Below are 54485 nucleotides of genomic sequence, written 5' to 3' on the forward strand. Positions count from 1 at the left end.
CTTTGCAGCCATCATCTTTTCCGTTTCAATCGATGACGATTATGTATATACATATTGAAACGCACTGCAAGTGCCTTCATCGCATGAGACACAGAGAACCGGAGAGAAAAGTGGCAGCGATCTTTGCGGAACAGGCGCTCCTTCCCGATGGCTGGCGCGAAAATGTGCGGCTTACCCTGGCTGAGGGACGCATCACAGCCGTTCAGCCTGGCGCTGCTGCGGCAGCCGGCGACGAACGTCACGCGATCCTGTTACCCGGCATGCCCAATTTGCACAGCCACGCCTTCCAGCGCGGCATGGCCGGCCTTGCCGAGCTTCGCGGCCCCTCCGCCGACAGTTTCTGGAGCTGGCGCGAGGTGATGTACCGTTTCGCCCTGTCGATGACGCCCGATCAGGTCGAGGCGGTTGCCGCACAACTCTATGTCGAGATGCTGGAGGCCGGGTTTTCGCGTGTCGGCGAATTTCACTATCTGCATCACGGCCGCGACGGAAAACCCTACGCCAACCTCGCCGAGATGGCCGAGCGCATTGCGGCCGCGGCCGGCGAGGCAGGCATCGGCCTGACGCTTTTGCCGGTGTTTTATGCGCACTCGTCTTTCGGCGGTGCCGCACCAAACGAAGGCCAGCGGCGATTCATCAACGATGTGAATCGATTCTCGCGGCTTGTTGAGAAATGCCGAGAATCGGTTCGCGCGTTGAATCAGGCTGTTGTCGGCGTCGCTCCGCACAGCCTTCGCGCCGCGACACCGGAAGAACTGATTGACGTGACTGCCCTAGCGCCGGACGGGCCTATCCACATCCACATTGCCGAGCAGGTGAAAGAAGTCGAGGATTGCCTTGCCTGGTCGGGCGCGCGGCCGGTCGAATTTCTGCTGGCCAATGCCAAAGTCGACAAGCGCTGGTGCCTGATCCACGCCACCCACATGACCGATGCTGAAACCGTTGCCATGGCCAAAAGCGGTGCCATCGCCGGCCTATGCCCGATCACCGAGGCCAATCTCGGTGACGGCACTTTTGCCGCGCCGCTGTTCAGGGAACATGGCGGCCGCTATGGCGTCGGCTCCGATTCCAATGTGCTCATCGGCCTGCCCGACGAGTTACGCCAGCTCGAATATTCGCAGCGTCTCGCCCACCGCGCCCGCAATGTGCTGGCGGTCGCAGGCGGCTCGACCGGCCGCGCACTGTTCGACGCCGCGCTCGACGGTGGCAGCGTCGCGCTTGGCGCCGGCGCTTCCGCGATCGCCGCCGGCGCATCCGCCGATCTTGTCTCGCTCGATCCCAAAAATCCCTCGCTGGCCGGCAAGAGTGGCGACGCGATCCTCGACGCCTGGATCTTCGCCAATGGCAGCAAGGTCGACTGCGTCTGGGTGCATGGCCGCAAACAGGTTAGCGGCGGCAGGCATGTGAAGCGAGAGGCCATCGCTGAGCGTTTTCGCAACGTGATGACGGCGCTTTCGGCATGAGCATGGCCGGCACTGTGGAGGCGGAAGGCGGCGGCTCGCTGCACCAGCGCATCCTCTCCGACATCAGCGAGAAAATCCTGTCCGGCGCCTGGGCGCCCGGTCATCGCATCCCGTTCGAGCATGAGTTGAGCGTGCAATACAATTGCTCGCGCATGACGGTGAACAAGGCGCTGTCGCAGCTTGCCAAGGCCGGACTGATCGAGCGCCGCCGCCGCTCAGGCAGCTTTGTGCGCCGGCCGCAGTCGCAGGCTGCGGTGCTGGAAATCCACGATATCCGCATCGAGGTCGAAGCGCTCGGCCTGCCCTATCGCTACGAGCGCGTCGCCCGACACAAAAGGCGCAGCAGCGCCGGGGATCGCGCGCTGCTGGAGCTGGGCGTGGCCGGACCGGTGCTGGCGCTGGAGTGCGGTCATTTCGCCGGCGAGCGGCCGTTCGCGCATGAACAGCGGCTGATCAATCTCACCGCCGTGCCCGAGGCAGCGGACGAGGAATTCTTGGCCACCGCACCAGGACCATGGCTGATTGGCCGCGTGCCGTGGAGCGAAGCCGAGCACCGGATTCGCGCTGTCGCCGCCGACAGGCATATCGCGGCTGCACTCGATATAGAAACCGGTGCGCCCTGCCTGGTGGTCGAGCGACGGACGTGGAGCGCCGAGCACCCGGTCACCCATGTGCGCTTCACCTACGCGGCCGAGAGCCACACGCTGGTGGCGAGGTTCAGGCCGCAGGGGTGAGGCTGATCTCCCCCCACGTGGGGGGAGATTGGCAGCTTCAACGCCTCAAATCGCAGCGGTAATAATAATCTCGACCAGATATTCCGGGGCGGCGAGCTTTGCTTCGCCGGTGGCGCGGGCCGGCGTGTTGCCCTGCGGCACCCACTTGTCCCATTCCGCGTTCATCTCGGCAAAGGTGCTCATGTCGGCCAGCCAGATGATCGCCTGCAGGATCTTGGTCTTGTCGGAGCCAGCCTTGGCCAGCAATTCGTCGACAGCCGCCAGGATGTCCCTGGTCTGCGAAGCGACATTGCCGGTTGGCTGGCCGACCTGACCAGCCAGATAGACGGTATTGCCATGGATGACGATCTGGCTCATGCGCGGGCCGACATCGATGCGACGAATGCTCATTGGATGGTTCCTTCCTGTGGCGGTTGCGCTTCTTTAGAGTCGCGACCGGCTTGGGGCAAGGTCGCCAGGTCGAATCCCCTTGGGCCAACGGCATATGATACGCACACACGGCAAGTTGACCCTGCGGCCGCAATTCCGCCGGATTGGCTTGTTGACTAATGTAATAACATCACATATCCAATCGGCCGCTGCCAGCAGCCGGATTTCGCCGCCTACGGATCGCAGAATGACAAATACCTGCCTGACATTCCGCGACCTGACGCTTGGCTACGGCAGCCATCCGGCGATCCATCATCTCGACGGCACCATCCGGAAGGGCTCGTTGACCGCTGTGGTCGGCGCCAACGGCTCCGGCAAATCGACGCTGATGAAAGGCATTGTCGGCGTCCTGAAGCCCATGGCCGGCGAGGTTATCCGCGCGCCCGGTGTACGTGCCGCCTATCTGCCGCAGCAATCGGAGCTCGACCGCTCCTTTCCGGCACGGGTGGTGGATCTGGTTTCGCTCGGCCTGTGGCCACGGCGCGGCCTGCTTGGCCGCTATACCAGGGAAGATCGCGATGACGTCAGCAAGGCGCTGATGGCGGTCGGCCTCGGCGGCTTCGAGAAGCGGCCGATCGACACGCTGTCGGGCGGCCAGTTGCAGCGCACGCTGTTTGCGCGGGTCCTGCTGCAGGACGCCGACCTCATCCTGCTCGACGAACCCTTCAACGCCGTCGACGCCAAGACGGTCGGCGACCTGATCGCGCTGATCAAGCACTGGCATGGCGAGGAACGCACCATCATGGTCGTTGTCCACGATCTCGACCTGGTGCGGCAGAATTTCCCCGAAACGCTGCTTCTGGCTCGCCAGCCGATCGCCTGGGGCGAAACCAGGGAAACGCTGAAGCCGGAAAATCTGCTGCGCGCCCGCCGCTTCCACGAAGCCTGGGAAGAGAACGCGCCCTGGTGCGAACCAGACGAGCACGCCCATGGTCATGATCACCATGGCCATGATCACGACCACCATGACCATCAACATGGCATCGGACCGAGGGCTGCCTGATGGACACATTTTACGGTCTTGTCATCGCGCCCTTCGCCGATTTCGCCTTCATGCAGCGGGCGTTGATCGGCTCGCTGATGCTGTCGCTCGGCGCCTGCCCGATCGGCGTCTTCCTTATGCTGCGGCGCATGAGCCTGTCGGGCGACGCCATGGCGCACGCAATCCTGCCCGGTGCAGCCGCCGGCTTCCTGTTCTATGGGCTGGAAATCCTGCCGATGACCATCGGCGGCCTGATCGCCGGCGTCATCGTCGCGCTCGGCGCCGGCGCCGTCTCGCGCTTCACCATCCAGCGCGAAGACGCCTCGATGGCGGCTTTCTACCTGATTTCGCTCGCCATCGGCGTGCTGATGGTGTCGATCCGCGGTTCCAGCGTCGATCTCATGCATGTGCTGTTCGGCACCGTGCTGGCGCTCAATGACGAGGCCCTGACGCTGATCGGCGGCATCGTCACGGTGACGCTGGTCAGCCTCGCCATCTTCTGGCGGGCGCTGGTCGCCGAATGCCTCGACCCCCTGTTCCTGCGCTCGGTCAGCCGGCTCGGCAGCCCGGTGCATTTCATCTTCCTCGGCCTTGTCGTACTCAACCTCGTCGGCGGCTTCCAGGCGCTCGGCACGCTTCTATCGGTTGGGCTGATGATGCTGCCGGCCGCGGCCGCCCGCTTCTGGACGGTTCGCGTCGAGCCGATGTGCGTGCTGGCCGTACTGATCGGCTTCGCATCCTGCGTCGCCGGGCTGCTTTTGTCCTATCACGCCTCGCTGCCATCCGGCCCGGCCATCATCCTGTCGGCCGGCGTCGTCTATTTCGCCTCGATCCTGTTTGGCACGCGCGGCATTCTGCGCGCACGCATCATCCATCACCGTCACAGAACGGCCTGATCCCCGCCCCTAGAAGGAGACCCCTCTATGCTGAAATCCATCCATGCCGCCCTGGCGATGAGCGTTATAACATTAACCGCCTTTGGCGCATCGTCGGCCTTCGCGGCACCGCTGAAAGTGGTCGCCAGCTTCACCGTCATTGCCGATTTCGCCAAAAATGTCGGCGGCGACCGCATCGATGTCACCACCATCGTCGGGCCGGATGGCGATGCCCATGTCTACGAGCCGAGCCCGGCCGATGCGGTGGCCATGGCCAAGGCCGACATCGTGCTGGTCAACGGCCTGCATTTCGAAGGCTTTCTGCAGCGGCTGGTCGATGCCAGTGCCACCAAGGCCTCGATCATCACCTTGACCAAGGGCGTGACGCCGATCGATTTCAAGCCTGAATTCGCCGATGCCGACGCGGCCGAAGGTGCCGGCACCGGCGGCGGCAAGACGGTCACCGATCCCCACGCATTCCAGTCGATTGCCAACGCCAGGATCTATGTGAAGAACATCGCCGAGGCTTTCTGCGCGGCCGATTCGGAAGGCTGCGTCAGCTACCAGACCAATGCCGCCGCCTACACCAAGAAGCTTGATGCGGTCGAAGGTGAAGTGAAAGCGGCAATTGCCTCGATCCCAGAGAGCAAGCGCGTCGTCATCACCTCGCACGACGCCTTCGGCTATTTCGAACATGCATACGGCCTGACCTTCCTCGCCCCGCAAGGGGTCTCGACCGACTCCGAACCATCCGCCGCAGACGTTGCCAAGCTGGTCAATCAGGTGAAGCAGGACAAGGCGGCTGCGATCTTCGTCGAGAACATCACCAACCCGCGCCTGATCGAGCAGATCGCCAGCGAAACCGGCATCAAAGTCGGCGGCACGCTCTATTCGGACGCGCTGTCGCAGCCCGACGGCCCGGCCGCGACCTATATCGACATGATGCACAACAACATCCGTCAGATCAAAGGCGCTATTCTCGGCAGCTGAGTTTGAAGGATTGCCCAGCCGGGCCGCATCGGCCCGGTTGGATTTTCTGGCAGGCAATGGCTATTTGGCAGAGAAATCCTTCGGCACGGATTGCCGCCCATGTCGGGGAGTGGCAAGACTGCCACCTGACCAGTTTGCGAGGATGCTGCCATGGAATACCGCGAAATCAGCGAGGACTATTCGGTCTCGGGCCAGATCCAGCCCGAAGACGTCGCCGCCATCAAGAAAGCCGGCTTCAAGAGCGTCATCTGCAACCGGCCCGATGACGAACAGCCGGGCCAGCCTTCTGCCGACACCGTCGGGGCAGCGGTCGAAGCCGCAGGCCTCGGCTTCCGCTACATTCCGGTGATCAGCGGCCAGATCACGGCCGAGAATGTCGAGGATCAGGCCGAAGCGCTCGAGGAACTCGACGGCCCGGTCTTCGCCTATTGCCGTTCCGGCGCCCGCTGCACCAATCTCTATGGACTGATCCAGCAGTCGAAGGGATGAACGGCCCTTCCGTCATTAGGCTGGCGATCCTTCACACCCCCTCTGGCCTGCCGACGTATCAATGATATCCGCTCAGATTAAATCGGCAGCGCGCCGGTTTCCTTCAGCGTCTCCAGCACGATCGCCGTTTTCACATGCTGCACGGATTCGTGCGGCAGTAGCACGCCGTTGACGAATTCCGACAATGATTTCAAATCGGGCGTCACCACTTTCAGGATGTAGTCCATCTCGCCGGTCAGCGCGTGCGCTTCCTGCACTTCGGGCAGCCGCGCCACCAGTTCGCCGAAGCGCCTTGCATTGTCGCGATTGTGGGTGGCGAGCGTGACCGAAATGACGTTGACCAGGGAAAAACCGAGCTTGTCGCGGTCGAGAACGGCGCGATAGCCCCTGATGAAGCCGTCCTCCTCCAGCCGCTGACGGCGGCGCGAGCATTGCGACGCCGACAGGTTCACCCGCTCCGAAAGATCGTTGTTGGTCAGCCGCGCATCACCCTGCAACAGTGCCATTATCTTGCGGTCGAACTGGTCAATGCGCGCCTCATCCATGGCTTTCCCTCACATCATGCACGCTTCACGCATGACATCATCATTTCAAGCGTTTGAATGCAAGCACCGTGCGCCTCCTCCGGGTTATGATCGTGTCAAATCGCCTTTTCAGGCCAAGTCAGCTTTTGGAGGAATGCCATGGGTCCCTTTCCGCACGATGCCCCGCCCGCCAGGATCAGCAAGGACAACTCGGCCGGCACCGACGGGTTCGAGTTCGTCGAATTCGCGCATCCGGAGCCGCAAAAGCTGGCTGAACTGTTCACCCGCATGGGCTATGTCGCGGTGGCCAAGCACCGCACGAAGGACATCACCGTCTGGCGCCAGGGCGACATCAACTATGTCGTCAATGCCGAACCCGGCTCGCATGCGATGAAGTTCGTCGACAGGCACGGCCCTTGCGCCGCCTCGATGGCCTGGCGGGTGGTCGATGCCAAGCATGCTTTCGACCACGCGGTTGCCAAGGGCGCCACGCCTTACGACGGCGCCGACAAGGCGCTGGACGTGCCGGCGATCATCGGCATCGGCGGCTCGCTGCTCTATTTCATCGAAACCTACGGCAAGAAGGGCTCGGCCTATGACGCCGAGTTCGAGTGGCTGGGTGCGCGCGACCCGCGGCCGGAAGGCGTCGGCTTCTACTATCTCGATCACCTGACCCACAATGTCTATCGCGGCCAGATGGATAAATGGTGGGATTTCTACCGCAATCTGTTCGGCTTCAAGCAGATCCATTTCTTCGACATCGACGGCAAGATCACCGGCCTGGTCAGCCGCGCCATCACCTCGCCCTGCGGCAAGATCCGCATTCCGCTCAACGAGTCCAAGGACGAGACCAGTCAGATCGCCGAGTATCTGAAGAAGTACAATGGCGAGGGCATCCAGCACATCGCCGTCGGCACCGACGAAATCTACGAGGCCACAGACAAGCTCGCCGCCAACGGGCTGAAGTTCATGCCCGGCCCGCCGGAAACCTACTACGACATGTCGTATGACCGCGTGAATGGCCATGACGAACCGATCGAGCGGATGAAGAAGCACGGCATCCTGATCGACGGCGAAGGCGTCGTCGACGGCGGCACGACCAAGATCCTGCTGCAGATTTTTTCGAAAACCGTGATCGGGCCGATCTTCTTCGAGTTCATCCAGAGGAAGGGCGACGAAGGTTTTGGCGAAGGCAATTTCCGCGCACTGTTCGAATCGATCGAGCAGGACCAGATCAAGCGCGGGGTGATCAAGGTTCAGGCGGCGGAATAGCCATCGAACTCACTTGCGGCCCGGCCAATTATGACCTAAATTCTGGTCATAAGAGGTCGTCTATGAATATCCCCATGGCAAAAGCGAAGGCTCAGCTTTCCGAATTGGTGAAACGTGCCCAGGCTGGCGAAGAGATCCATCTGACCAGACATGGAGAGGTTGTCGCAACCTTGAGCGCTCCCGTTCGGGCTGGTGGGAGCAAAGGCTTGCTTGGCGCCCTGAAAGGCCAGATTTGGATATCGGATGATTTTGATGAACTCGGTCCCGAATGGGACGAGTATATTAAATGAGCCGCAGATATCTGGTCGATACCCATATTCTGCTTTGGGTACTCAACGCCGATTCACGTCTTTCGGATCATCATCGCAATATCTTTCTCACAGGCAAGGATGTGATCGTCAGCGCCGTCTCGGTGGCCGAGATCGCCATCAAGAAATCGCTCGGCAAAGTGACGCTCACAGGCGACATCGTGGACATCCTGCGATCGAACGGGATTCCGATTCTCGGCGTAAACGAACTACACGCGGCGAGACTTGAACATCTGCCGCTTCACCACCGCGATCCCTTCGACCGCCTGCTTATTGCGCAGACCCAAATTGAAGGCCTGACGTTGGTCTCCGCGGATCGGCAATTTTCAGCCTATGACGTCGTATTGGCCTGATCGCCCAAGCCCAGCCGCTTGACCTCTTTCGCCGGGCTGAAGGGACAATACCGCGCGGTAGAGTCGGTCGTCGACCAGAGATTGTTGGCGGCCATGCTGCGCGGGTAGTCGGGCAGGCTCATCACGTCATCCGCTTGACCGCGACAGATACAAGCCCGCCCACATAACGACAAATCCAGCAAGAACGATCAGCAGCAACCAGTTCATACGCCGACGCATGCTCTGCGTTTCCGCGTCCCGCGCGACGTCCATGTTGGTGACGGTGTGGAACATCATCGCATTGCGCGGAAAGCCGCTGCGGTTGGTCAGGTCAGGCGAGCGCGCCTCTATGCGATAGCTCAGCCGGATCGCCTGGATGAAGACCGCCAGTATGGCGAGTGCCCAGACACCGGCCAGCAGATAGACCCCCGTCATGCCCTTACCTCTCGTATTTCTCGACCTTCTGTTCGATGGCACCGAAGATCGAATGCCCAGCCTTGTCCTTCATCTCGATGCGCACCGTGTCGCCGAAGCGCAGGAATGGCGTTTTGGCTTCGCCCGACACAATGGTTTCGATCATGCGCAGTTCGGCGATGCAGGAATAGCCGGCGCCACCGGCCGAGACAGGCTTGCCCGGCCCGCCGTCGAGCTTGTTGGAGACGGTGCCGGAACCGATGATCGTGCCGGCGGCCAATGGCCGTGTCCTTGCTGCATGAACGATCAGCGCAGGAAAGTCGAAGGTCATGTCGATACCGGCATTGGCGCGGCCGAACGGCTTGCCGTTGAGATCGGCAAGCAGCGGCAGGCTGACCTTGCCGCCGTCCCAGGCATCACCCAGTTCGTCCGGCGTCACAGCGACCGGTGAAAACGCCGAGGACGGCTTTGATTGGAAAAAACCGAAACCTTTGGCCAGTTCCGGTCCGGTGAGCGCGCGCAACGTAACGTCGTTGACCAGCATGACCAGTCGGATCGCTGCCTTTGCTTCTTCGAGGCTTGCACCCATCGGCACGTCGTCGACGATGACAGCGACCTCGCCCTCCATGTCGATGCCGAAGGCTTCGTCAGCCGTGCGGATCGGATCACGTGGCGGAATGAAAGAATCCGAGCCGCCCTGGTAGATCAGCGGGTCGGTCCAGAAGCTCGCCGGCATCTCGGCGCCGCGCGCTTTGCGCACCAGCTCGACATGGTTCACGTAAGCCGAGCCATCGGCCCATTGATAGGCACGCGGCAGCGGCGAATGGGCGTCATGTTCGTGGAAGCGCTCCGCCGGCATCGCATTGCTCTCAAGCGATTCCGCTATCGTCGCGAGATGCGGGGCGATGCGCCGCCAGTCGTCGAGCGCCGCCTGCAGCGTGCGTACCAGGAACGAGGCGTCGGTGAAGCGTGTCAGGTCGCGCGAGACGACGACGAGTTTTCCGTCGCGCGTCCCGTCCTTCAATGTGGCAAGCTTCATACGGTTTCCTCTCCTGCTGCAGCTTTGGCGCTGCTTAAGCCCACAACAAGACCGTCGCGGGCGATCGTCAAGTCGCCGTTCCAAGTTTTCCTGACAGCGGCAGTCCAGTCGGCCTCGCCTATCAAAGAATCGTCGGCCGGGATGAGATGGTTGAGCACCAATCTCTTCACGCCGGCATCGCTTGCGATGCTGCCGGCTTCTTCGGCAAAGCTGTGGCTGGCGAGCAGATGCTCTCTGAGCCGCGCACCATTGCCGGTCCTGGCCACCAGTCGCTCGATGCCTTCTTCCAGCATGGCTTCGTGGACGAGGATGTCGGCGCCTCGGGCAAAATCGGCGAGCGGCGGATAAAAGGCCGTGTCGCCGGAGAACACCACGCTTTTGGCGCCATGCTCGAAGCGAAGCGCAAAACAATCGGTCACCGGCGGATGCTCGACGCGCAGCGCCGAAACCGTCAAGCCGCCCTGCGCGACCACCTGGCCTTCGCCGAATTCGCTGATCGACACCAGATCGCGAATATCCGGCCGGCCTTCGTCAACGATGCGGATCTCGATGTCGAACTCCATCGCCTGGCAAAAGCGCCGCCAGTAATGACCGGTGCCGGGCGGACCGAACACGCCGACGGGCGTCGCGAGGCCCGCCGTCCAGGCGGTGTGGATCAGCGGCCCCAGTTCCAGCACATGGTCGGAATGCAGATGCGTGATGAAGATCAGGTCGAGCGACTTCAGGCTGATGCCGGCATCGACCAGACCACGCGTCACGCCAAGGCCGCAGTCGACGACGATGCTGCGGCCGCCGATCTGCAGCAGCGACGAACTCGGCCATGGACCACCCGGCCGCAATGCCGGGCCACCCTTCGAGCCCAAAAGCACCAGCCGGTCCGGCATTGGCTCGGTGTTCAAGACCAGTCGCCCTCGGGCGTGCCGTTGAAACGCTTCTTCAGGTCGGCCCAGCAGTCGATGTAATTGTCCTGCCGGGTTTCGAGCTCGGCGCCGTAGCGGGTCAGCATCTGCGGAAATCGGGTCTCGAACATGAAGGCCATGGTGTTGTCGAGCTTGACCGGTTTCAGCTCCGCGCGCGAGGCCTTTTCGAAGCCAGGCGCATCCGGCCCATGGGCCAGCATCAGATTGTGCAGGCTGATGCCGCCGGGCACGAAACCTTCTTCCTTGGCGTCGTACTGGCCGTGGATCAGGCCCATGAACTCGCTCATGATGTTGCGGTGGTACCAGGGCGGCCGGAAGGTATCTTCGGCCACCAGCCAGCGCGGCGGAAAGATGACGAAGTCGATGTTGGCCGTGCCCTCCTCGCCGCTCGGCGCGGTCAGCACCGTGAAGATCGACGGGTCGGGATGGTCGAACAGCAGCGCTCCGACCGGTGAAAAGGTCGCCAGATCATATTTGTAGGGCGCGTAGTTGCCGTGCCAGGCAACGACATCCAGCGGCGAATGGCCGATCTCGGTGACATGGAAATTGCCGCACCATTTCACGATCAGCCGGCACGGCGTTTCCTTCTCCTCGAACCAGGCGCAAGGCGTCTTGAAATCGCGTGGGTTGGCCAGGCAATTGGCGCCGATCGGGCCGCGATCGGGCAGCGTCAACTTGGCGCCGTAGTTCTCGCAGACGTAGCCGCGCACTTCGGCGTCGACCAGCTCGACCTTGAAGACCAGACCGCGTGGCAACACCGCGATCTCGCCGGGCCGCAGCTCAATGACGCCCATCTCGGTGACGAAGCGCAATGCGCCGACTTGCGGCACGACCAGCAACTCGCCGTCGGCATTGAAAAAATGATCGTCCGCCATCGAGGTGTTGGCGACATAGACATGCGCCGCCATACCCGTCTGCCCGAGCACGTCGCCAGCGGTTGTGATGCTGCGCATGCCCTGGATGAAATCGGTTGGCTCCTTCGGCATCGGCACCGGATTCCAGCGGTATTGGCCAAGCGCCAGTTCATGATCGCCGACATTGGGCGCACTCTTCCATAGGGGATAGCTCACAGCCTTGAAGCGGCCGGTGTGTTTTACGCTCGGCCGGATGCGGTAGAGCCAGGACCGCTCATTGGTGCCGCGCGGCGCGGTGAAGGGCGAGCCTGAAAGCTGCTCGGCATAGAGGCCGTAGGCCGGCCGCTGCGGCGAATTCCGTCCCTGCGGCAACGAGCCGGGCAGCGTCTCGGTCTCAAAATCGTTGCCGAAGCCCGGCATATAGGAAAAGGCCATTGCTTCCTCCCGAAATGGATATCAATTGACCAAACTGGTTTCATTTGTAACCATCGAAAATGTAACCATCAATGGCGGCTTTGAAAAATGGCGATCAGGAGCGAAGCGTCCGACGCGGCTGAAATTCTCAATCTGGAAAACTTCCTGCCCTACCGGCTCTACCGGCTTGCCGACGCCGTCAGCCGCGAATTTTCGAGGATATACAAGGACAGCCATGGCCTGACGCGTCCGGAATGGCGCACCCTTTCGGGGCTGGGGCAGCATGGAACGATGACTGCGACCGAACTCGGCGAGCAATCGGCTATGCACAAGACCAAGGTTTCACGCGCCGTGGCTGAACTCGAACGGCGGCGCTGGTTGATGCGGACACCTGATGAGAAAGATCGCCGTATCGAACATCTGACGCTGACCGGAACGGGGCTTGCCGCCTATCGCGAGATGGTGCCGCTGGCGAAGGCGTTCGAACGGGATTTGCTGGCAAGGCTCAGCGCTGAAGAGCGCACGGCGATCACCAGCGGACTGGCTGCATTGGAGACCAGTCTGGTCCCGAGCAAGAGTTAGTCCAAGATCAAGCCAATCACTCTGAACGACGGAGTTCGAGCGAGACTGCGTGGAAACTCCCGAAGCATAGCATTGCTTTCGATTTAATCGTGATTTGCGTTGTCAGGCCGCGTATAATGCCCATCATACCGACAGGAGGACTACGATGAGCATTCGCACATTAAGTGTCCTGGTGACGCTGCTTGTAGGCACCTGCACATTTGCGCAGGCGCAGCAGACAAAGCCGATGTCGATCGAAGTGTTCCCTTTCGAATTGGAGGACAAGAGCGCCGGGGCGGGAATAATTCCCCCGGATGAATATGACAGGCGCTATCTGTCGGAATCAGCACAAGTTGCTAAGGACATGCTCTCCCAGTCTGGGCGTTTTACAGTAATTGATGTGCCGGCGAGGGATACACAGGCTGCGGCGCCGCACGGATTGCGCAACTGCGCTGGTTGTGAAGGCCCGATTGCCAAGAAGCACGGCGCGTCGCTTGCCTTGCTTGGCGTCGTAACGCGCGTCAACCGAACAGAACATACTATGTTCATTCGCATCCTTGACGCCGAAACCGGGAAACATGTTTCGGAGGGGTTTACCGATCTTCGCATGGGTGCGAACTACGCGTGGCCCCGCTCCGTGAAATGGCTGATGAAAAACAGAATTCTGCGTTAGGGCGGCATCTACCAATCCATCACCACCTTGCCGGAACTGCCGCTGCGCATTGCGTCGAAGCCGGCTTGGAAATCGTCGATGCCGATGCGGTGCGTGATAAGCCCGGAAACATCCAGCGGCCCCTGCACCAGCGCGATCATCTTGTACCAGGTCTCGAACATCTCACGGCCATAGATGCCCTTGAGATGCAGCATCTTGAAGATGACCTTGTTCCAGTCGATCTCGAATCCGGTCGGGGCGATGCCCAGAATGGCGATCTTGCCGCCGTTGTTCATGGTGTCGATCATGTCGCGGAAGGCGGGGGCCGCGCCCGACATTTCGAGGCCGACATCAAAACCCTCGGTCATGCCGAGTGCCGGCATGACATCGCGCAGCTTTTCCTTGGACGCGTCGACGACATGCTGGACGCCGAGCTTTTTCGCAAGCGCCAGCCGCACCGGATTGATGTCGGTGATGACGACTTTTCGCGCGCCGACGCATTGGGCGACGAGCGCGCCCATGATGCCGATCGGCCCGGCGCCGGTGACCAGCACGTCCTCGCCGACCAGATCGAAGGAGAGTGCCGTGTGCACGGCATTGCCCAACGGATCGAAGATGGCGGCGATCTCGTCCGGCACATCATCGGGGATCGGCACGACATTGTGCTGCGGGATAGCCAGATACTCACCGAAGGCGCCCGGACGATTGACGCCGACGCCGAGCGTGTTGCGGCACAGATGCCCTCGCCCGGCGCGACAGTTGCGGCAATGACCGCAGACGATGTGGCCCTCGCCCGACACGCGCTGGCCGACCTTGTATTCGGTGACCGCTGCGCCGAAATCGGCAACGGTGCCGACGAATTCATGGCCCGTCACCATCGGCACCGGCACCGTCTTCTGCGCCCACTGGTCCCAATTGTAGATGTGCACGTCGGTGCCGCAGATCGCCGTCTTCTTGATCTTGATCAGCACGTCGTTAGGGCCGATTTCCGGCACCGGCACCTCTTCCATCCAGATGCCTGGTTCGGCCTTGGCCTTCACCAGCGCTTTCATCATGTTCGACATGCTTTTGTCCCTTGAAGCTCTTGCTCCGGAATCGCTTTTCGATTCCGGCTTGTCAGGAAATGACGCCGAGTTCGCGCCCGACGGCGGCGAACGCTTCCACCGCGCGGTCGATATCGGCGCTGGAATGCGCCGCCGACATCTGCGTGCGGATGCGCGCCTGCCCCTTTGGCACCACCGGGAAGGAGAAGCCGATGACATAGATGCCGCGCTTCAGCATGCGCGCGGCCATCTCCTGCGCTAGGCTGGCATCGCCCAGCATCACCGGGATGATCGGATGATCCGCTCCGGCCAGCGTGAAGCCGAGCTTGCCCATTTGCGACCGGAACCGCGCAGCGTTGTCGTAGAGTTTGTCGCGCAGCCCATCGCCGTCCTTGATCAGCTCGAACACCTTGATCGAAGCGCCGGCGATCGCCGGCATCAGCGTGTTGGAAAAGAGATACGGCCGTGAGCGCTGGCGCAACCAGTCGACCACCTGGCTTTTTCCCGAGGTGTAACCACCGGAGGCCCCACCAAGTGCTTTGCCGAGCGTCCCGGTGATGACGTCGACCCTGCCCTCGACGCCGCAATGCTCGGCCGAGCCGCGGCCGTTCTGGCCGACGAAGCCGACGGCATGGCTGTCGTCGACCATCACCATGGCGTCATATTTCTCGGCGAGGTCGCAGACACCCCTGAGATTGGCGATGATGCCATCCATCGAAAACACGCCGTCGGTGGCGATCAACCGGAAGCGGCAGTCCCGGGCTTCCTTCAGGCGCGCCTCGAGATCGGCCATGTCGTTGTTGGCGTAGCGGAAACGTTTGGCCTTCGACAGCCGCACACCATCGATGATCGAGGCATGATTCAAGGCATCCGAAATAATGGCGTCTTCCTCGCCCAGCAGCGTCTCGAACAGGCCGCCATTGGCATCGAAGCAGGAGCCGTAAAGGATGGTGTCTTCCATGCCGAGGAAGGAGGAAATCGTCGATTCGAGCTGCTTGTGCTCTTCCTGCGTGCCGCAGATGAAGCGCACCGATGCCATGCCGTAGCCATAGCGGTCGAGCGCCTGCTTGGCAGCATTGCGCAAATCGGCGCTATCGGCGAGGCCGAGATAGTTGTTGGCACAGAAATTCAACACCTTGTCGCCGCCGACCTCGATCTCGGCCGACTGCGTCGAAGTGATCACCCGCTCCGACTTGTAGAGGCCTGCCGATTTGAGCCCCGCGAGCTCGCTGTCGATGTGGGAGAGGAATGCTGCGGTCATGACCTAGCCTCGTTTGATGTGGGCCGACTGTCGTCTCGTCCGCGCGAAAAATCCATCGCAAAAACGACCGGATCGGTGGCAAGCAGCACGATGCGGCCCCGATGTCGATCATCACGCGGCCGAGGAACGACGCCACGACAAAGGTTCTGGCCGATGACCGCTCAAATGCCGGTACGGTGCTAAACGAGCCGATAACCATTCCGCGATCTTTCCACGGCCGCCCCTTGCCGGACAGCCGTCGATTTCCGGTCCTGTTAACGTTTGCAGTTCAATGGTGCTCATACAAGAATCCCTAGGCAAGAATCCTTAGGCGAGAGGGCCGCCCCCGAAAATGTCGCAGCAGCCGGTGCAAACCGTTTCAGGCAAGCTCATACTGCTGATCAAGGCTGGCTATTGGCTAGCCCTGCTGATCATTGCGGCCATGGTGATCGCCTCCTTCATCCTGCTGCAGCAGATGATGGCCACCCAACAGCACAATCACACCTTGCTTGACATCGTCAGCACACAAAAGACGCTGTCGCAGCGCATCGTCTTCCTTGCCAGTGCAACGGGTGCCGGTTCACGCGACAAGCAACCGGCGCTGGTCAGCGCGCTCAAGCAGGCAACGGCGGAGTTCGAGACCAACTACGACCTGCTGCTCGATCAGACGAGAGCCGATCCGCAATCGCCGGCCAAGCTCGACCCGAAGTCGATCGAAAGCGTCCTCTTCGCCAAGCCCTTCCACCTCGACTATTTCTCCGTCGGGCTGATCGCCAATGGCGACCGCCTGATCTCGGCCTATGAATCGCAATTCAGCGGCAATGGCGGTTACAAGGGCGGCGGCGAACGCGTCAATCTCGACGCCTCAGTCGCCAATGCGACCTTGTCGGGTTATGCCGCGCTCGGCCAGCGCATCACTGCCGACGCCGACGAACGCTCCGAGAAGCTGCTCGCTCTCCATCGCACGCTGTTCTACGCCACAATCGGCGTCATCATACTGGTGGCGCTCTTCATCTTCAGGCCGATGTCGAACGCCATCCTGCGCAAGACGCATGAACTGATCGACGCGCGCAATTCCATGGCCTTCATCGCGGTTCATGACGGCCTCACCGGCCTGCACAACCGCACGTTCCTGACCGATCATTTCGACACGCTGATCAAGGGCACGCACCGGCGTCGCGAACGCCTTGCCGTCGTCCAGCTCGATCTCGACCGGTTCAAGCAGATCAACGATACGCTCGGCCACGCCGCCGGCGACTATGTGCTGGTCGTCACGGCACAGCGCATGCGCGATTCCTGCCGGGCGTCGGATCTTTGCGTGCGCCTGGGCGGCGACGAGTTCGTCATGATCCTCGGCGGCGCCGGCGGCACCGAAGACATCAACATGCTGGCGCGGCGCATCCTGGCGCACATCAACGAGCCGATCGTCTTCCAGGGCACGACCATTCTCCCAGGCGCCAGCGCCGGCATCGCGGTCTATCCGATCGACGCCGACAATGCTGGGGATTTGCTGGTCCATGCCGACCTGGCGCTTTATTCCGCCAAGAAGCTTGGCGGTGGCAACTTCTCCTTCTTCTCCGAGGAACTGCGCCGCGAACTCGATTATCGCAAGCAGCTCGAGCACGACATCAAGGTCGCCATCGCGGAGCGGGCGTTCCAGGTCTATTTCCAGCCGCAGGTCTCGCTGACCAACGGCACGATCAGCGGCATCGAGGCGCTGGTGCGCTGGAACCATGCGGAGCGCGGCATGATCCCGCCCGGCGAATTCATCCCGGTCGCCGAGAAATGCGGCTTCATGCCCGAGATCGGCCGCATCGTCATCACCAAGGCGATCAACGAGGCGGCCGAATGGAATCGCGCCGGCATTGCCTTCGGACGGCTTGCCGTCAATGTTTCCGGCACCGAGCTGCGCGAGCACGATTTCGATGCGTTCTTGTTCGAGACGCTGGAAAAGGCTGGGCTGCCGCCGCAAAAACTGTCGCTGGAAATCGTCGAATCCGTCATCCTCGACGACGAAAAGACAGGCATCGCCGCCAAGCTGCGCCACATCAGGGCAGCCGGCGTCCATCTCGAACTCGATGATTTCGGCACCGGCTATGCTTCGCTCAGCCATGTCAACCCGAACGAGATCGATCGGCTGAAGATCGATCGCCGCTTCGTTCAGAACATCCATGAGAATGGCGACAACTCGAAGATCGTGCGCGCCATCACCGAGCTGGCGCGTGGCCTCGGCATCTCGATCGTCGCGGAGGGTGCCGAAACCGAGGCCGAGCTCGATTCGCTGATGGCGATCGGCTGCGACCAGGTGCAGGGCTACTCCATCGCCTTCCCGATGCCGCACGACAAGGCGCTGGAGTGGCTGACCGCCCGCATGCCGAAGAAGGCGAAGCTGACGGTGCTGCAAGGAAGCCTGGCATAGGTACGGCCGGGCTGCCTTGACAACCGCGTGTGAAGATGGCCGCCTTGTCGTGATCGCAACAGGGATATCGGGGCTGATGACACCGTTTCGGTTTGCCCTTGCGGCACTGCTGATCTTTGCGGCCCCCGCCCAGGGCGCCGATCGCACCATCTATCTTACCTTCGACGATGGGCCGCTGAACGGCACAAGCAACATCCTCGACGTGCTGGAGGCCGAGCAGGTTCCTGCAACCCTATTCATGGTCGGCATGCACGCACAGGCGAGCGCTGCCAACAGAGCGCTCGTCCAGCGCGCCAAGCAGCTTCCTCTGGTGACGCTCGGCAACCACAGCTACAGCCATGCCTACAATCACTACCGGCATTTCTACGGCGACACCGAGGGTGTCGTCGCCGACATGGTACGGGCAAACGCGGTGCTCGGCTTGAAGCCCGTGGTGCATGCAAGGCTGCCGGGGCGCGACGTGTTCAGGCTGCCCTCCATGTCGAAGAACGACACTTCGCTTGGCCTCGCCCAGGAGGGGCATGAAGAGCCCGACTACGAATTTGTCGCGGCCTCAGGCTTCTATCTCTACGGCTGGGACCATGAATGGGTGCACAAGGACAACGGCGAGCCGGTGCAGAGCGTCGACCATCTGGTCAGCGAGATCGACCATCTGTTCGGCTATGGCCGCTTCGTCAAGCCCGGCAAGCTGATCCTGCTGATGCATGACGAGATGTTTCAGGACGGCTTCGACGGCAAGACGAAGCTGACCAATTTGATCGCCGCGCTGAAGCTGCGCCGTTACGCCTTTGGGGCAATCCAGGGCTACGACGACTGAGGACGGCAAGTTCTTCAGCGGATGTGCATCGGTACCCGATGCTGTCGCATGGCCGGCAAGGCGTCAAAGCACCTCGATCGACTCCCCGCGCAGCTTGTGCCGACGCAATTTGATGTATGTGCGCAAATTAGGCGTCATCTGAAAGCCCACCAGCTTCGTCTCCTGGAGGGGAGCAGCCCACGCCATCGTCTCGTAGCGGGCGCCGTAACCTTCGATGGTGGCGGCAAGATTTTCGTGGCCCAGATTCCTGGCCAGAGTGGCGCAGGCAGCAACCCTCGAACGAATCGACTGGCCGTATTTGGGCGCAAACGCCAGTCCGCCGTCCGCCAGGTCATCGACCTCATGGGCAAGCGCCAGGAACAGAATGTCCTCGTCGCCGGCAGGCACACCTTTGTCCACAATGCGCTCGGGATCTCCCGTGTCGAATTTCAGTCCGACCACGCGAGCGACAAGACCCTCGACGCGAGGACCAATTTTTTGCTCCAGCCACTTGCGATGAGCATCGGTTCGCCTGCTGGATTTGCCGTCCGGATACTGGCCTCCGTCATAGGCGGCGTGAAACATAGCAGCGAGGACAAGATCGACGCTTTTGTCGAAATGCGCGACCGACGACGCAGCTCCCACCGCATGGCAGATGAAAGGCCGTCCCGTCTTGCGATAACGGCCGTTGAACATCGCGCAACACACACGATACGCCTTCTGCACCCGGGCGATATCGGCAAGCGGATATCCAGCCTCGTATAGCTGGATGTAAAGCGCCGTGTTGGTCTGGCGCGGAACGAACAGATCTTCTTTGGTCAACTTGTCCCCCCGACGTTGTTAGGTTTTCCGGCGACTTCTCGCTGCCGAAGCCAGCGGCTTCGGTATTCTTGCACAGATTTTGCGGAAGAGTTGAGCCTGACCTCTTCCCACCAGGATCAGCCGGACAATGGAACGTTACAAATGTGATGAGGGAAGTCCAGTCCAAGGAAATTCTTGGTCCGCAGGGTTCTATCCCCCGACATTGCCCCGCAACACAGCCAGCACCTGCGCGAACTCCGCCAGACGCTCGTCGGTCAATCCCACTCGCAGCCGCTTGTCGAAGACGAGCGCGGCCTTGCGCAGTGTCTCGAACATCGCTTCTCCGGCCTCGGTCAATTCGACCAGATGAACCCGGCGGTTGACGGGGTCGCGGCGGCGCATCAGCAGGCCCTGCGCCTCCATGGCGTTGAGATGATGGGTCAGCGTCGCGCCCTGGATACCGATCATGCCGGCAAGCTCGCGCTGGTTGGCAAGGTTGCTCGACTTGACCGATAGCAGCGTGAGCCAGATCGGCAATGTACCTCCAGCCTCGACCAGGGCAGCATCGAAGGCCTGGGCAACCAGCTTGGCGGTTCGTCCGAGATTCATGCCGACTGGCGGGCGGTCAAAGGGTGTCATTGCAGGACCCTAGACGGTGTCATGCACGGATGGAACTGGCACGACTTATATATTGACATCTAACCATTCGATATCTAATCATCTAGAGATGGCGGGCTAAAGAGGAAATCCGGTCATGCAATATGTCTACATCGTCGTTATCGGTCTTCATGTCATGGCAGGCGTATTCTGGGCGGGCACGACCATCGCGGTCGGCCGTGACCCGGACATCCGGGCGGAACGGTTCTTCCGGCCGCAAATGGGCGCTGCCGGCCTGGTTTTCCTGACCGGCATACTGCTCTGGTATTTCTTTCACGAGGGTGTTTTCGGCTCGATGGAGAAGGTGCTGGCGCTGGGCATCGTGACGGCCCTGATCGCCGCCGGCGTGCAAGGCGCGCTGGTGGGCTCAGCCAGCAGGCAGCTTGCCGGTGCCGATGCGGCAACGGAAAGGCAGTTGCGCGCGAAGATGACAAGAGGCGAGCGCATTGCCGGGGGGCTGTTGGTGCTGACAGTGCTGTGCATGGCCACCGCCAGAATGTTTTGAACGCCGCCACGCGGCACACCCTCACAGAATCGTACGTTGTCTGGCGACGAGCCAATGACGTGCGGGCGCGCGGCCAGACCGAAGTACATGGGCTCTCGTACGCAGGTCCGGCCGCGCGCCACCGATCCTCGCAACGCCCAATTTCAGATCCGCAAGCCGAACCTGATGCCGTCGTAGATGGCGGCATGGATGTTGCGCGAGGCGACCGCGTCGCCGATGCGGAACAGTACAAAGCCGCCTTCTGGATTGCGCTTGGGGAAGATGTCGCCACCGCTCACCAGCCGTTCGTAGTCGACCGCACCGACATTCTTCGACAGCGGCTTCAGCGAGAGATAGAGATCATCGAGCGGCAACGTACCGTGCTCGACCACCACCTGGTCGACCCTGCGCTCGCCGCGCCAGCCATCGGCGAAATCCGATGCCAGTTCGGCGACCAGTTGGTTGCCCTCGCGGCGCACCGAACGCAGCCGCGTGTTGATGGTGATGGTGACGCCCTTTTCCTGAAAGGCGCGCATATACGGCACATGGTTCATGCCGCCCATTTCCGGGGCAAAGAAACGTTCGGGCGAGACAAGTTCGAGTTTCGAGCCGGCATTGGCGATCAGTTCGGCGGCGCCCATGCCCTGATGGCCGCCATTGTCGTCATAGAGCAGTACATTTTCGGCCGGCTTGACGCTGCCGGCCATGATGTCCCAGCTTGAGGTGACAAGATTGTCGCCGGCCGTCAGCGGCGGGTTCTGCGGCAGGCCGCCGGTGGCGACCACCACCACGTCGGGTGACAGCGCCAGAACATCGTCCTTCTCCGCCCAGGTGTCGTAGCGGATCTCGACGCCGAGCCGGGCGAGTTCAGCCAGCCGCCAGTCGATGATACCGATCAGCTCCTTGCGGCGCGGATTCTGCGTCGCCAGTCGAATTTGGCCGCCGGCCTGGCTCGATGCTTCAAGCACCGTCACCTTGTGGCCGCGCTCGGCTGCGACCCGCGCAACCTCCAGCCCGCCGGCGCCGGCTCCGATGACCACGATTTTCTGCTTCGGTCCTTCGGTCTTGACGATGATATGCGGGATTTCGGCCTCGCGGCCAGTCGCGGCATTGTGGACGCAAAGCGCTTCGCCGCCCTCATAAATGCGGTCGAGACAATAGGTGGCGCCCACGCACGGGCGGATCTCATGCTCGCGCCCCTCCATCACCTTTTTGATGATGTGCGGATCGGCGATATGGGCGCGGGTCATGCCGACCATGTCGAGCTTGCCGGTGGCAATGGCGTGGCGTGCGGTGGCCACGTCGGATATGCGCGCCGCGTGAAAGGTCGGGAATTTCGTCGCCGCCCTCACCTCTCCGGCGAAATCGAGATGCGGCGACGAGCGCATGCCGGCCACCGGTATGACCTTGGTCAGCGCCGCATCGCTTTCGATCGAGCCGCGGATGATGTTGAGGAAATCGACCTTGCCGGAATTGGCCAGCCGCCTGGCGATCTCGATGCCCTCCTGTTTGGACAGGCCTTTTTCGAAATCTTCGTCAGCGACCATGCGGATGCCGACGACGAATTTCTCGCCGACCAACGCACGCACGGCATCAAGCACCATGTTGGTGAAGCGCAGGCGGTTGTCGAGCGAGCCGCCGAATTCGTCGTCGCGATGGTTGGTGGCCGGCGACCAGAAGCCGTCCATCAGATGGCCGTAGGATTCGAACTCGATGCCGTCCAGGCCGGCGGCCTGACAGCGCTGGGCGGCCGAAGCATAGTCGGCGACGATGCGCTCGATGTCCCAGTCCTCGATGGTTTTCGGGAATGCGCGATGCGCCGGCTCACGCACCGGCGAGGCCGAGAGCACCGGCAGCCAGTCGGCCTTGTTCCAGCCGGTACGGCGGCCGAGATGGGTGATCTGGATCATCACCTTGCAGTCGTGCTCGTGGCAGGCATCGGCGAGCTCGGCCAGCCACGGCACGATCCTGTCGTCATAGACATGCAGATTGCCGAAAGCGGCCGGGCTGTCGCGCGAGACGATCGCCGAGCCGGCGGTCATGGTCAGCGCCATACCGCCCTTGGCCTTCTCGGCATGGTAGAGCCGGTATCGCTGTTTCGGCATGCCGTCCTCGGAATAGGCCGGCTCATGGCTGGTCGACATGACCCGGTTCTTCAGCGTCAGATGTTTGAGCTGGTAGGGCTGGAGAAGCGGATCGTTGGAGGTCATCGTCTTCCTGCGGTTTCAAATTGTGCTAATGAGCGGCAAAATTCGTTTTCAAGCATGTCGTCCCGCACGCACTCCGGGCGCATGCGACAAGGATTGGGCCCATGATCGATACCAAAACTCTCACCCAGCTCGGTGCGCACGTCGAGACGCCACAAAGCCCCGAAGTAGCGGTCCTGGAGACCGTACCGTTTTCGCGCGGCGACGGGCCGCCGGCGATCGTGCGCTTCACCTGCCCGGAATTCACCTCGCTGTGCCCGGTCACCGGCCAACCGGACTTCGCCCATATCGTCATCGACTACGCACCCGATGCGGCTCTGGTGGAATCGAAGTCGCTCAAGCTGTTCATGACCTCGTTTCGCAACCATGGCGCCTTCCATGAAGACTGCACCGTCATGATCGGCCGCCGCATCGTGGCGGCAACCAAGCCGCTGTGGTTGCGCATAGGCGGCTATTGGTATCCACGCGGCGGCATTCCGATCGATGTGTTCTGGCAAACCGGCGCTCCGCCGGAAGGCGCCTGGCTCCCCGACACCGGGGTGGCGCCCTATCGCGGGCGGGGTTGAGCTCGCCCATCATTCGCACTGATATTGGCTGAGTGCCCATTCGCCGGTCACCGACAACAGGTCCGTGATCTTCCAGTCGCCATCGACCTTCTTGAATTTCCATTCCAGCCGGTGCGGGTTGCCCGATATGACGAAGGCGACGATGACCTTGGCCTGGTCACCGTTGATCGCCTCGAGCGTCTTCAGGCTCTTGTCGATCTCGGCCTTGTCGTAATCGGCATTGTCGAGCGCCATGTTGGGGTCGAGGCACTCGCCCTGCCCGGATTTGCGCAAGGCGTCGCTCTTGTCGAGCACGGTCTTGGCCGGATCGATGAAATGGCTTCGCTCGGCCGGATCGATCTCCAGCCCGACCTGATCGTAAAACGGCCGCACCACGGCGGTCGGCGAGCCCGGCTGGATCGGTGCGGCGGGCGCGGCTTCGGCCGGCGACCATCCAACCGGCGGCGTGGCCGGTTCTGCCGCTCCGCCCGGCGCATTTGCGGGCGGTGCAGCGCTGTCGCTCGGCTGGGTGTCGGCCGGGGCGTTTGCCGGCGGCGCACCCAACAAGCCTTGCGCGGCGGCGCCGCTCAGAGCCGCCAGCAGGCACACACCCGACAGTGCCACGAACCGGCGGTGGGCCATCGCTTCACTCCGGGGTCTGGCCGGCCATGCATTCCAGCGCGCTGAGCGTCCAGTCGCTGGTTTTGGAAGCGATGTCCGATATCTTCCACTTGCCGTCGATCTTCTTGAGCGACCAGAGCATTTCACGTTTGGAATCGTCGCCTTCCGGAAACAGGCTGAAGGATGCCGTGACCTGTGCGTTGTCGCCATCCTGCTTCTCAGACAGTTTCAGCGTTTTCGAGACGGTTTTCTGATCGAAATCCTGAGCGTCGAGACCAGGATCGAAATCGATGCAGGCGACCTGGTCCGGGTTCTTTTTCGTTGCCTGGTCGTTCAGGTCGAACAGTTTCGTCACCGGTTCGGTGAACCGGTCCCGATATTGTTCGTCGGCCTCGAACTTGACCGCCGGGGCATAGAAGAACTTCACCGCGTCGGACGCCGGTCCGGCGACGGCTCCGGCCGGCAGGGCTATCGAAAGGGCGGCAACGATCACTGTCAGTCGCATGCAGAATCTCCGGCTTTTGACGGCTTGAGCCTATCAACACCACGTATCCTGCATATCGGCTTTTTTGCGGCTCATGAAGTCCTGCAGCACCTTGTTTCAGCCGTCCAGCCAGACGTTCTGAAGGTCCATCTCGAATGTCTGGTGGACACCATAGTTCTTCACCTTCTTGCTCATGTGGCTGTAGAGCTTCTGCCAGAAGGGCTGAATAATGACGCCCGAATCCTGCAGGATCTGCTCGACATCCTTCATGACCTCGCGTCGTTTCTCCACGTCGATGAGCGAAAGCGCCTGCTTGAGCTTGGCATCGAAATCGGGGTTGGAATATGCCGATTCATTCCAGGCCTCGCCGGTGCGATAGCCGAGCGCCAGCACCTGCACGCCAAGCGGCCGCATGTACCAGATCGTCATCGAATAGGGATATTTCGTCCAGTCGTTCCAGAAGGTCGAACCCGGCAGCACCGTGCGCTTCACCTTGATCCCGGCATCGCGTAGCTGGCCGGCAATGGCGTCGCCGGTATTCTTCTGCCAATCGTCCTCGATGGTGATCAGCTCATGCTCGAAGTCAGCCTGTCCGGCTTCCGCCATCAGCTTCTTGGCGCCGGCGGCGTCGCGTGTCTTCTTGGGCAGCGCATAGTATTCCGGATGGATCGGGGCGACGTGGTGGTTTTCACCAGGGGTGCCTCGCCCGGCATAACCGAGTTCGAGGACCGCATTGTTGTCGACGGCCATTTGCAGGGCGTTGCGCACCCGCTTGTCGTCATAGGGCTTGTGGGTGATGTTGGTGCGGGCAACCAGCGTCGTCGCCGTCGCCACCTCCGATTTCACCAGATCCATCTTGTCGAGAATGTCGATGAAGTCGGCGGGCGACTCGAAATTGAGGTCGATCTCACCGGATTCGAACGCGTTCACGGTGGCGTTGAAATCGGTGCCGTAGTCGACGAACTCGACCGTGTCGAGCGGCGCCTCACCACCCCACCATTTGCCATTCTCACGACGCTTGACGACCGCCTTCTGGCCGACATCGTAGGAGACCAGTTCGAACGGTCCCGTGCCGATCGGCTTCTTGATCGGATCGGCACCGTCGGCATCGAAGCTGCGATGGACGACGAGCGCCGGATAGTCGGTGAAATTCGGGATCAGTGAAATGTCTGGTTCGCTTAGCTTCAGCTTGACCGTATTGTCGTCGACCTTGGTGATCGCGCCATCCCTGGCCTTGCCGGTCTTTGCGTCGATCAGCGCGCCGACCCGGGCGGCCATGGAATTGCCGGCGACATTCTTCTCGCACCAGCGGGTCAGATTGTGAGCGACGTCATCGGCGTTGAAGGCATCGCCATTGTTCCACGTGATGCCCTTGCGCACATGCAGCACGTATTCGGTGGCGTCGTCGTTGATATCCCAGCTTTCGAGCAGGACCGGCTCGAAGGTGAATTGCCTGGTATAGCGGACAAGCGGCTCCAGCCAGCAGCGCGAAATGTTCGCCAGTTCCACCCAGTCGTAAGTGCGCGGATCCTTCTGTCCCTTCACCGACATCGAGACGCGCAGCGTTCCGCCTTTCTTCGGCTCTTCGGCCAAGGCCCGATCCGGCACGGCAAGGCCGATCATGCCATAGGCAAGAGCCGTCGATGCGCCGAAGGCGCTTGCCAGCGCCAGGAACTCGCGCCGGTCGACACGACCCGCGCGTGCTTCGACCGCCATTGCCTCGATAGCGCTCGGCACGCGATCCCCACTGCTTCTGAAGAATGCCATTTTTTCCTCCCGTCTGGTTCCCTTTGATCTTGGTTCTTCGCCTCAACTGACGCTGTCCGGCAGCCTCTCCTCGCGCCGCGCGATGAAATCCATCAGGCCATCGGCGATGCCTTCGTCGAGCTTCGGCTCCTCGTAATCCGCCAGCATGTTGCGCGCCTTCTCGCGGCCGCGCGTGTCGTGGTCCTTCGCCCCTTCTGCCTTCCACTGTTCGAACGAATTGAAGTCCATGATCGAGGGCATGAAGAAGGCGGATTCGAAATGTTCCAGCGTGTGCTGGGTACCGAGGAAATGGCCCTGCGGTCCCACCTCGCGGATTGCCGCCATGGCTTCCTTGAAATCGTCGAACGGCAGGCCGCCGGCATATTTGTACCAGCCGATGAGCTGTTCGCAGTCGGTGGCGAATTTCGAATAGCCGCAGGTCAGGCCGGCCTCGAGCCATCCGGCGGAGTGCCAGATGTAGTTGGCGCCGGCGAGGATGGCGGCATGCATCAGCATGTTCGCCTCGTAACCAGCCTGGGCGTCGTTGAGCTTCGACCCGACATGGAAGCCGGAGGTGCGCCACGGCAGCCGGTATTTCCGCGCCAGCGCTCCCATCAGATACATCATCTGCGCCGCCTCGGGCGTGCCGCCCATCGGAGCACCGGTCTTCATGTCCACCGTGACCATGAACTGTCCGTAGATCTGCGGCGAGCCTGGGCGCAGCAGTTGCGTGAAGGCGACGCCCGCCAGCGCTTCCGCATTGACCTGTGCCACAGCGCCCACGGCGGACGCCGAAGTCGAGGCGCCGCACAGTGCAAAGGGTGCGAGGATCAGCGGCTGGTTGCTTCGCGCATAGACCTTCATCGCGTCCAGCATGGTGGCGTCCCACACCAGCGGCGAATTGCAGTTGGTGATCGACACCAGGACCGGATTGTCGCGGACGTAATCCTCTCCGAACACGATGCCTGCCATCGCCATCGTGTCTTCCGCCCGCTCCTTGGACGTGACGATGCCCATGAACGGCTTGTCGGAATGCTTAAGCGCGGAATGGATGATGTGGAGGTGACGCTTCGGTACCGCGATTTCCATCGGCTCGCAAATGACCGAACTCGATGAATGCAGCGCCGGCGCCATGTAGGCGAGTTTGTGGAAATTGTTGAGGTCGGCGAGCGTGCCGTAACGCCTGTTGTTGTCGAGATCGCGAACATAGGGCGCGCCATACATCGGCACGAAGATGGTGTTGTTGCCGCCCACCCGCACCGTGCGCTGCGGATTCCTCGCATTGAGCGTGAACTCCGACGGGACCTTCGACACCAGTTCCATCAGCAGGGCCCGGTCGATCCGCACACGGGTTTCCGAGACATCCGCGCCCGCCGCCTTCCACAGTGCGATCGCCTCGTCGTCGCGGAACTCGCATCCCACCTCTTCGAGGATCAAGAGCGACTCCTCGTGGATCAGTTCGACCGCCTCATCCGGGACCATCTGGTAGACGGGGATCTGGCGGACCAGCGTCGGGAACGACGTTACGGGAGCTCCGCGCAGGGCCTTGCGCCCCAGGCGGCCGCCACTGCGGCGGTTGGCATGTTCGGTCACTTCGGGGGCCGGTGCGTTCATGGCAACTCCATTCCACTCATGAAGGAGCCTAGCGCGACAAAATGGTGATGTGACGCTGGAAAATCCTGATCTCTTGTATAAGCTCAGCTTATGCGAAGCTTGCGCCACCTTCTGCCTTCGGCCGGCAGCCTGATCGTCTTCGAGGCGGCCGGGCGGCTGTCGAGCTTCACCGCCGCCGGGCGCGAGCTGGGCATGACGCAGGCCGCCGTCTCCTATGCCGTGCGCGGACTGGAAGAACAGCTCGGCGCCAAGCTGTTCCAGCGCCGCCACCGCCAGGTGCTCCTGACCGAGGCCGGCGAGCGCTTCCATGCCGACGTCTCGCTCGGCCTTTCGCACATCCGCAAATCGGCGGAGGATCTGCGCCTGCAGGCGACCGGCGGTCATGTCACGCTGGCCGCCTCGACCGCGTTCGGTTCGTTCTGGATGATGCCGCGCCTGCAGCAGTTCCGTGACGAGCTGCCGGGCATCGACCTGCGTATCCAGACCGCCGACCGCGACCTCGACATTATCGCGGAAGGCATCCCGCTCGGCGTGCGCGGTGGCGCGCCGCGTGACTGGCCGGACTATCATTCGTTGCCGCTGGCTGACGAGGAGATATTTCCCGTCGCCGGCACCAGCTATGCGGCAAAGTTCGGCCTGCCCAGATCCGCTGCCGAACTGGCCACGCACCGCCTCATCCATCTGGAGGAGCCGTATCGCGAGGCGGCCAGTTGGGACGAATGGTTCCAGTCTGCGGGCGCCAATCTCAGCGATACCGCGCGCGGCCTGCGCATCAACGACTACGGCCTGGTGATCCAGGGTGTCATGGAAGGCCAAGGCATCGCGCTCGGCTGGCGGCATCTCGCCGAGCGGCTGCTGGCGTCGGGCCTGCTGGTGCCGGTGACGGATCATGTGCTGAAGACCGGCAAGGCCTTCTATGTCGTCTGGCCGAAGAACCGGGAGCTCAGCGACAACGCCCGCAAGGTGCGCGACTGGCTGGCGGCGCAGGCATAAGTCGTTTTCCACTGATCCACCGCTGGCGCAATTCTGCCCCTCCCGCTCGACGCGAATCCGCCTATAGTGCCGCCATGCCCATCCGCCAGCTTTCCGAAACGATGATCAACCAGATCGCCGCCGGCGAAGTCATCGAGCGTCCGGCGAGCGTGGTCAAGGAACTGGTCGAGAATGCGCTCGATGCCGGTGCTTCGCGCGTCGAGATCGTCACATCGGGCGGCGGGCTGAACCTGATCCGCGTCACCGATGACGGCTCCGGCATTCCCGAACGGGAGCTGGCGCTGGCGATCGCACGTCACTGCACCTCCAAGCTCACCGAGGATATCAACGACATTCGCTCGCTGGGCTTCCGCGGCGAAGCGCTGCCGTCGATCGGCTCGGTGTCGCGACTTTCGATCCGCTCGCGCACGGCAGCAAGCGACAGCGCCGCCGAGATTGGCATCGAGGGTGGCCGCGTCCTGCCTGTCAGGCCGGCGGCGGCCAATCGCGGCACCACGGTCGAGGTGCGCGACCTGTTCTTCGCAACGCCGGCCCGATTGAAGTTCATGAAGGGCGAACGCGCCGAAAGCTCGGCCACCAGCGATGTGGTCAAGCGCATCGCCATCGCCTTCCCCGCCGTGCGCTTCACGCTGGCCGGCTCGGACCGCTCGACGCTGGAATTGCCGGCGGCGGACGACAGCGCGGAAGGCAGCCTGCGTCGTGTCGCCCAGGTGATGGGCGCCGACTTTCCCGACAATTCCATTGCCCTCGACGCGATGCGCGATGGCGTGCATCTGACCGGCCACGTGTCGATCCCGTCCTTCACCCGCGCCAACGCGCTGCAGCAATATGCCTATGTGAACGGCCGCCCAGTGCGCGACAAGCTGATCGCCGGCGCCATACGCGGCGCCTATGCCGACGTCCTGCCGCGCGACCGCCACGCGGTGACGGTACTGTTCCTGACGCTCGATCCGGCCATCGTCGACGTCAATGTCCATCCAGCCAAGGCCGATGTGCGCTTCCGCGATCCCGGCCTTGTGCGCGGGATGATCGTCGGCGCAATCAGGCAAGCACTGGCCGATGCCGGCGTCCGCGCCGCCACCACGGGTGCCGCCGGCATGATGGCGGCGTTCCGGCCAGGGGCCGCATCCTACGGCCACGGCGGACCGGCAAACGGCCACCGCAGCTACGACGCGGCCTACCGCGCGTCGGGCCCGTCCGGCTTCGACGCGGCCCGATCGCCGCAGCGGCCGCTCGACATGGGCTTCGAAGGCTCGGGCTTCGAACATCGCGGTTTGCGTGAAAACGATCAGGCGGCGTTCGATGCCGGCCCGCTTGCCAGCGCCGATGCGCGCGCCGGACAGGATGAGGCGACGGAGACGCTGCTTGGCGCGGTGCTGGGCGCGGCGCGTGCGCAGGTGCATGAGAACTACATCGTCGCCCAAACCAGGGATTCGCTCATCATCGTCGACCAGCATGCGGCGCATGAACGGCTGGTCTACGAGGCGCTGAAGAATGCGCTGCACTCGCGCCCGGTGCCCTCGCAGATGCTGCTTCTGCCCGAGATCATCGACCTGCCGGAGGAGGATGCGGAGCGGCTTGCGCTGCATTCGGAAACGCTGGCCCGCTTCGGTCTCGGCATCGAGCGCTTTGGCCCCGGCGCTGTCGCGGTGCGCGAGACGCCGTCGATGCTGGGCGAGGCCAATGTCCAGCAATTGGTGCGCGACCTCGCCGACGAGATCGCCGACAACGACACGGTCGACACGCTGAAGGAGCGGCTGGACAAGATAGCCGCGACCATGGCGTGCCACGGCTCTGTGCGCTCCGGCCGCCTGCTCAAGGCCGAGGAGATGAACGCGCTGCTGCGGCAGATGGAGGCGACGCCCGGCTCCGGCACCTGCAACCACGGCCGCCCCACTTATATCGAACTCAAGCTGGCGGATATCGAACGGCTTTTCGGACGGCGATAGCTGCGGACGGATTGCGGGCCTATCGCTTCGCCGCTCGAGGTCGGCAGGTCAAGGAGGCCGGCCGACAATGTGGTCACCCGCGATTTTCGCCCAGCGGTCCGAGTAGCGCGATCGCAGCCGCCGTCAGCAGGAGGATCGCACCGGTGATTTCAGCCCAGCCGACCGCCTCGCCGAAGAGCCAGGCTCCTGCCGCCAAAGCGGTCAGCAAATAGCGTGCAGCCGCCAGCAGGAGCGGAGGCGCGTCATTGAGACCGAGCTTGATCGCGGCCCAGGTCAGCCCCCAGATCAGCGATATCACCGCGAAGAAGAAGAGGTTGCGAACCACCGATCGGCGCTCAGCGCAGTCCCCGACGATCGACAAGTATCCGATGGATTTCGATCCGCTCCGGCAGCTCGATCAGGAACTCGGCATCTCGGTCCAGATGATGGACTTTGGTCGGTTCGCCTTTGGTAAAGGCGGTCATCGCTTGCATGTCGGCCCAATACGAGATGGTTGTGAACCACGTCTCGGCATCACGGTCCTCGCGCAGCAATTGGACGCCAAGCGCCGTCTTCTCGAGGGGCGGAATACCCTCGGCACGCAGGTATGGCTCATAGGCGTCGGCGATGTCGCGGCGGGTGCGACCGCGCCAGATGCGCGCGATGGTCGGTTTGGTCGGCATGAGGTTCTCCTTCAGTCAGGCGGACAGCAAACTGGGCATAGCGGACGCCAGTTGTGATCAGCCGTGAACACCAGCCAGGAAATCGCGGACCAGCGGCAGCGCGTCGTCGAAATGTGTCTCGAGCAGCCAATGACCCGCCCCTTCGATCAGATGCAGTTCCGCATCGGGCAGATCGCGATGATAGGCCCGTGCCGACGCCGCGGGCATATAGCCATCCTCTGGCCCCCAAACGATCAGTGTGGGCGGATGGTGTTCACGCAAATAAGCCTGGTAGCGCGGAAACCAGGTGAGATTGGCTTCCAGCTTCTCCATCAGACCGACGGCGATCTGCCGACGAACCGGCGTGTTCACCAGTGGCCAGTGAAGGCTCCAGAGATCGGGCGGCACGCGCATGGCGACGTCGTCAGCCACTTCCCCGATGAACTCGGCCCGGAACCCGTCCTCACTTACCGCGGCCTCGAGCGGACGGTGCTTGCCGGGCGTCTTGTCGGTCCACCAGGCCTTGATCGTGGCGTATTTGGGTCCAAGCACGTCCTCGTAGATGTCGCCGTTCTGGATGATCAGGGCGCTGATCCGCTCCGGGTGCGAGATCGCATGCCGGAGTCCAATCTGCGAGCCATAATCGTGCAGCCACAAGGCGTAGCGTTGGAGACCGAATTCATCGGCAAGCTTGGAAAGCACGTCGCAATAGGCGTCGAAATCATAGCCGAAGGTGACCGGATCGGGTGTGCCGCTGTATCCGAAGCCAGGCCAGTCGAATGCAATCGTCCGCCAGCGGTCGGCGAGCGCCGGCATCAGTCGGCGGAATTGGAACGAAGAGCAGGGATAGCCGTGCGGCAAGAGCAAGACAGGTGCTTCTAACGGCCCTGCCTCGCGATAAAAAATGGATAGATCATCCAGTTGCATGCGTCGGTGCGCCGTTGCACCCGGCATTCGGACCTCCGTCGAACAAACCTCGGCTAAACGCGTTTGATCGAGGGATCGTTCCGAATGGCGGAAGCGGACGGTCGGCAATATTCATCTCTTCAAATTCACCACGATGACACCGCCCAGCGCCAGCGCGCCGCCGATTATGCCGAGCAGCGTGGGAACTTCGCCCAGCCAGAAGAAGCCGATCAGCGCGGACATCGGCGAGACCAGATAGAGGAAGTTGGAGGCACGTGCCGCCGGCAGACGCGACAGCGCGGTCGCCCAGGCGGCATAGGCGATGAGGCTGGGCACGATGCCGAGAAAGATGACGGCGCCGAGGCCTGCTGTGCCGGCGACCGCCGCCTGCGAAAAGGCCGACGGCAGGAAGGGCGCCAGGCATAGTGCGCCGAGCACCATGTTCGAAGCCGAAATGGTCAATGGATGATGGCGGGCAAACAGCGGCTTCTGGACGATGGTGTTGACGGCCGAGCACAAGGCCGAACCAAGCACCAACAGAGCACCGGTGTTGAACGACAGGCCATGCCCATCGGCCATGGCGATGATGCCTATGCCGGCGAAGGAAATCACCGTACCGATCCAGGCCACGCCTGAGAAGCGCTCGCCCAGCAATGCCATCGCCATGATGGCGGTGAAGATCGGGCTGACATTGATGATGAAGCCGGCGGCACCGGCCGAGACGGTCAGTTCGCCGAAATTGAGCATGACGGTGTAGAGCGCGACGAAGATGGCGCCGCCAAAGACCAGGCGCCACACTTCGTCGAGCCTTGGCAGCGCCGGGCGCTTGACGGCCAGGAAGATCGCCGCCGGCACAGCGGCGATGGCAAATCGCAACGCACCCAGTTCCAGTGGGCCGAAGGCGGCGAGACCGGCTCGGATAGCGGGAAAGGCGGAGGCCCAACCAACCACCGTCAGCGCCACCGCGATGGCTGCCGTGGTGTCCATTCGCTGTGTCGAATTCAACGTGCCCGTTATCTCGCTCATCTCACCGCCCTCGTATTTCTTCGGTCCTGAAAGGCAGAAAACGCCTTTTCACCCCGGTTGACAAACGACGAAATCGAGGATCACCTGTGACTATGGATCACAGCTCGGACACAATGGTGCCGCTCGAAACGCTGCGCGCCTTCGATGCGGCGGCGCGGACAGGCAGCTTTTCAGCGGCCGCCGAAAAGCTCAATATCACCCATGGCGCCGTCAGCCGGCAGATCGCCAAGCTCGAGGACTGGCTGGGATTGAAAGTCTTCGACCGTGGTGCGCGCGGCGTCTCGCTGACGATCGAAGGCAACAGGCTGCATCTGCGCACGGCGGAAGCCTTTGCGCTGATATCGACCCATTCCGACCGCTGGGTCGAGCCGCGTGGCACGGCGGTGGTGCGGCTGACCTCGATCCCCTCCGTCAGCGGGCTGTGGCTAATGCCGCGCATGGCGGCTCTGGAGAACAATCCCTCCAAGCTACGCATCGTGCTCGATGTCGACATCCGCCAGGCCGACCTTGCCGATGAAGGCATCGACCTGTCGATCCGTTGTGGACGCGGCGGCATTCCGGGCCGCATCTCGGTGCAACTTTTCGAGGAACATGTCTTTCCCGTCGCGTCACCTGAGCTTGCCCGCGAGATCGGCCGCGGCGACCCTGCCCGGCTGCTCAAATATCCGCTGATCAACGATTCCGACGCGTCGGCCTGGCGCGCCTGGTTTGCCGCGCAAGGCATGGATTACCGCCCGCGCCCGCAGGACCGCCGCTTCGAGGATTACAATCTGGTGCTCGACGCCGCCGCCTATGGGCTGGGCATCGCGCTGGCCCGCCCGCCGCTGACCGGACATCAATTACAATCGGGCCGCATCACTCCCGTCGATGAGCGCACAGCCCTCAACCCGGTATCCTACTGGCTCGACCGGCCGATGGGGCGGCCGCGTGCCGCCGCCGCCGACCTCGCCCGCCGCATCGCGGCAGAGGCCGGGCTGGCCCAGGAAAAGATCGAGGCGTTTATCGAAGCCGAGCGATAGGCCTTCCGGACCTATATGGAAAACCGGCCGATTCGAAGCTCAGCGAAGCAACAACAAAACGAACCCAAGGATCACCGCTCCCAGCAAACCGGCCATTATCGAAACAAAGCCAATTTTCACCAGCAACTGCTCTGGGTTCGGCACCGCACCATGGGATTGATTGGCCGGCCTGTGCCTGCCCGCCGGCGTACCCAGGGCGGCAGCGTTGCGCGGGATTGGAGCCTGCGGCGGGATAAGCGACAGCAATGACAGCCCCGCAACCCTGGCGGAGGCATTGTCATTGGCGGTTGTCGAAGGCGGCAAGAAGGCTCGCAGCGTTTCGGCTTCGGGTTTTGCCTTTCTCGCCACGACTGTTGCCAACGCCGCCTCTTCGCCCGTCTCAAGCTGGGCAAGATAGGCATCGACGATGCCAGCGGATGCGATCTGCTGCGATTTGACGGCCATCGGCGCCGCCGGCAAAATCAACAGCGCCGGCGCTGTCTGCTGCGCGAGCAGAGACGGCGCCGGCGGTTGGACCAGCGCCTTGACCAGTGCCGTCATGACTGGATCAGCCTGCCCCGAGGGCACGGCTTGCGGCGTCATCACTTCCCTAAGCAGGGCGGGAAGACGAGTGGAGGAAACGTCCATTGCGGCCCACCAACAACATTTTTCCGCTTCACAATAAGCGTTCAGCATTGTCTCAGGCTTGTCTCATGCTTGACCTCGCCGGGAATTTATGGCGATGAAATCCTCATGAACCCTGGCGTCCCCGCATGATGAACCGTTTCGAAGGCCCCGGCGGCAAGGAAGCCCGCATCCGCTACCTGGATGGCGATTTCCAGGTTACCAGTCCCGGCGCGTTCGTGCGCTGCGCGGTGACAGGCGAAAGCATTCCGCTCGACGAGTTGAAATACTGGAGCGTCGCAAGGCAAGAGCCCTATATCAGCGCCACCGCCTCGCTGCGCCGTGAAATCGAGATGCATCCGGAGCTGCGTAAGCGCAGTTAACCCTTCAGCTTGCGCTGGCGCCAGGCATCGAGCGTCTCGTCGATGATGCGCTCGGGAACGTGATCGAGTTCGAAGACCGTGTCGATCTCCAGCACCTCGAGCCGGTCGAGAAAGTCCTGTGACGCGCCGTGGCGCAGCCGGGCGGCGTCCTTGGCGGTGGTGATGAGCACCAGCCCCTCAGTGCGTGCGGTCGCCGCCAGCTCGGCAAGTTCGTCCTCCGCATAGAAATGATGGTCCGGAAACGGCCGCGTCAATGCCAGTTCGCCGCCGGCCTCGCGCACCGTGTCGAAGAATTTCTCGGGATGGCCGATACCGGCGAAGGCGAGGAACCGCTTGCCGGCAAGCCCTGCCTTGCCGCTTGGCTCTGTATGGGCCTCGAAGATCGCCCGGCCGGCGCGTGCCGCCTGGCGGACCACGCTGTCGGCGGCAGTGCCCTCGCCCATTTTCAACAGCCCGCTGGTGAAAACCAGCTGGTCGACGATTTTGGCCCTGAGCGGCCCCCCCGGAATGACGCGGCCGTTGCCGATCCCGTAGCGCGCATCGACCACGACCAGCGCATAGTCGATGTGGATGCGGGCGCTCTGGAAGCCATCGTCCATGATCAGGAAATCGCAGCCATTCCGTTCCAGCAGCAGCCGGGCGCCGGCGGCGCGGTTCGGCGTCACCGCCACCGGCGCGTGTTCGGCGAGCAGCAGCGGTTCGTCGCCGACATGCCGGGCGCTGTCGTGGTCGATATCGACCACGTGCGGCTCGGCGAAGGAGCCGCCATGGCCGCGCGACAGGAAGCCTGGTTTCAGATGCATGCGCTTGGCCTGCTTGGCGAGCGCGATGGCCACCGGTGTCTTGCCGGTGCCGCCAACCGTGAAATTGCCGATGCACAGAACAGGCGCTTCGATCTTCTCACGCTTGGCCCGCCGCATGCCGCGGCCGGCGGCAGCCGCATAGATGGCCGACAGCGGCGACAGTGCCAGGACCCGCCAGTCCGGCTCCTCCCACCAGAATGGTGGTGCTTCCGAGGCCACGCTAGCGCCCGTTCGCGCCCTTCAGGCGCGACTTGACGACCAGCGGCTGGATGTAGGGCTCAAGCGATTTCAGCGTACGCGCCAGCGCACCGCGCATCTCGTCGACGGTCGCAATGCCTGCCGCCATCATCTCGTGGCGCGCCACTTCGTTGGTCAGGAGGAAATTGACGGCGCCGGCCAGCATGTCGCGATCGCGCACCAGCTTGGCGCCGCCGCTGTCGAGGAGACGCTGGTAGGCCTCGCGAAAATTCTGCACATTGCGCCCGGCGAGAACCGCCGTGTCGAGCATGGCCGGCTCCAGCGGGTTCTGGCCACCCTCGGAGGTCAGCGAGCGGCCGACGAAGGCTATTTCCGTCAGCCGGAGATAGAGCCCCATCTCGCCGATCGTGTCGCCAAGCAATATGTCGGTGTCGGCCGTGATCCTGTCGCCCTTGCTGCGCCGCGCGACCTTCAGGCCCATGCCGGAAATCTGCGCCGCAAGCGCCTCGGCGCGATCGGGATGACGCGGAACGACGATGGTCAGAAGACCATGGTGGCGCTTGTGCAGCGTCGCGTGGACTTCAGCCGCGACCACTTCCTCGCCGTCATGGGTCGAGATCGCCGCCCAGGTCGGGCGCGTGCCTATCTGCCGCCGCAGTGTCGCCAGCGCCCGTTCGTCGACCGGAGGCGGCGACGTGTCCACCTTGAGGTTGCCCGACACCGTCACCGGCCGCGCGCCGAGCGCGAGAAACCGCTCGCCATCGACATCCGACTGCGCCACGACGTGAGCCAGGTTCTCGAACAGCGCCTCGGCGATGTTGGCGCGTTTCTTCCACGATTTGAACGAGCGGTCGGACAGCCTGCCATTGACCAGCACCTGCGGCACGCGTCGCGCGCCAAGCTCGAGGATGGTCATCGGCCAGATCTCGGATTCGGCGATGATTGCCAGATCCGGCTGCCAGTGATCGAGGAACCGGCTGACCGCCGGCTTGAGGTCGAGCGGTACATATTGATGGATGATGCGGTCACCGAGCCGCTCTTCGGCGACCTGCGCCGAGGTGACCGTGCCGGTCGTCAGCACGATGTTGACGCCGTAGTCGAGGATGCTTTCGACCAGCGGCACGACGGCTATGGTCTCGCCGACGCTCGCGGCATGGATCCAGATCACCGGCCCGTCGGGGCGCGCGCGGCCGGCGACGCCATAGCGCTCGCGGCGGCGGTAGCGGTCTTCCTTGCCGCGCGAGGTGCGCCAGGCAACGTAGGGCCCGACCAGCGGATAGGCTGCCGCACCCGCGAATCGGTAAGCCGACAGCATGGCCCGTGCCCAGCGGCCGCTCATCGCGGAGCATCCACGAGACGGTAAGCCTCGGCGGTCGCGGCATTGAGCGCTGTCGTCACTTCCTGGCGCTTGCGCTCCATTTCGGCGTCATCGGCGCCGGCCGCCACGAAGATCGGCTGGCCAATGACGATCGACGAACGGCCGAACGGCAGGTTAATGGTGGTCTTGTCCCAGCTCTTCTCCAGCACCTTGCGGCGGCTGGTGGTGATGGCGACGGGCACAAGCGGCCGGCCCGAGAGGCGAGCCAGGAGAACGATGCCAAGTCCTGCGTCTCGCGGCGTGCCGTGCGGAATATCTGCGATCATGGCGACGTTCTTGCCGACGGCGAGCGACTTTTTCAGGGCGATAAGCGCTTTTGCCCCACCCTTGTCGAGGTGCCTGGCATTTTCCCGCCCGCCCGAGCCGCGCACCGCCTCGATGCCGAATTTTTCCAGCATCAAGGCGTTGAGCTCGGCATCGGCGCTGCGCGAAACCATGGCGACCAGCGGCTTGCGCTTGGGATAATAGGCAGGCGTCAGCAGATGCTGGCCGTGCCACAAGGCGATGATGCCAGGCTCGAACTCGGTATAGGCACCGCCCGAAAACCGTGCCGATCCCTCGACGACGCGATTGGTGAGGCGCACGAAGCGGACGAACTGGGCGAACAGGCTGGCGATGGCGTTCTTGACGAATCGCGACTGCGCAAGCGGTTGGCGAATCTTGCGCCAGAAGGCCTTGGTCGTGCGGCTGCGTCCCCTGCCCGTGGGCGCGGCATCGCTTGCTGGCCCTTTCGCCAGGTCATGCTCCATCGAAGTCAACCGGCAGCCTTGTTGTCGGGGTCCAGCAGCCGGTGCAGATGAACGACGAAGTAACGCATGTGAGCGTTGTCCACGCTGGCTTGCGCCTTGGCTTTCCACGCCGTGTGCGCGGATTGATAGTCGGGATAGATGCCGACGATGTCGAGCCCGTCGAGATCGCGGAATTCGGTGCCGCCAAGCTTCTTCAGTTCGCCACCGAACACCAGATGCAAAAGCTGTTTCTTTCCGTCTTCCGCGGCCATGTCGGTCCTTCACATATCGTGAGTTTGTCACAGGTCTAGACCAAAGCCGCCGACTTTGGAACCTTTAGGGCGAGATGAATTCATCTCGCCGGGGAAAACGCTTTCACGTGTCCAGACCGGCGATGACGCCGGCGAGCACGGCCAGCAATTCACCGCTGCCGGCAGCAAGGGCGCCGTGACGAGTCACCTCGCCGGCATAAAGTGGAGCGCGGCCATGCTGGTCGAGCAGCTGGCCGCCGGCCTCGCGCAGGATGAGGTCGGCCGCTGCAATGTCCCAGTCATGCGCGTTCGGCTTGACGAAAGTGGCGTCCAGCGCGCCATTGGCGATCATGGCCAGCCGATAGGCGAGCGAAGGGCTGTAAGGCGCCCGCTTCAGCCGCGCCTGCCATTCGGCAGGCATCAGGTCGGTCAACTGCTTCAGCCCGGAAATCTCGGCCGTTTCCGCCAGCTTGCGAACCGCAATGCGCTTGCCGTTGCGGAAAGCACCCTGGCCGGGCAGCGCCCAATAGGTCTCCTCCATCGCCGGGCATTCCAGCACGCCGGCCAGCGTGCGGCCATGCTCGACGACGGCGACGCTGACGCACCAGGTGCGCTGGCCTTCCAGGAAACCGCGCGTGCCGTCGATCGGGTCGACGACGAAGGTGCGGCGTGCCGAAAGCCGGACCGGATCGTCAACTGTCTCTTCCGACAGCCAGCCATAATCCGGCCGCGCCGCCAGCAATGTTTCGCGCAGATAGGCGTCGGCCGCGTGGTCGGCCTCGCTGACCGGTGATGTGCCGCCCTTCATCCAGACTTGCGGGCTGTTGCCGAAGTAGCGCATGGCGATCACCCCCGCCTCGCGGGCGGCATCGCGCAGCAGCGGCAAGTCTTCGGTGGCTCCGGCAGTGGTCAGGTCATGCTCCGGCAAGGGTCATGCCTTCGATCAGGAGCGTCGGCGCCGCGGTGCCGAAATTGCGGTCGAGGTCATCGGCCGGCACCATGTTGAGGAACATCGTCTTCAGGTTCGAGGCGATGGTGACCTCGGCGACGGGATAGGCCAGTTCGCCATTCTCGATCCAAAAACCGGAAGCGCCGCGGCTGTATTCGCCGGTGACCATGTCGACGCCCTGGCCGAACACCTCGGTGACGTAGAAGCCGGTCTTGAGCGATTTGATCAGCTCTTCCGGCGACCGCTCGCCGGGTTCGATGGCGAGATTGGTGGAGGATGGCGTCACGGAGGAGCCGCTGCGTGCGCCGCGGCCGTTGGTGACGAGACCCAGCTCCCTTGCAGCCGAGGTCGACAGGAACCAGTGGTTGAGCACGCCCTTCTCGACCATCAACAGCTTTTCGCCCTCGACGCCTTCGCCGTCGAACGGACGCGAGGCCTGGCCACGCCGCCGGAGCGGCTCGTCGGTGACGGTGATGGCGGAGGCGGCCACCTGCTTGCCCATCATGTCGCGCAGGAACGAGGTCTTGCGCGCGACCGAGGCGCCGTTGATGGCGCCGGCGAGATGGCCGGCGATGCCGCGCGCGACGCGTGGGTCGAACACCACGTCGACCGGCCCGGTCGCCGCCTTGCGCGCGCCGATGCGGCGCACGGCGCGCTCGCCGGCCTTGCGGCCGATGTCCTCGGGCGCATCGAGATCTGCAAAATGCTGGCGCGAGGAGAATTCATAGTCGCGCTCCATGCCGGTGCCCTCGCCGGCGATAACGCTGGCCGAGCGCGAAAAACGCGAGCCGACATAGTGGCCGAGGAAGCCGTGTGAAGTGGCCAGCACCAGGCCGCCCAGCCCGGCACCGGCGCTGGCGCCGGCCGAATTGGTCACGCCCTTGACGGCAAGCGCTGCCGCTTCCGCCGCCAATGCGGCTTCCTTCAACTGGTCTGCCGACACTTCGGTGGCGTCGAACAGGTCGAGATCGCGCGTCTGTTTGGCGAGCAATGCCGGATCGGCCAGCCCCTGATAGGGATCCTGCGGCGACACTTTCGCCATCGCCACGGCGCGCTCGGCCAGTGTTTTCGGGTCGGACGCCGTCGCCGAGACACTCGCCACCCGGCCGCCGACGAAAACGCGAAGCGCCACATCCTCGCTTTCGGAAGCTTCGGTAGCCTCGACCTTGCCGAGACGCACCGACACACCGGTCGAGCGGCCGCGCACGGCCACCGCGTCGGCGGCATCGGCGCCGGCCTTTTTGGCAGCCTCGACCAGGGCCGCGACGCGGTCGGTCAATTTTGCTGCGTCTGATATGTCGGTCATGCCTGAAATCCTGCTGGTGCGGCCGGTGTGCGGCCGTTGCCCACCCATCTATTGTTCCGGTCCGGCTTGTGCAATGGCATAGGCTTCAATCAAAATGCGGGGCGGACGGTTCAAACCGCGAACCCTGTGACGCAAAATCGGTTCGCAGCCTGCACGGAGCACTTCGATGACGCCTTTCCATCTCGCCTTCCCGGTCCGTGATCTCGATGAAACCCGCGTTTTCTATGGCGAGGTGCTGGGCTGCGCGATCGGCCGCTCGTCAGCGACCTGGGTCGACTTCGACCTCTACGGTCACCAGATGTCGGCGCATCTGCGGCCGCAGGCCGCACAGGCCTCCAGCGACGGCAAGGTCGACGGCATTGTCGTGCCGATCCCGCATTTCGGCGCGGTGCTCTTGATGGACGACTGGCAGCGCCTGGCGACACGGCTGGAGGCGCGCGACGACATCGACTGGCTGGAACGGCCGATGGTCCGCTTCAAGGGCGAGCCCGGCGAACAGGCAACGCTGTTCATCCGCGACCCCTCGGGCAATGCCTTGGAATTCAAGGGCTTTCGCTCGCTGGAGCAGGTTTTCGCGCACTAGCTCAGATCGAGGGCATCCATCGATCAACGGCCGAAACGGCCCGCCGCGAAAGGTGCGAGCCGAGCCGGATCGCCGCGTCCGCCGATCAAGTCGGCGACCAGCCGCGCGGTGATCGGAGCCAGCGTCAGGCCGAGATGACCGTGCCCGAAAGCATGAATTACGCGGGAGCTGCCGCGCGAAGCGCCGATGACCGGCCTGGAATCCGGCAGGGACGGCCGGAAGCCGAGCCATTGCGAGGCAGGCGAGCCGAGCCTGGGAAAAATTTGCCTGGCGCCACGGTCAAGCAGCGCCAGCCGGCGCGGATTTGGCGGCGCGACCAGGCCGCCGAGTTCGACGGTGCCGGCGACCCGCAAGCGGCCAGCCATCGGCGTCAGGTAGAAACCAAGATCGACGGGACAGACAGGTCGGTTGAGCAGCGGCGCGTCGGTCTGGAATTCCAGATGATAGCCGCGCTCGGTCTCGAGCGGAATCCTGTCGCCGGCCTGCGCGGCCAGTGCGCGCGACCGTGCACCGGCGGCGATCACCACCGTGCCAGCCTTGATGCGAACGCCGGGTCCGCTGAGCTGGACACCGTCAGCCTCGACCTGCAGCCTGGTGATCTCTGCCTGCTTCACCGATGCACCACGGGCACTCACCGCGCCCAGCAACCGCCGCATCACCATTGCCGGATCGGTGACATTGATCGAGTCGGGAAAATACACGCCATGCGCTGCTGTCGCCGGCAGGCCCGGCTCAAGCGCCGCCACCTCTTCGGGAGTCAGGACCTCTTGGTGGATGCCAAACCCAGCGCGCATTGCCCGGCCGCCGGCGCCAGCGGCAAAATCGCTCAAGCGGCGATAGAGGTAAAGACAGCCATTGCGGCGCAGCTGGTCCTCCAGTCCGGCCTCCCCGACCATGTCTTCCCAGGCCGGAAGGGCGTCGGCCAGCAGTCCGGCGAGCGCCAGCGCATTGGCCCGGGTGGCCGCCGGCAGCGATTGCCGCATGAACCGAACGAGCCATGGCGCCAGCTGCAGCAGCGCCGGCCAGCGCAGCGAAAACGGGCTGTCGGGATCAAGCAGCAGCTTTGGCAATGCCCGCAGCACCGCAGGAGTGCCGACCGGCATGCAGGCATATTCGGCGATCGTTCCGGCATTGCCGAACGACGCGCCTGAGCCCGGCTCGTTCGGATCGATGAGCAGGACTTCGCGGCCGTCCGCGATAAGGCGAAGTGCCGTCGCCAGCCCGACAACTCCGGCGCCGACAATGGCGATTTCGACCGTTTCAGAAGCAGCCACTGTAGATCTTCCCGATTGACCTTGAAATCCAGTACCGATCATGTGGTCTCTTGGTTCGGGGTCACGGTCCAGTCTTGATCCCTGGAATCGAATAGGCCAGATCTTTCCGCGCCTCAGGCGACAGGCGTCCAGATCACGTCCTCGATTTTTTGCGCGCCGGTGGCCAGCATCGCCAGCCGGTCGAAGCCGAGTGCGATGCCGCTGGCCGGCGGCATGATGGCAAGGGCTGAGAGAAAATCCTCGTCCAGCGGATAGCGCTCGCCATAGATGCGCTGCTTCTCGTCCATCTCGGTAACAAAGCGCCGGCGCTGCTCGTCGGCGTCGGTCAGTTCGCCGAAGCCGTTGGCGAGTTCGACGCCGCAGCAATAGAGCTCGAAACGCTCGGCGACGCGCGGGTCGCGCTGGCTCGGCCGCGCCAGTGCCGCCTCGGCCACAGGATATTCGCACAGGATGGTCGCGCGGCCCTGCCCGAGAAATGGCTCGATTTTTTCCACCATCACCCGGCTGAACAGATCGGCCCAGCTGTCGTCGGGCGCGGTGCGCAGGCCGACATGGGTCAAGGCGGCGTGCAGCGCGTCGCGGTCGGTGCTGCCGTCGGCGGCGACCGTGGCCAGCAGGTCGATGCCGGCATGGTGGGCGAAAGCGTCCGCCACCGTCAGTCGTTCCGGCTCGGCAAACGGATCGCAGTCGCGGCCCCGGAAAGAGAAAAGAGTCGCCCCTGTCCTTGTCGCGGCCAGCGCCAGAAAGGCCGCACAATCCAGCATCAGGCTCTCATAGGCCTCGCCCACCCTGTACCATTCGAGCATGGTGAATTCGGGATGATGCAAGGGGCCGCGCTCGCGGTTGCGATAGACCGGACCGAAGCTGAAAATCCTGGTTTCACCGGCGGCGATCAACTTCTTGCAGGCGAATTCCGGCGAGGTGTGGAGATAGAGTGGCGCCCTTGCACCGTCCGGCCCGACCGCTTCCGTGGCGAAAGCCGCCAGATGCGCCTCATTGCCGGGCGAGACCTGCAGCGCCGCCGTTTGCACCTCGACGAAATCATGGGCGGCGAACCAGTCGCGCAGGCCGGCGGCGATGCCATTGCGCAGCATCAGCCGCGGGCGGCGGTCGGCGTGAACGTCAGGCGTCCACCAGGGCGAAGCTTCGGTCATGCGGCTCGGAACATGGTGGAAGGGGGCTGGCGGCGGCGGCCAAGATGCGGTAGGCCCCCATCCAGCGCCGCACTAGCCGGCAAACGCCAGTCAACTCTTCTTGCAGGATTTAAAACCGTGGTGAAAGTCATCGCCAGTTCGCTCCGCAAAGGCAATGTCGTCGACAAGGACGGCAAGCTTTATGTGATCCTCTTTGCCGAAAACATCCACCCAGGCAAGGGCACGCCGGTAACGCAGCTCGACATGCGCCGCATCGGCGACGGGGTGAAGGTTTCGGAACGCTACCGCACCACCGAGCAGGTCGAGCGCGCCTATGTCGAAGAGCGCGAGCACACCTTCCTCTACCGCGACGGCGAAGGCTTTCACTTCATGAACCCGGAAACCTACGACCAGGTGGCGGTGTCGGAAGCGGTGGTCGGCGACATGGCGCCTTACCTGCTGGAAGGCATGGCCGTGCAGGTGTCGCAGTTCAACGGCATTGCAATCTCCCTGGTGCTGCCGCAGCGCGCCACCTTCGAAGTGGTGGAAACCGAGCCGACGACCAAGGGACAGACGGCCTCGTCGTCCTACAAGCCGGCCGTGCTGTCCAACGGCGTACGCACCCTGGTGCCCCCCCACATCGCGCCGGGCACCCGCGTGGTGGTGATGACGGCGGATGGGGCTTATGTGGAGCGGGCGAAGGACTGAGGGGGTTCTTCCCGCCCAAACGACCAAACGCCTCCAAGCAAAGCCTTCCCATGGACGGGGCAGCTTTGACCGCTTATTGCTTGAAGCAGTGCTCGCGGTGCCATTGCAAGAAATGAGGATGCGGGCGTTCGAGCTGTCGGCGAGGCGGAAGCGCGCGGCGCGTCTTGTTTATAAAGCCCTGCACACTGTCTAAGTCATTGACCTGTCTGGAGATCAGGATTTCCAAATCGTCCGACAGGCTGATCAATCCACGGTCGAACATCCAATGCGCAGTGCCGGACAGTGCGATCCCATTGTTGACGACATCAGGCCCGTTCGCCTCGACCGGTCGTGCAGCAGAAACTTCTGCCCGGCCGCCGCCATTTATCAGCTTGAGACCCGTGATTGCGCAGCGCTCGTCATAAGCGCGTAAGACGACGCGACGGAAAATGCGGTCCCGCACGATTCGCGATCCGATGTAGCTTACGCGATCACGACTCTGCTCGAATTCGAATGGCGCCTGCTCATCCTGAAAGCCGGCAGATATGCCGACCTCATCAACGCGCGGCAGCAACAACTCATTCGTATCCAGGCCCAGATCGATGATGCGGTTGAAGTCATTTGCGCTAAGTGCACGGACTGCAGATTGGGCACGGCCCGAAATCCGTCCTTCATCGTTGAGCAGGCCTCGCTCGACGAGACCATCAGATCCATTAAATGGAACAGGATTGACGAAATCGAGGTAGGTTCCGGGCTCAATCAGCGCGAGGTACATGTCTGATATCACAGGATCAGGGATGATCTGCTGGACTTTCGCTACAGCGTAATAGCCCCGTGTATCGTTTACCTTGCTGGGCTCGTAGTAGATGATCCACTTGCCGACACACGCCTCAACGCGGCGCAGATACGGACGAGGAAACTGGTATTGCTCTGCGGGGCGATCATTGTACCGCGAATCCGAGCGATGAATGAAAACCCCGAATTCCATGATCTTCCTGCAATGCGCTCTTGGGAATAATAACTACTTCAGATGTGGCATCAAAATCCGAACTTTGCGGTTTAGTCCAGGCCGGTCGCACTTCCCCGTGGTATCTGTCTTTCGCAGGCTCGCGCTGAAAGCGCCACCCTGCAACGAATTGCAGCGATATATTTTATGAAGCGTGTCGCAATGACCCTGCGCGGTCCGTCCTTTGAGCGAAGAAGGAGAACGCCATGCGAAAACTTATCGTCACCGAATTCATCAGCGTCGATGGCATTGCCGAGGTCGAGAAGCTGCCAAGCATGACTTGGAACGACGAGATGAACAGGTTCAAGGAGGACGAGCTTGCCGACACCGGCGCCATGCTTTTGGGGCGCACGACCTATGAGATCTTTGCCGGCTCCTGGCCGACGGAAACCGGAGATTTTGCCGACCGGTTCAACGCGCTGCCAAAATATGTCGCCTCAAACAGCCTGAAGGCGCTCGACTGGAAGCCTGCCGAATTGCTGAAGGGACCGCTGCCGGAAGCGGTCAGGACGCTGAAGCAAGGCAGCGGCGGCAACATCTATGTGCATGGCAGCCTCAGCGTCGCGCAGGAATTGCTGCGCCATGGCCTGGTCGACCGCGTCAGGCTGCTCAGTTATCCCGGCACCGTCGGCCAAGGCAAGCCGCTGTTCCCAGGCGGCGAACCGGTGTCGCTCGAACTGATTTCTGCGATGCCGTTCAGCAACGGCGTTGTGGCGCTGGAGTATGCGCCGGTGGCGGCGAAGTCGTAAAATCGGTTGGAGCCTTTCAGATCGAATGGGGAAGATGCATCCTCACCCGACCTGCTTGCCCCGTCTCCCCTTGATGGCGGCGCTGTTCCGCGCCTCCACCGCCTTCTCCACCTGCCGCTTCAGTTCGTCCTTGATATCCACCGTCTCGTTCATCAGCGCGTCGATCTTCAGGAAATCGAGGACGCGGTATCTCGACACTGCCGGGCGGACCAGGATGTCGGGGCGGCATTGCTTCAGCTTGTTGGCGATGATCGACTGCATCATCAATTGCGTGGCGCCGAACATCAGGTCGACGGAGGTCGGCTGTTTGCGGTCGGCCTCTTCCGGTGCGCCGACGACGTCGACGCCGATGATGATGTCGGCGTCGTTCTCGATCAGGTCGAACGGCACGGGGTTGTAGATGCCGCCGTCGATCAGCAGCCTGCCGTCTCGCATCACCGGACGGAACACGGCGGGAATGGCCGCTGACGCCGCCAGCGCGGAGTGCAGGTCGCCGTCTTCGAAGACGGCCAGCTTGTGACCGAAATAGTCGGTCGCCGTCACCTTCAGCGGGATTTTCAGCTCGGCAAAGGTTTCGGGGATGGCCTCGGGCAGAAAGGCTTTCAGGATGCGCTCGACATTGAACTGGCTGACGCGGATGCCGTTCTGCATGGCTTCGGCTATCGTGCCCGGCCGCGCCCGCCACATGCGGCTGGCCACCTCGGCGCGGCGGCCGAGGATAGAGCGGGCATAGTCGTGGATGTCCTTGCCGGCCATGCCTGATGCCATGCCGGCGCCCATGATGGCGCCGATCGACGAGCCGGCAATCGCCACCGGCTTGATGCCGAGCTCGTCCAGCGCCTCTATGACATGGATATGCGCCAGCCCGCGCGCGCCGCCGCCGCCGAAGGCGATGCCGAAGGTGGGGCTCATCCCTTGCCGGCTCCGGCCAGTTTCGGGCCGATGATCATGATGGTCGGCTCGGTGGTCAGCAGCTTTTTCGCCGCCGCCTTGACCTGTTCGAGCGTCACCGCGTTGATGTAGCCGGCGCGGCGCTGCATGTAGTCGATGCCGAGATCGTCGAGCTGCAACTCGACCAATGTCGAGGCGATGGCGCTGGACGAGTCCAGATTGTTGATGGCGTAGGCGCCGATCATGTATTTCTTGGTCGCCGCCAGTTCCGCTTCGGTCGGGCCTTGCTCGGCCAATTGCTTGACGACATCGCGGACGATGCCCAGCGTCTCGGCCGCACGGTCGGACCGGGTGCCGGTGCTGACGATCAACGCGCTGGCGTGGTCCTGGTTGATCAGCGAGGAGTTGACGCTGTAGGCCAGTCCGCGCTTTTCGCGCACTTCCTGGAACAGGCGCGAGGTGAAGGTGCCGCCGCCGAGGATCTCGTTCATCAGCACGGCGGGGAAGAAATCCGCCGCCTTGCGCTTCACGCCGGGAAAGGCGAGCTGCAGGGAGGTCTGCGGCAGGTCGTAGTCGACCTCGATATGCTGCGCCAGCTTCGGGTCGATATCGGCCACAGGCCTCAGCGCCTGGTTCTGCGGCAGGTCGCCGAACACCATGTCGAGCTTCTTCTTCAGCGTCTCCGCGTCGATGGCGCCGACCACGGCGACATGCAGACCGCCGCGCGCGAACACCGCTTTGTGCAGGCCTTTCAGATCATCGGACGTGATGGCGGCGATGCTTTCCTTGGTGCCCTGATCGGAGCGGGAATAGGGATGGTCGCCATAGAGGGCGCGCGCCCATTTGTTCTGCGCCACCGTGTCCGGGTCGTTTTCGCCGGCGATGATGCCGGACAGGATCTGGGAACGGATGCGGTCGATCGGCAACTGGTCGAAGCGCGGCTCGTTGACCGCCAGCCGCAGCAGGTCGAAGGCCTGGTCGCGCTGCTCGGCCAGCATGCGCATCGAGCCGTAGATGCCGTCGCGGCTCTCGTCGAAGCTCATCTCGGCGCCGGCATCGTCGAGCTTGATCTGGAAGTCTTCACTATCGAGCGGGCCGGCGCCTTCGTCGAACAGGCCGGTCATCAGATTGGCCAGTCCTTCCTTGCCGACAGGATCCTGCGTCGAGCCGCCGCCAAAGACGAAGCGGATGGCGACGACCGGCACGGAATAATCCTCGACCAGCCAGGCGGTGATGCCCTTTGGGGAGGTGACGGACTGGATCTCCATGGCCCGCGCGGTGAGCGCCGGCAGGATGAGGAAGAGGATGGAGAGAAAGAGGGTGGTGAGTGCACGCCATGCGGCAATCGTCGGCAGCGACCAATCGCGGAAGCCGGCGCTCCCCCTCACCCAGCCTCCGCTTTGCTCGGCTGACCTCTCCCCGACGGGGAGAGGAGCTTGCCAGCGCTGGCGCCAGCCTCTTCTCCCCAGCGGGGAGAAGGTGGCCGCGAAGCGGCCGGATGAGGGGGCTGCCTCGCTCATGGGGATCGAATTCATCATCAATTCCCCGCCTGTTGCTGCGGCAAGAGATAGCCGGTGGTCGACCGGGCGAGCACCAGATAGCGCGCGGCGACCGCCTTGACCTCGTCTGCGGTGACCTTGCGGATGCGGTCCGTCCATTGCTGGACGTCCTGCACATTGCCGCCGGTGGCCAGCGTCGAACCGTAGATGTTGGCCATGGAATCCTGCTTGTCGCGGGCAAAGATCATCGACCTGACATAGCGGTCCTTGGCCTTTTCCAGTTCCGATGGCGTCACGCCATCCTTGACGATGCGCACCACCTCCGCATCGACCGCCGCTTCGACGTCGGAAATCCTGGCATCGCCGCGCGGCGCGCCGTAGACGGTGAAGTTGGTGTCGTCGAGCATGGTGCCCTGGAAAAAGGCGCCGGCGCTGGATGCGATACCTTGCTGGACGACGAGCGCCTGGTACAGCCGGCTGCGATTGCCGCCGCCGAGGATCTCCGCCAAGAGGTCGAGCGCTTCCGCCTCGCCCGGCTTTCCCGAATGATAGGACGGCACCACCCATTGCGTGGAAAAGCTCGGCACGCTGACGCGCGCGTCGGAGAGCGTGACCGTGCGCTTGGTGTTCTGCTCCGGCTCGACCGGGCGGATGCGGGGCGGCAGATCGGGGCCGCGCGCCACCTTGCCATAGGTCTTTTCGGCCAGCGCCCGCACCGTGTCCGGTTCGACATCGCCGGCGACGATCAGCACGGCGTTGTTGGGCCGGTAGTATTTGTCGTAGAAGGCGGTGGCGTCGACGCGGTTCAGCTGCTGCATCTCCTGCATCCAGCCGATGACCGGAATGCGATAGGGCTGGTTCTGCCACAGCGTCGCATCGACCTCCTCGTCCAGCACAGCCTCGGGGCTGTTGTCGATGCGCGAGCGGCGCTCCTCGAGGATGACGTCGCGCTCGGTCTTGATGACATCGTCGGTGAGGATGAGGTTGCGCATGCGGTCAGCCTCGAAGCTCATCATCAGCTCGAGCGCCGACGGCGCCACCGTCTCGTGGAAAGCGGTATAGTCGTAGGAGGTGAAGGCGTTGTTGGAGCCGCCGATATCGGAGACGGCGCGGTCGAACTCGCCGGCCGCATGGTTGGTCGTTGCCTTGAACATCAGATGTTCGAAGAAATGCGCGATGCCGGATTTGCCGGGCGGCTCGTCGGCGCTGCCGATCTTGTACCAGACCATGTGGGTGACGATCGGCGCACGGTGGTCGGGAATGACGACCACCTCCATGCCGTTGTCGAGCAGGAAATCCGTGACCTTGAACTCGGCCGGAACCGTGTTGGGCAAGACGGGGCTCTCGGCCAGCACTGGGCTGGTCGTGACAAAAGCCAAGGAGGTCGCCAACAGCGTTCCCCGCAGCCATTCAATCTTGGATGTCATCAACGGCTCCGGTTCTGTCGACAGACGATAGGCAAGGTGCTGGCGACAAGCAAAGTGATTTGTTGATCATGTTGCCGGCAAAGGCGGCGGCAAAGAGGCCGGCCCATGGATGCCGGCCAAGGATACGAGGCGTATCAGGACGCCTCGATGAAGCGGATGACGGTCTCGCCATAGTTGCGTTCGTCCAGCACCGAAAAGCCGGGGCCTGGCTCGAAGGACGCCACCGCGGCCTCTTCGACCACGCACAGCGCGCCGGGGCGAAGCCAGCCGCCGGCTTTGGCCGACTGCAAGGCGCGCTCGCCAAGGCCCTTGCCATAGGGCGGGTCGGCGAAGACAAGGCCGAACGGCGCCAGCGTGCCGGCCTCGCCGAGGCCGGTGGCATCGCGGCGGAAGATCTTGGTGCGGCCGGTCAGCCCGAAGGCCTCGACATTGTCGCGGATCAGGCCACGGCCTTCCGCCGATTCCTCGATGAAGACACCGTAGGAGGCACCGCGCGACAGCGCTTCGAGCCCCAGCGCGCCGGTGCCGGCGAACAGGTCGAGCACGCGTGCCCCGTCCAATTGCTCGGCAAAGCGATGCGCCAGCACGTTGAAGACCGCCTCGCGGGTACGATCGGTCGTCGGACGGATGGCGCTCGAGCGCGGCGTCGCCAACGGACGCCCGCGAAACTCACCGCCGACGATTCTCATCTCGCTTTGGGGCCTCGGGGACCGTTGCGCGGACGCTCACCGCCGCCAGCCCCGCCCGGACGTTCGCCGCGCGGCTTGCCGAACGGCTTTGCACCGGCCGGTTTGCCATAGGTCGGTTTGAACGAGGCCTTGCGCGCCTTGGCGTCAGCCGCCTTGGCGGCGTCAGCTTCGGCCCTGCCCTTGCCGATCGGTCGCGCGCCTGGCGCCATCCAGACATTGGCCTTGCGCTGGCCGGGCGGCTCGATCGGCCGCTGCTCGCGCTCGGACTTTTTGCCACCGCCCGGCTTGCCACCAAAAGCACCACGCGGCTTGTCGCCGAAGCCAACGCGCGGTTTGTCGCCGAAATTGCCGCGCGGCTTGTCGCCAAAGCTGCGTTCGGGACGCGGGGCGCGTTCGCCAAAACTCTTCTCCGCGTTTCTGTCGGGGCTTGTCGACAGTTTGCCCAGAGCCTCATCGCGGCTGCCTTCGCGGCGCTTGCGGTTCTTGATCAACCCGCCCTCGCCGATCGGGCGGCGCTCGCCATCGCGGGTGAATTTCGGCCGTTCCGGCTCCGGCTCGCGAACTTCGGTGCGCCGCACCGGCTTGTTGGAAAACGGCTTGGTGACATCGGCGTCGAAATTGGCGCCGGATTCCTCGACCAGGCGCTCGCCAAGCTGGTCGCGCAACACCCTGCCCTTGATTTCCAGCACATGGCCCTCGGCGAGGTCATCGAGTTGGAACGGCCCGTAGGAGATACGGATCAGCCGCGTCACGTCGAGGCCGAGCGAACCCAGGATGTTCCTGACTTCGCGGTTCTTGCCCTCGCGCAGGCCGATCGTCAGCCAGGCATTGGTGCCTTGCTCGCGATCGAGCGTCGCTTCGATGGCGCCGTAAAAGACGCCGTCGACGGCGATGCCTTCGCGCAGGCCGGCAAGCGCGCTTTCCTCGACCTTACCGTGGACGCGCACGCGGTAGCGGCGCAGCCAGCCGGTGGCCGGCAGTTCGAGCACGCGCGACAGGCCGCCATCATTGGTGAGCAGCAGCAGGCCTTCGGTGTTGATGTCGAGCCGGCCGATGGTCATCAGCCGCGGCAATTCAGCCGGCAGCACGTCGAAGACGGTCTTGCGGCCCTCGGGATCACGGTTGGTGGTGACGACGCCGGCCGGCTTGTGGAACAGGAACAGCCTTGTGCGCTCGATCGGCGGGATTTCCATACCGTCGAGATGGATGATGTCATCAGGCATCACGTTGAAGGCCGGTGAAGTCAGAGCGCGGCCATTGACCTTGACGCGGCCGGCGGCGATCAGTTCCTCGGCATCGCGGCGCGAGGCGAGGCCGGCGCGGGCCAGCCGCTTGGCGATGCGCTCGCCTGCCTCTTCCGCAGCCTCGGCGGGACGCGGGCGTGGCTTGAAGCTGCCGCCTGACGCGCCTTGCGGCCGATCGTTGAAATCCCGCTTCGGGCGATCGCCGAAGTCACGCTTGGGGCGGTCGGCGAAGTCACGCTTTGGGCGATCGCCGGCGTCACGGGGGGCGCGGTCACCGAAATCGCGCTTGGGACGGTCGAAGCGCTTTTCGCCGCCCGCTGCCGCCCCAGCCGGCCGGTCGCCCCGCGGTGCGTAGGGTTTGCGTGGCCCTTCGCGCTTCTCGTAGGGCTTGCGCTCGCCTTCGGCGGCCATTGGGCGATCGCCGCGCGGCGCATAGGGCTTGCGCGGTCCTTCGCGCTTTTCATAGGGCTTGCGCTCGCCTTCGGCGGCCATTGGGCGGTCGCCGCGCGGTGCGTAGGGCTTGCGCGGTCCTTCGCGCTTTTCATAGGGCTTGCGCTCGCCTTCGGCGGCCATTGGGCGATCGCCGCGCGGTGCATAGAGCTTGCGCGGCCCCTCGCGTTTCTCAAAAGGCTTGCCTTCGGGACGCGGGCCTTTGCTGAAAGGCTTGTCGCCGCCCTTGAAATCGCGCTTCGGCCGCTCGCCATCGGCAGCCATCGGCCGGTCGCCACGCGGTGCGTAAGGTTTCTTGGCGCCAAAGGACGGTTTGCCGCCCTTGCCCGCGGCGCCATCGCGGCTGCGCGGTCCCGCGGCCTTCGGCCCACTCTTGGCCGGACCCTTCCTGGGTCGGAATTTCTTGTCGTTGTCGTCCATGTGGCCTTTATCCGTTTGCGCTGCTACAGCGTGGCGCATCCTTTCGGGCGCGCAACGAACGCTGTAGCACTTTTGATGTGGCGCATGATCATTTTCGAAAACCGAGTCCCGATTTTCGAGGTCATGCGCTCCATAACAGGATCACCGTCAGGTGGCGAGGAGATAATCGGAGTGGAAATCGCGTGAAGCGGCCCGATTTCATGGCGCTGGCGCTGAAGGAGGCCGAAGCTGCCGCCTTGCGAGGCGAAGTGCCGGTCGGCGCCGTCATCGCCAACGGCGCTGGTGTTGTCGCCAGCGCCGGCAACCGCACACGCGAACTTGCCGACCCGACCGCGCATGCCGAGATGCTGGTCATCCGCGAAGCCTGCCGCAAACTGTCGGCCGAGCGGCTGACCGGGCACGATCTCTATGTGACGCTGGAGCCTTGCGCCATGTGCGCCGGCGCCATTTCCTTCGCCCGGCTGCGCCGGCTCTATTTCGGCGCCGCCGACGACAAGGGCGGTGCGGTGGTCAACGGCGTGCGCTTCTTCGCCTCGCCGACCTGCCACCACGCGCCCGACATCTATCCGGGCATGGGCGAGACCGAAGCAGGCCTGCTGCTCAAAGAATTTTTTCGGGAGCGGCGCGGCTGAACCGGGCGCTACGCCAGGCGACACAATTCGGTGTTTTTACAGCCAATCGAACCAGCCGCTGCCCTTCTTGCCTTCCGCCTCTTTCTTGAGACGGCGTTCCTTCTTGTACTCGTCCTCGCCAAGCTCGTTCTGCGGCGCGGTGCCGGCCGCGACACGATACTGCACTGGAGGCTCGCTCAAATATTTGCGGGTGTTCGGATCGCCCTGCTTGCTGTCGGCGAGGCGACGCTGGATCTCGGCGGCACGGCCTTTGTCGGAATCGGCCGGTGTCCATGCCGGCGGGTGGCTCGAGCCTGACTCCGCCATCGCCCTTTTCACCGAGGCCGGATCGGTTTGCACGTCGTCGACGATCTCCGACTGATAGGCCGGGTCGTTCTGATGGGCGGTGGCATCGGCCCGCAAGCGGGCGCGGCGCTGCTCGGGCGATTCGGGCCATTCGGCGCTCGCCGTCTCGATGCTGTCCTGCGGGGCCGGCAGCGCTTCCTTCTGGCCGGGCGCCGGCTTTACAAGCGTCGGACGCGGCTTGTAGTCGATCTGTTCCTTGCGCTTCGGCGCAAATGAAAAGGCGCCTGAAATATCGCCGGCCAGCTGTTCGCCGGCGGTCTTGTCGGTGCCGTAGGTCGGAGAGCCCATGCAGCCGGACAAAGCGAGGCCCGACGCGACAAGCGGCGCCAGCAGCGCCAGGCGCGCATTATATCTCTCGGTCATGCCAAAAAGTCCCACTCTAGACAGCCTCTCGATTGCCACCAGCCTCGTGGC

General features: G+C 63.3%; 60 protein-coding genes (1 of these 60 only partly in view). 23 read left to right on the top strand and 37 right to left on the bottom strand.

The features are described from left to right. Positions 1 to 12: the beginning of an imidazolonepropionase gene (gene hutI, locus AC0NIL_RS22895; RefSeq protein ID WP_473573472.1), read on the bottom strand. It extends 1224 nt beyond the left edge of the window; the window shows 12 of its 1236 coding nt (coding positions 1-12); its start codon is at positions 10 to 12; its stop codon lies off the left edge, out of view. A 98-nt stretch (positions 13 to 110) separates the two neighbouring features. Between hutI and AC0NIL_RS22900 the strand changes: the two genes are divergently transcribed. Together AC0NIL_RS22900 and hutC are read left to right on the top strand one after the other, a co-directional pair. Next, entirely contained in the window at positions 111 to 1463 is a 1353-nt protein-coding gene (locus tag AC0NIL_RS22900; protein ID WP_473573474.1) for a formimidoylglutamate deiminase, read from the top strand. Continuing rightward, on the top strand, positions 1460 to 2197 hold the full coding sequence (gene hutC, locus AC0NIL_RS22905) for a histidine utilization repressor (RefSeq protein WP_473573475.1): 738 nt from the start codon (positions 1460 to 1462) through the stop codon (positions 2195 to 2197). Before AC0NIL_RS22900 ends, hutC begins: the two co-directional genes overlap by 4 nt. 45 nt (positions 2198 to 2242) lie before the next feature. Here hutC and AC0NIL_RS22910 read toward each other — a convergent pair whose 3' ends face one another. Then, positions 2243 to 2587, bottom strand: a complete 345-nt coding sequence (locus AC0NIL_RS22910; RefSeq protein WP_013532306.1) for a RidA family protein — start codon at positions 2585 to 2587, stop codon at positions 2243 to 2245. Between the two features lie 226 nt (positions 2588 to 2813). Here AC0NIL_RS22910 and aztA point away from each other — a divergent pair, with 226 nt between their 5' ends. The 4 genes from aztA to AC0NIL_RS22930 all read left to right on the top strand — a co-directional run bounded on the left by aztA (position 2814) and on the right by AC0NIL_RS22930 (position 5962). Beyond that, positions 2814 to 3629, top strand: a complete 816-nt coding sequence (aztA, locus tag AC0NIL_RS22915) for a zinc ABC transporter ATP-binding protein AztA (protein WP_473573477.1) — start codon at positions 2814 to 2816, stop codon at positions 3627 to 3629. Beyond that, the gene (gene aztB / locus AC0NIL_RS22920; protein ID WP_224620267.1) at positions 3629 to 4504 is read left to right on the top strand and encodes a zinc ABC transporter permease AztB; all 876 of its coding nucleotides are present in this window, start codon (positions 3629 to 3631) and stop codon (positions 4502 to 4504) included. The genes aztA and aztB overlap by 1 nt, the downstream gene beginning before the upstream one ends. Before the next feature lie 27 nt (positions 4505 to 4531). Continuing rightward, complete coding sequence (aztC, locus tag AC0NIL_RS22925) at positions 4532 to 5473, top strand: zinc ABC transporter substrate-binding protein AztC (protein WP_013532309.1); 942 nt, start codon at positions 4532 to 4534, stop codon at positions 5471 to 5473. A gap of 150 nt (positions 5474 to 5623) precedes the next feature. Beyond that, entirely contained in the window at positions 5624 to 5962 is a 339-nt protein-coding gene (locus AC0NIL_RS22930) for a protein tyrosine phosphatase family protein (RefSeq protein WP_224620268.1), read from the top strand. Between the two features lie 77 nt (positions 5963 to 6039). On the opposite strand, the gene AC0NIL_RS22935 is transcribed toward AC0NIL_RS22930, so the two are convergent. Beyond that, complete coding sequence (locus tag AC0NIL_RS22935; protein ID WP_013532311.1) at positions 6040 to 6507, bottom strand: Lrp/AsnC family transcriptional regulator; 468 nt, start codon at positions 6505 to 6507, stop codon at positions 6040 to 6042. A gap of 138 nt (positions 6508 to 6645) precedes the next feature. Between AC0NIL_RS22935 and hppD the strand changes: the two genes are divergently transcribed. The 3 genes from hppD (at position 6646) to AC0NIL_RS22950 (ending at position 8419) form a co-directional block, all read left to right on the top strand. After that, positions 6646 to 7758, top strand: a complete 1113-nt coding sequence (hppD, locus tag AC0NIL_RS22940) for a 4-hydroxyphenylpyruvate dioxygenase (protein ID WP_473573479.1) — start codon at positions 6646 to 6648, stop codon at positions 7756 to 7758. A 62-nt stretch (positions 7759 to 7820) separates the two neighbouring features. Further along, entirely contained in the window at positions 7821 to 8048 is a 228-nt protein-coding gene (locus AC0NIL_RS22945; RefSeq protein ID WP_013532313.1) for a type II toxin-antitoxin system Phd/YefM family antitoxin, read from the top strand. Beyond that, a complete protein-coding gene (locus AC0NIL_RS22950; RefSeq protein WP_473573480.1) occupies positions 8045 to 8419 on the top strand; it encodes a type II toxin-antitoxin system VapC family toxin in 375 nt (124 codons plus the stop codon). The genes AC0NIL_RS22945 and AC0NIL_RS22950 overlap by 4 nt, the downstream gene beginning before the upstream one ends. Here the strand turns inward: AC0NIL_RS22950 and AC0NIL_RS22955 are convergent. From AC0NIL_RS22955 to hmgA, 5 genes are read right to left on the bottom strand one after another with little or no spacing between them, the layout of a single operon-like run. Continuing rightward, a complete protein-coding gene (locus AC0NIL_RS22955; protein ID WP_473573482.1) occupies positions 8398 to 8541 on the bottom strand; it encodes a hypothetical protein in 144 nt (47 codons plus the stop codon). The two genes, AC0NIL_RS22950 and AC0NIL_RS22955, sit on opposite strands and share 22 nt — an antisense overlap. Before the next feature lie 4 nt (positions 8542 to 8545). Continuing rightward, positions 8546 to 8833, bottom strand: a complete 288-nt coding sequence (locus AC0NIL_RS22960; RefSeq protein WP_473573483.1) for a hypothetical protein — start codon at positions 8831 to 8833, stop codon at positions 8546 to 8548. A 4-nt stretch (positions 8834 to 8837) separates the two neighbouring features. Then, on the bottom strand, positions 8838 to 9851 hold the full coding sequence (locus tag AC0NIL_RS22965) for a fumarylacetoacetate hydrolase family protein (protein ID WP_473573485.1): 1014 nt from the start codon (positions 9849 to 9851) through the stop codon (positions 8838 to 8840). Then, a complete protein-coding gene (locus AC0NIL_RS22970) occupies positions 9848 to 10735 on the bottom strand; it encodes an MBL fold metallo-hydrolase (protein ID WP_473573535.1) in 888 nt (295 codons plus the stop codon). The genes AC0NIL_RS22965 and AC0NIL_RS22970 overlap by 4 nt, the downstream gene beginning before the upstream one ends. Before the next feature lie 11 nt (positions 10736 to 10746). Next, positions 10747 to 12060, bottom strand: coding sequence for a homogentisate 1,2-dioxygenase (hmgA, locus tag AC0NIL_RS22975; protein ID WP_473573486.1), 1314 nt, complete (start codon positions 12058 to 12060; stop codon positions 10747 to 10749). 87 nt (positions 12061 to 12147) lie between these two features. Here hmgA and AC0NIL_RS22980 point away from each other — a divergent pair, with 87 nt between their 5' ends. Together AC0NIL_RS22980 and AC0NIL_RS22985 are read left to right on the top strand one after the other, a co-directional pair. Beyond that, on the top strand, positions 12148 to 12621 hold the full coding sequence (locus AC0NIL_RS22980; protein WP_024505603.1) for a MarR family winged helix-turn-helix transcriptional regulator: 474 nt from the start codon (positions 12148 to 12150) through the stop codon (positions 12619 to 12621). Positions 12622 to 12766: 145 nt separating this feature from the next. Further along, positions 12767 to 13273, top strand: coding sequence for a DUF2380 domain-containing protein (locus AC0NIL_RS22985; protein ID WP_473573488.1), 507 nt, complete (start codon positions 12767 to 12769; stop codon positions 13271 to 13273). Positions 13274 to 13281: 8 nt separating this feature from the next. Here the strand turns inward: AC0NIL_RS22985 and tdh are convergent, their stop codons facing one another. Together tdh and AC0NIL_RS22995 are read right to left on the bottom strand one after the other, a co-directional pair. Beyond that, a complete protein-coding gene (tdh, locus tag AC0NIL_RS22990; protein WP_013532321.1) occupies positions 13282 to 14316 on the bottom strand; it encodes an L-threonine 3-dehydrogenase in 1035 nt (344 codons plus the stop codon). A gap of 52 nt (positions 14317 to 14368) precedes the next feature. Continuing rightward, entirely contained in the window at positions 14369 to 15556 is a 1188-nt protein-coding gene (locus AC0NIL_RS22995) for a glycine C-acetyltransferase (RefSeq protein ID WP_013532322.1), read from the bottom strand. 331 nt (positions 15557 to 15887) lie between these two features. Between AC0NIL_RS22995 and AC0NIL_RS23000 the strand changes: the two genes are divergently transcribed. Further along, a complete protein-coding gene (locus AC0NIL_RS23000; RefSeq protein ID WP_473573490.1) occupies positions 15888 to 17954 on the top strand; it encodes a putative bifunctional diguanylate cyclase/phosphodiesterase in 2067 nt (688 codons plus the stop codon). Positions 17955 to 18030: 76 nt separating this feature from the next. Continuing rightward, entirely contained in the window at positions 18031 to 18771 is a 741-nt protein-coding gene (locus tag AC0NIL_RS23005) for a polysaccharide deacetylase family protein (protein ID WP_081714379.1), read from the top strand. Positions 18772 to 18834: 63 nt separating this feature from the next. Here AC0NIL_RS23005 and AC0NIL_RS23010 read toward each other — a convergent pair whose 3' ends face one another. Continuing rightward, positions 18835 to 19572 carry an HD domain-containing protein gene (locus tag AC0NIL_RS23010; RefSeq protein ID WP_027163242.1) on the bottom strand — a complete coding sequence of 246 codons (738 nt, stop codon included), beginning with the start codon at positions 19570 to 19572 and terminating at the stop codon, positions 18835 to 18837. Positions 19573 to 19761: 189 nt separating this feature from the next. Continuing rightward, complete coding sequence (locus tag AC0NIL_RS23015) at positions 19762 to 20190, bottom strand: MarR family winged helix-turn-helix transcriptional regulator (RefSeq protein ID WP_013532326.1); 429 nt, start codon at positions 20188 to 20190, stop codon at positions 19762 to 19764. Between the two features lie 115 nt (positions 20191 to 20305). Here AC0NIL_RS23015 and AC0NIL_RS23020 point away from each other — a divergent pair, with 115 nt between their 5' ends. Beyond that, positions 20306 to 20713 (top strand): hypothetical protein, encoded by a 408-nt coding sequence (locus AC0NIL_RS23020; RefSeq protein ID WP_013532327.1) that lies wholly within the window; start codon positions 20306 to 20308, stop codon positions 20711 to 20713. A 143-nt stretch (positions 20714 to 20856) separates the two neighbouring features. On the opposite strand, the gene AC0NIL_RS23025 is transcribed toward AC0NIL_RS23020, so the two are convergent. Next, positions 20857 to 22902, bottom strand: a complete 2046-nt coding sequence (locus AC0NIL_RS23025) for an oxidoreductase (RefSeq protein WP_473573491.1) — start codon at positions 22900 to 22902, stop codon at positions 20857 to 20859. A gap of 101 nt (positions 22903 to 23003) precedes the next feature. On the opposite strand from AC0NIL_RS23025, the gene queF reads away from it, so the two are divergent. Beyond that, on the top strand, positions 23004 to 23465 hold the full coding sequence (queF, locus tag AC0NIL_RS23030) for a preQ(1) synthase (RefSeq protein ID WP_473573492.1): 462 nt from the start codon (positions 23004 to 23006) through the stop codon (positions 23463 to 23465). Positions 23466 to 23474: 9 nt separating this feature from the next. Here queF and AC0NIL_RS23035 read toward each other — a convergent pair whose 3' ends face one another. The 4 genes from AC0NIL_RS23035 to AC0NIL_RS23050 all read right to left on the bottom strand — a co-directional run bounded on the left by AC0NIL_RS23035 (position 23475) and on the right by AC0NIL_RS23050 (position 27909). Further along, positions 23475 to 24086, bottom strand: a complete 612-nt coding sequence (locus tag AC0NIL_RS23035) for a YqhG/Tai3 family protein (RefSeq protein WP_013532329.1) — start codon at positions 24084 to 24086, stop codon at positions 23475 to 23477. Positions 24087 to 24090: 4 nt separating this feature from the next. Then, the gene (locus AC0NIL_RS23040) at positions 24091 to 24570 is read right to left on the bottom strand and encodes a DUF3828 domain-containing protein (RefSeq protein WP_027163240.1); all 480 of its coding nucleotides are present in this window, start codon (positions 24568 to 24570) and stop codon (positions 24091 to 24093) included. A 96-nt stretch (positions 24571 to 24666) separates the two neighbouring features. Next, positions 24667 to 26316 (bottom strand): ABC transporter substrate-binding protein, encoded by a 1650-nt coding sequence (locus AC0NIL_RS23045; RefSeq protein ID WP_275954731.1) that lies wholly within the window; start codon positions 26314 to 26316, stop codon positions 24667 to 24669. A gap of 42 nt (positions 26317 to 26358) precedes the next feature. Continuing rightward, complete coding sequence (locus AC0NIL_RS23050) at positions 26359 to 27909, bottom strand: trimethylamine methyltransferase family protein (RefSeq protein WP_013532332.1); 1551 nt, start codon at positions 27907 to 27909, stop codon at positions 26359 to 26361. Between the two features lie 90 nt (positions 27910 to 27999). Here AC0NIL_RS23050 and AC0NIL_RS23055 point away from each other — a divergent pair, with 90 nt between their 5' ends. Further along, on the top strand, positions 28000 to 28902 hold the full coding sequence (locus AC0NIL_RS23055; RefSeq protein ID WP_013532333.1) for a LysR substrate-binding domain-containing protein: 903 nt from the start codon (positions 28000 to 28002) through the stop codon (positions 28900 to 28902). Between the two features lie 74 nt (positions 28903 to 28976). Continuing rightward, positions 28977 to 30851 carry a DNA mismatch repair endonuclease MutL gene (mutL, locus tag AC0NIL_RS23060; protein WP_473573495.1) on the top strand — a complete coding sequence of 625 codons (1875 nt, stop codon included), beginning with the start codon at positions 28977 to 28979 and terminating at the stop codon, positions 30849 to 30851. 73 nt (positions 30852 to 30924) lie between these two features. Here the strand turns inward: mutL and AC0NIL_RS23065 are convergent, their stop codons facing one another. From AC0NIL_RS23065 to AC0NIL_RS23080, 4 genes are all read right to left on the bottom strand, one after another. Beyond that, positions 30925 to 31176 carry a hypothetical protein gene (locus AC0NIL_RS23065; protein ID WP_082827555.1) on the bottom strand — a complete coding sequence of 84 codons (252 nt, stop codon included), beginning with the start codon at positions 31174 to 31176 and terminating at the stop codon, positions 30925 to 30927. 10 nt (positions 31177 to 31186) lie between these two features. Beyond that, positions 31187 to 31513: an antibiotic biosynthesis monooxygenase family protein gene (locus tag AC0NIL_RS23070; protein ID WP_027163236.1), complete on the bottom strand. Its 327-nt coding sequence runs from the start codon at positions 31511 to 31513 to the stop codon at positions 31187 to 31189. A gap of 57 nt (positions 31514 to 31570) precedes the next feature. After that, positions 31571 to 32446: an alpha/beta fold hydrolase gene (locus tag AC0NIL_RS23075; RefSeq protein ID WP_473573498.1), complete on the bottom strand. Its 876-nt coding sequence runs from the start codon at positions 32444 to 32446 to the stop codon at positions 31571 to 31573. A gap of 84 nt (positions 32447 to 32530) precedes the next feature. Next, complete coding sequence (locus AC0NIL_RS23080) at positions 32531 to 33424, bottom strand: DMT family transporter (protein ID WP_063171861.1); 894 nt, start codon at positions 33422 to 33424, stop codon at positions 32531 to 32533. Positions 33425 to 33516: 92 nt separating this feature from the next. Between AC0NIL_RS23080 and AC0NIL_RS23085 the strand changes: the two genes are divergently transcribed. Continuing rightward, complete coding sequence (locus AC0NIL_RS23085; protein ID WP_027163234.1) at positions 33517 to 34443, top strand: LysR family transcriptional regulator; 927 nt, start codon at positions 33517 to 33519, stop codon at positions 34441 to 34443. A gap of 39 nt (positions 34444 to 34482) precedes the next feature. Here AC0NIL_RS23085 and AC0NIL_RS23090 read toward each other — a convergent pair whose 3' ends face one another. Further along, positions 34483 to 35070 (bottom strand): hypothetical protein, encoded by a 588-nt coding sequence (locus tag AC0NIL_RS23090; protein ID WP_473573500.1) that lies wholly within the window; start codon positions 35068 to 35070, stop codon positions 34483 to 34485. 125 nt (positions 35071 to 35195) lie between these two features. Here AC0NIL_RS23090 and AC0NIL_RS23095 point away from each other — a divergent pair, with 125 nt between their 5' ends. Beyond that, on the top strand, positions 35196 to 35429 hold the full coding sequence (locus tag AC0NIL_RS23095) for a DUF2093 domain-containing protein (RefSeq protein ID WP_013532341.1): 234 nt from the start codon (positions 35196 to 35198) through the stop codon (positions 35427 to 35429). On the opposite strand, the gene lpxK is transcribed toward AC0NIL_RS23095, so the two are convergent. From lpxK to AC0NIL_RS23125, 6 genes are all read right to left on the bottom strand, one after another. Further along, positions 35426 to 36451, bottom strand: coding sequence for a tetraacyldisaccharide 4'-kinase (lpxK, locus tag AC0NIL_RS23100; RefSeq protein WP_013532342.1), 1026 nt, complete (start codon positions 36449 to 36451; stop codon positions 35426 to 35428). The genes AC0NIL_RS23095 and lpxK overlap by 4 nt on opposite strands. A 1-nt stretch (position 36452) precedes the next feature. Continuing rightward, on the bottom strand, positions 36453 to 37769 hold the full coding sequence (gene waaA, locus AC0NIL_RS23105) for a lipid IV(A) 3-deoxy-D-manno-octulosonic acid transferase (protein ID WP_064994149.1): 1317 nt from the start codon (positions 37767 to 37769) through the stop codon (positions 36453 to 36455). Beyond that, complete coding sequence (locus tag AC0NIL_RS23110) at positions 37766 to 38557, bottom strand: lysophospholipid acyltransferase family protein (protein ID WP_013532344.1); 792 nt, start codon at positions 38555 to 38557, stop codon at positions 37766 to 37768. The genes waaA and AC0NIL_RS23110 overlap by 4 nt, the downstream gene beginning before the upstream one ends. A gap of 5 nt (positions 38558 to 38562) precedes the next feature. Beyond that, on the bottom strand, positions 38563 to 38808 hold the full coding sequence (locus AC0NIL_RS23115) for a DUF4170 domain-containing protein (RefSeq protein WP_013532345.1): 246 nt from the start codon (positions 38806 to 38808) through the stop codon (positions 38563 to 38565). A 103-nt stretch (positions 38809 to 38911) separates the two neighbouring features. Further along, positions 38912 to 39715 (bottom strand): 3'(2'),5'-bisphosphate nucleotidase CysQ, encoded by an 804-nt coding sequence (locus tag AC0NIL_RS23120; protein ID WP_013532346.1) that lies wholly within the window; start codon positions 39713 to 39715, stop codon positions 38912 to 38914. Further along, a complete protein-coding gene (locus AC0NIL_RS23125; RefSeq protein WP_473573503.1) occupies positions 39702 to 41042 on the bottom strand; it encodes a TldD/PmbA family protein in 1341 nt (446 codons plus the stop codon). Before AC0NIL_RS23125 ends, AC0NIL_RS23120 begins: the two co-directional genes overlap by 14 nt. Before the next feature lie 166 nt (positions 41043 to 41208). Between AC0NIL_RS23125 and AC0NIL_RS23130 the strand changes: the two genes are divergently transcribed. Then, positions 41209 to 41625, top strand: coding sequence for a VOC family protein (locus tag AC0NIL_RS23130; RefSeq protein ID WP_224620278.1), 417 nt, complete (start codon positions 41209 to 41211; stop codon positions 41623 to 41625). 23 nt (positions 41626 to 41648) lie between these two features. Here the strand turns inward: AC0NIL_RS23130 and AC0NIL_RS23135 are convergent, their stop codons facing one another. Both AC0NIL_RS23135 and epmA read right to left on the bottom strand, forming a co-directional pair. Continuing rightward, entirely contained in the window at positions 41649 to 42899 is a 1251-nt protein-coding gene (locus AC0NIL_RS23135; RefSeq protein WP_473573505.1) for an NAD(P)/FAD-dependent oxidoreductase, read from the bottom strand. A gap of 113 nt (positions 42900 to 43012) precedes the next feature. Next, complete coding sequence (gene epmA / locus AC0NIL_RS23140) at positions 43013 to 44053, bottom strand: EF-P lysine aminoacylase EpmA (protein ID WP_473573507.1); 1041 nt, start codon at positions 44051 to 44053, stop codon at positions 43013 to 43015. A gap of 117 nt (positions 44054 to 44170) precedes the next feature. On the opposite strand from epmA, the gene efp reads away from it, so the two are divergent. Beyond that, positions 44171 to 44740 carry an elongation factor P gene (efp, locus tag AC0NIL_RS23145; RefSeq protein ID WP_013532351.1) on the top strand — a complete coding sequence of 190 codons (570 nt, stop codon included), beginning with the start codon at positions 44171 to 44173 and terminating at the stop codon, positions 44738 to 44740. 73 nt (positions 44741 to 44813) lie between these two features. Here efp and AC0NIL_RS23150 read toward each other — a convergent pair whose 3' ends face one another. Next, a complete protein-coding gene (locus tag AC0NIL_RS23150) occupies positions 44814 to 45707 on the bottom strand; it encodes an HNH endonuclease (protein WP_473573509.1) in 894 nt (297 codons plus the stop codon). Between the two features lie 224 nt (positions 45708 to 45931). On the opposite strand from AC0NIL_RS23150, the gene AC0NIL_RS23155 reads away from it, so the two are divergent. After that, entirely contained in the window at positions 45932 to 46474 is a 543-nt protein-coding gene (locus tag AC0NIL_RS23155; protein ID WP_013532352.1) for a dihydrofolate reductase family protein, read from the top strand. 42 nt (positions 46475 to 46516) lie between these two features. Here AC0NIL_RS23155 and AC0NIL_RS23160 read toward each other — a convergent pair whose 3' ends face one another. The 5 genes from AC0NIL_RS23160 to AC0NIL_RS23180 all read right to left on the bottom strand — a co-directional run bounded on the left by AC0NIL_RS23160 (position 46517) and on the right by AC0NIL_RS23180 (position 53094). Continuing rightward, positions 46517 to 47386: a patatin-like phospholipase family protein gene (locus AC0NIL_RS23160; protein WP_013532353.1), complete on the bottom strand. Its 870-nt coding sequence runs from the start codon at positions 47384 to 47386 to the stop codon at positions 46517 to 46519. Further along, a complete protein-coding gene (locus tag AC0NIL_RS23165; protein ID WP_473573511.1) occupies positions 47383 to 48753 on the bottom strand; it encodes a M16 family metallopeptidase in 1371 nt (456 codons plus the stop codon). The genes AC0NIL_RS23160 and AC0NIL_RS23165 overlap by 4 nt, the downstream gene beginning before the upstream one ends. A gap of 149 nt (positions 48754 to 48902) precedes the next feature. Further along, positions 48903 to 50291: a M16 family metallopeptidase gene (locus AC0NIL_RS23170; protein WP_473573513.1), complete on the bottom strand. Its 1389-nt coding sequence runs from the start codon at positions 50289 to 50291 to the stop codon at positions 48903 to 48905. A gap of 134 nt (positions 50292 to 50425) precedes the next feature. After that, entirely contained in the window at positions 50426 to 50980 is a 555-nt protein-coding gene (gene rsmD / locus AC0NIL_RS23175) for a 16S rRNA (guanine(966)-N(2))-methyltransferase RsmD (protein WP_013532356.1), read from the bottom strand. After that, on the bottom strand, positions 50977 to 53094 hold the full coding sequence (locus tag AC0NIL_RS23180) for a pseudouridine synthase (RefSeq protein WP_473573515.1): 2118 nt from the start codon (positions 53092 to 53094) through the stop codon (positions 50977 to 50979). The genes rsmD and AC0NIL_RS23180 overlap by 4 nt, the downstream gene beginning before the upstream one ends. A 182-nt stretch (positions 53095 to 53276) precedes the next feature. Here AC0NIL_RS23180 and AC0NIL_RS23185 point away from each other — a divergent pair, with 182 nt between their 5' ends. Beyond that, a complete protein-coding gene (locus tag AC0NIL_RS23185) occupies positions 53277 to 53726 on the top strand; it encodes a nucleoside deaminase (RefSeq protein WP_127271509.1) in 450 nt (149 codons plus the stop codon). A 36-nt stretch (positions 53727 to 53762) separates the two neighbouring features. Here AC0NIL_RS23185 and AC0NIL_RS23190 read toward each other — a convergent pair whose 3' ends face one another. Beyond that, complete coding sequence (locus tag AC0NIL_RS23190) at positions 53763 to 54434, bottom strand: hypothetical protein (protein ID WP_013532359.1); 672 nt, start codon at positions 54432 to 54434, stop codon at positions 53763 to 53765. Between the last annotated feature and the right edge of the window lie 51 nt (positions 54435 to 54485).

The sequence above is a fragment of the Mesorhizobium sp. WSM1343 genome, from assembly GCF_055901535.1.

Excerpts from the sequence above, each read along its gene's own strand:
- hutC (WP_473573475.1), top strand. The coding sequence starts at position 1,460 with ATGAGCATGGCCGGCACTGTGGAGGCGGAAGGCGGCGGCTCGCTGCAC.
- AC0NIL_RS22910 (WP_013532306.1), bottom strand. The coding sequence starts at position 2,587 with ATGAGCATTCGTCGCATCGATGTCGGCCCGCGCATGAGCCAGATCGTC.
- aztA (WP_473573477.1), top strand. The coding sequence starts at position 2,814 with ATGACAAATACCTGCCTGACATTCCGCGACCTGACGCTTGGCTACGGC.
- aztB (WP_224620267.1), top strand. The coding sequence starts at position 3,629 with ATGGACACATTTTACGGTCTTGTCATCGCGCCCTTCGCCGATTTCGCC.
- aztC (WP_013532309.1), top strand. The coding sequence starts at position 4,532 with ATGCTGAAATCCATCCATGCCGCCCTGGCGATGAGCGTTATAACATTA.
- AC0NIL_RS22930 (WP_224620268.1), top strand. The coding sequence starts at position 5,624 with ATGGAATACCGCGAAATCAGCGAGGACTATTCGGTCTCGGGCCAGATC.
- AC0NIL_RS22935 (WP_013532311.1), bottom strand. The coding sequence starts at position 6,507 with ATGGATGAGGCGCGCATTGACCAGTTCGACCGCAAGATAATGGCACTG.
- hppD (WP_473573479.1), top strand. The coding sequence starts at position 6,646 with ATGGGTCCCTTTCCGCACGATGCCCCGCCCGCCAGGATCAGCAAGGAC.
- AC0NIL_RS22945 (WP_013532313.1), top strand. The coding sequence starts at position 7,821 with ATGAATATCCCCATGGCAAAAGCGAAGGCTCAGCTTTCCGAATTGGTG.
- AC0NIL_RS22950 (WP_473573480.1), top strand. The coding sequence starts at position 8,045 with ATGAGCCGCAGATATCTGGTCGATACCCATATTCTGCTTTGGGTACTC.
- AC0NIL_RS22955 (WP_473573482.1), bottom strand. The coding sequence starts at position 8,541 with ATGAGCCTGCCCGACTACCCGCGCAGCATGGCCGCCAACAATCTCTGG.
- AC0NIL_RS22960 (WP_473573483.1), bottom strand. The coding sequence starts at position 8,833 with ATGACGGGGGTCTATCTGCTGGCCGGTGTCTGGGCACTCGCCATACTG.
- AC0NIL_RS22965 (WP_473573485.1), bottom strand. The coding sequence starts at position 9,851 with ATGAAGCTTGCCACATTGAAGGACGGGACGCGCGACGGAAAACTCGTC.
- AC0NIL_RS22970 (WP_473573535.1), bottom strand. The coding sequence starts at position 10,735 with ATGCCGGACCGGCTGGTGCTTTTGGGCTCGAAGGGTGGCCCGGCATTG.
- hmgA (WP_473573486.1), bottom strand. The coding sequence starts at position 12,060 with ATGGCCTTTTCCTATATGCCGGGCTTCGGCAACGATTTTGAGACCGAG.
- AC0NIL_RS22980 (WP_024505603.1), top strand. The coding sequence starts at position 12,148 with ATGGCGATCAGGAGCGAAGCGTCCGACGCGGCTGAAATTCTCAATCTG.
- AC0NIL_RS22985 (WP_473573488.1), top strand. The coding sequence starts at position 12,767 with ATGAGCATTCGCACATTAAGTGTCCTGGTGACGCTGCTTGTAGGCACC.
- tdh (WP_013532321.1), bottom strand. The coding sequence starts at position 14,316 with ATGTCGAACATGATGAAAGCGCTGGTGAAGGCCAAGGCCGAACCAGGC.
- AC0NIL_RS22995 (WP_013532322.1), bottom strand. The coding sequence starts at position 15,556 with ATGACCGCAGCATTCCTCTCCCACATCGACAGCGAGCTCGCGGGGCTC.
- AC0NIL_RS23000 (WP_473573490.1), top strand. The coding sequence starts at position 15,888 with ATGTCGCAGCAGCCGGTGCAAACCGTTTCAGGCAAGCTCATACTGCTG.
- AC0NIL_RS23005 (WP_081714379.1), top strand. The coding sequence starts at position 18,031 with ATGACACCGTTTCGGTTTGCCCTTGCGGCACTGCTGATCTTTGCGGCC.
- AC0NIL_RS23015 (WP_013532326.1), bottom strand. The coding sequence starts at position 20,190 with ATGACACCCTTTGACCGCCCGCCAGTCGGCATGAATCTCGGACGAACC.
- AC0NIL_RS23020 (WP_013532327.1), top strand. The coding sequence starts at position 20,306 with ATGCAATATGTCTACATCGTCGTTATCGGTCTTCATGTCATGGCAGGC.
- AC0NIL_RS23025 (WP_473573491.1), bottom strand. The coding sequence starts at position 22,902 with ATGACCTCCAACGATCCGCTTCTCCAGCCCTACCAGCTCAAACATCTG.
- queF (WP_473573492.1), top strand. The coding sequence starts at position 23,004 with ATGATCGATACCAAAACTCTCACCCAGCTCGGTGCGCACGTCGAGACG.
- AC0NIL_RS23035 (WP_013532329.1), bottom strand. The coding sequence starts at position 24,086 with ATGGCCCACCGCCGGTTCGTGGCACTGTCGGGTGTGTGCCTGCTGGCG.
- AC0NIL_RS23040 (WP_027163240.1), bottom strand. The coding sequence starts at position 24,570 with ATGCGACTGACAGTGATCGTTGCCGCCCTTTCGATAGCCCTGCCGGCC.
- AC0NIL_RS23045 (WP_275954731.1), bottom strand. The coding sequence starts at position 26,316 with ATGGCATTCTTCAGAAGCAGTGGGGATCGCGTGCCGAGCGCTATCGAG.
- AC0NIL_RS23050 (WP_013532332.1), bottom strand. The coding sequence starts at position 27,909 with ATGAACGCACCGGCCCCCGAAGTGACCGAACATGCCAACCGCCGCAGT.
- AC0NIL_RS23055 (WP_013532333.1), top strand. The coding sequence starts at position 28,000 with ATGCGAAGCTTGCGCCACCTTCTGCCTTCGGCCGGCAGCCTGATCGTC.
- mutL (WP_473573495.1), top strand. The coding sequence starts at position 28,977 with ATGCCCATCCGCCAGCTTTCCGAAACGATGATCAACCAGATCGCCGCC.
- AC0NIL_RS23070 (WP_027163236.1), bottom strand. The coding sequence starts at position 31,513 with ATGCCGACCAAACCGACCATCGCGCGCATCTGGCGCGGTCGCACCCGC.
- AC0NIL_RS23075 (WP_473573498.1), bottom strand. The coding sequence starts at position 32,446 with ATGCCGGGTGCAACGGCGCACCGACGCATGCAACTGGATGATCTATCC.
- AC0NIL_RS23080 (WP_063171861.1), bottom strand. The coding sequence starts at position 33,424 with ATGAGCGAGATAACGGGCACGTTGAATTCGACACAGCGAATGGACACC.
- AC0NIL_RS23085 (WP_027163234.1), top strand. The coding sequence starts at position 33,517 with ATGGATCACAGCTCGGACACAATGGTGCCGCTCGAAACGCTGCGCGCC.
- AC0NIL_RS23090 (WP_473573500.1), bottom strand. The coding sequence starts at position 35,070 with ATGGACGTTTCCTCCACTCGTCTTCCCGCCCTGCTTAGGGAAGTGATG.
- AC0NIL_RS23095 (WP_013532341.1), top strand. The coding sequence starts at position 35,196 with ATGATGAACCGTTTCGAAGGCCCCGGCGGCAAGGAAGCCCGCATCCGC.
- waaA (WP_064994149.1), bottom strand. The coding sequence starts at position 37,769 with ATGAGCGGCCGCTGGGCACGGGCCATGCTGTCGGCTTACCGATTCGCG.
- AC0NIL_RS23110 (WP_013532344.1), bottom strand. The coding sequence starts at position 38,557 with ATGGAGCATGACCTGGCGAAAGGGCCAGCAAGCGATGCCGCGCCCACG.
- AC0NIL_RS23115 (WP_013532345.1), bottom strand. The coding sequence starts at position 38,808 with ATGGCCGCGGAAGACGGAAAGAAACAGCTTTTGCATCTGGTGTTCGGT.
- AC0NIL_RS23125 (WP_473573503.1), bottom strand. The coding sequence starts at position 41,042 with ATGACCGACATATCAGACGCAGCAAAATTGACCGACCGCGTCGCGGCC.
- AC0NIL_RS23130 (WP_224620278.1), top strand. The coding sequence starts at position 41,209 with ATGACGCCTTTCCATCTCGCCTTCCCGGTCCGTGATCTCGATGAAACC.
- epmA (WP_473573507.1), bottom strand. The coding sequence starts at position 44,053 with ATGACCGAAGCTTCGCCCTGGTGGACGCCTGACGTTCACGCCGACCGC.
- AC0NIL_RS23150 (WP_473573509.1), bottom strand. The coding sequence starts at position 45,707 with ATGGAATTCGGGGTTTTCATTCATCGCTCGGATTCGCGGTACAATGAT.
- AC0NIL_RS23155 (WP_013532352.1), top strand. The coding sequence starts at position 45,932 with ATGCGAAAACTTATCGTCACCGAATTCATCAGCGTCGATGGCATTGCC.
- AC0NIL_RS23160 (WP_013532353.1), bottom strand. The coding sequence starts at position 47,386 with ATGAGCCCCACCTTCGGCATCGCCTTCGGCGGCGGCGGCGCGCGCGGG.
- AC0NIL_RS23170 (WP_473573513.1), bottom strand. The coding sequence starts at position 50,291 with ATGACATCCAAGATTGAATGGCTGCGGGGAACGCTGTTGGCGACCTCC.
- rsmD (WP_013532356.1), bottom strand. The coding sequence starts at position 50,980 with ATGAGAATCGTCGGCGGTGAGTTTCGCGGGCGTCCGTTGGCGACGCCG.
- AC0NIL_RS23180 (WP_473573515.1), bottom strand. The coding sequence starts at position 53,094 with ATGGACGACAACGACAAGAAATTCCGACCCAGGAAGGGTCCGGCCAAG.
- AC0NIL_RS23190 (WP_013532359.1), bottom strand. The coding sequence starts at position 54,434 with ATGACCGAGAGATATAATGCGCGCCTGGCGCTGCTGGCGCCGCTTGTC.